The 57,671-nt window shown below is 69.1% G+C and carries 47 protein-coding genes and 4 tRNA genes (1 of these 51 running past the window's edge); 15 read left to right on the forward strand and 36 right to left on the reverse strand.

Translation table 11 applies throughout. The features are described 5' to 3' along the window. Positions 1-45: 45 nt before the first annotated feature. From D451_RS0121265 to D451_RS0121320, 12 genes are all read right to left on the reverse strand, one after another. Positions 46-1,113 carry a hypothetical protein gene (locus D451_RS0121265; protein WP_017535901.1) on the reverse strand — a complete coding sequence of 356 codons (1,068 nt, stop codon included), beginning with the start codon at positions 1,111-1,113 and terminating at the stop codon, positions 46-48. A gap of 137 nt (positions 1,114-1,250) precedes the next feature. Next, positions 1,251-1,397 carry a thiocillin/thiostrepton family thiazolyl peptide gene (locus tag D451_RS27465; RefSeq protein ID WP_017535902.1) on the reverse strand — a complete coding sequence of 49 codons (147 nt, stop codon included), beginning with the start codon at positions 1,395-1,397 and terminating at the stop codon, positions 1,251-1,253. Between the two features lie 370 nt (positions 1,398-1,767). Next, positions 1,768-4,914, reverse strand: a complete 3,147-nt coding sequence (locus D451_RS0121275; protein ID WP_152472958.1) for a hypothetical protein — start codon at positions 4,912-4,914, stop codon at positions 1,768-1,770. Positions 4,915-5,063: 149 nt separating this feature from the next. Then, a complete protein-coding gene (locus D451_RS0121280; RefSeq protein ID WP_014908532.1) occupies positions 5,064-8,942 on the reverse strand; it encodes a DNA-directed RNA polymerase subunit beta' in 3,879 nt (1,292 codons plus the stop codon). Positions 8,943-8,976: 34 nt separating this feature from the next. Next, entirely contained in the window at positions 8,977-12,444 is a 3,468-nt protein-coding gene (gene rpoB, locus D451_RS0121285) for a DNA-directed RNA polymerase subunit beta (protein WP_017535903.1), read from the reverse strand. Positions 12,445-13,182: 738 nt separating this feature from the next. After that, on the reverse strand, positions 13,183-13,572 hold the full coding sequence (gene rplL, locus D451_RS0121290) for a 50S ribosomal protein L7/L12 (RefSeq protein WP_014912576.1): 390 nt from the start codon (positions 13,570-13,572) through the stop codon (positions 13,183-13,185). A gap of 96 nt (positions 13,573-13,668) precedes the next feature. After that, on the reverse strand, positions 13,669-14,196 hold the full coding sequence (rplJ, locus tag D451_RS0121295; protein ID WP_014910739.1) for a 50S ribosomal protein L10: 528 nt from the start codon (positions 14,194-14,196) through the stop codon (positions 13,669-13,671). A gap of 403 nt (positions 14,197-14,599) precedes the next feature. Continuing rightward, the gene (gene rplA, locus D451_RS0121300; protein WP_014910862.1) at positions 14,600-15,277 is read right to left on the reverse strand and encodes a 50S ribosomal protein L1; all 678 of its coding nucleotides are present in this window, start codon (positions 15,275-15,277) and stop codon (positions 14,600-14,602) included. A gap of 88 nt (positions 15,278-15,365) precedes the next feature. Further along, the gene (gene rplK / locus D451_RS0121305) at positions 15,366-15,794 is read right to left on the reverse strand and encodes a 50S ribosomal protein L11 (RefSeq protein WP_014910186.1); all 429 of its coding nucleotides are present in this window, start codon (positions 15,792-15,794) and stop codon (positions 15,366-15,368) included. 281 nt (positions 15,795-16,075) lie between these two features. Next, on the reverse strand, positions 16,076-16,876 hold the full coding sequence (gene nusG, locus D451_RS0121310; protein WP_014911994.1) for a transcription termination/antitermination protein NusG: 801 nt from the start codon (positions 16,874-16,876) through the stop codon (positions 16,076-16,078). 191 nt (positions 16,877-17,067) lie between these two features. Further along, positions 17,068-17,322 carry a preprotein translocase subunit SecE gene (gene secE / locus D451_RS0121315; RefSeq protein ID WP_014912925.1) on the reverse strand — a complete coding sequence of 85 codons (255 nt, stop codon included), beginning with the start codon at positions 17,320-17,322 and terminating at the stop codon, positions 17,068-17,070. 100 nt (positions 17,323-17,422) lie between these two features. Continuing rightward, positions 17,423-17,495: transfer RNA gene (locus D451_RS0121320), tRNA-Trp, on the reverse strand. 201 nt (positions 17,496-17,696) lie between these two features. Between D451_RS0121320 and D451_RS0121325 the strand changes: the two genes are divergently transcribed. Together D451_RS0121325 and D451_RS0121330 are read left to right on the forward strand one after the other, a co-directional pair. Continuing rightward, positions 17,697-18,905: a pyridoxal phosphate-dependent aminotransferase gene (locus D451_RS0121325; protein WP_051067485.1), complete on the forward strand. Its 1,209-nt coding sequence runs from the start codon at positions 17,697-17,699 to the stop codon at positions 18,903-18,905. A 118-nt stretch (positions 18,906-19,023) separates the two neighbouring features. After that, the gene (locus D451_RS0121330) at positions 19,024-20,073 is read left to right on the forward strand and encodes an adenosine deaminase (protein ID WP_026125253.1); all 1,050 of its coding nucleotides are present in this window, start codon (positions 19,024-19,026) and stop codon (positions 20,071-20,073) included. A gap of 27 nt (positions 20,074-20,100) precedes the next feature. Here D451_RS0121330 and D451_RS0121335 read toward each other — a convergent pair whose 3' ends face one another. From D451_RS0121335 to D451_RS0121415, 17 genes are all read right to left on the reverse strand, one after another. Further along, positions 20,101-20,694, reverse strand: coding sequence for a TMEM165/GDT1 family protein (locus D451_RS0121335; RefSeq protein ID WP_014913226.1), 594 nt, complete (start codon positions 20,692-20,694; stop codon positions 20,101-20,103). A gap of 297 nt (positions 20,695-20,991) precedes the next feature. Next, on the reverse strand, positions 20,992-22,053 hold the full coding sequence (locus tag D451_RS0121340) for a UDP-N-acetylmuramate dehydrogenase (RefSeq protein ID WP_193789622.1): 1,062 nt from the start codon (positions 22,051-22,053) through the stop codon (positions 20,992-20,994). A gap of 58 nt (positions 22,054-22,111) precedes the next feature. Next, entirely contained in the window at positions 22,112-22,537 is a 426-nt protein-coding gene (locus tag D451_RS0121345) for a MaoC family dehydratase (RefSeq protein WP_014912200.1), read from the reverse strand. 16 nt (positions 22,538-22,553) lie between these two features. Beyond that, complete coding sequence (locus tag D451_RS0121350; protein WP_017535906.1) at positions 22,554-22,997, reverse strand: MaoC family dehydratase N-terminal domain-containing protein; 444 nt, start codon at positions 22,995-22,997, stop codon at positions 22,554-22,556. Between the two features lie 151 nt (positions 22,998-23,148). Then, positions 23,149-23,313, reverse strand: coding sequence for a 50S ribosomal protein L33 (rpmG, locus tag D451_RS0121355; RefSeq protein ID WP_026125254.1), 165 nt, complete (start codon positions 23,311-23,313; stop codon positions 23,149-23,151). Between the two features lie 102 nt (positions 23,314-23,415). Continuing rightward, a tRNA-Met gene (locus D451_RS0121360) sits at positions 23,416-23,491 on the reverse strand. A 101-nt stretch (positions 23,492-23,592) separates the two neighbouring features. After that, positions 23,593-23,668 (reverse strand) — tRNA-Thr (locus tag D451_RS0121365). A 449-nt stretch (positions 23,669-24,117) separates the two neighbouring features. Continuing rightward, positions 24,118-26,199 (reverse strand): ATP-binding protein, encoded by a 2,082-nt coding sequence (locus D451_RS0121370; protein ID WP_014911090.1) that lies wholly within the window; start codon positions 26,197-26,199, stop codon positions 24,118-24,120. A gap of 111 nt (positions 26,200-26,310) precedes the next feature. Further along, entirely contained in the window at positions 26,311-30,888 is a 4,578-nt protein-coding gene (locus tag D451_RS0121375; RefSeq protein ID WP_017535907.1) for a TIGR02680 family protein, read from the reverse strand. Continuing rightward, the gene (locus D451_RS0121380; protein ID WP_017535908.1) at positions 30,842-32,236 is read right to left on the reverse strand and encodes a TIGR02678 family protein; all 1,395 of its coding nucleotides are present in this window, start codon (positions 32,234-32,236) and stop codon (positions 30,842-30,844) included. The genes D451_RS0121375 and D451_RS0121380 overlap by 47 nt, the downstream gene beginning before the upstream one ends. Positions 32,237-32,238: 2 nt before the next feature. Further along, positions 32,239-33,246 (reverse strand): DUF2397 family protein, encoded by a 1,008-nt coding sequence (locus D451_RS0121385; protein WP_017535909.1) that lies wholly within the window; start codon positions 33,244-33,246, stop codon positions 32,239-32,241. Between the two features lie 175 nt (positions 33,247-33,421). Further along, positions 33,422-33,925, reverse strand: a complete 504-nt coding sequence (locus D451_RS0121390) for a hypothetical protein (RefSeq protein WP_241463361.1) — start codon at positions 33,923-33,925, stop codon at positions 33,422-33,424. 130 nt (positions 33,926-34,055) lie between these two features. Continuing rightward, complete coding sequence (locus tag D451_RS0121395; RefSeq protein ID WP_017535911.1) at positions 34,056-34,352, reverse strand: hypothetical protein; 297 nt, start codon at positions 34,350-34,352, stop codon at positions 34,056-34,058. 9 nt (positions 34,353-34,361) lie between these two features. Beyond that, entirely contained in the window at positions 34,362-34,607 is a 246-nt protein-coding gene (locus D451_RS0121400; RefSeq protein WP_017535912.1) for a hypothetical protein, read from the reverse strand. 11 nt (positions 34,608-34,618) lie between these two features. Next, a complete protein-coding gene (locus D451_RS0121405) occupies positions 34,619-34,867 on the reverse strand; it encodes a hypothetical protein (protein ID WP_014912622.1) in 249 nt (82 codons plus the stop codon). 12 nt (positions 34,868-34,879) lie between these two features. Beyond that, complete coding sequence (locus D451_RS0121410) at positions 34,880-35,137, reverse strand: hypothetical protein (protein ID WP_014911899.1); 258 nt, start codon at positions 35,135-35,137, stop codon at positions 34,880-34,882. Positions 35,138-35,194: 57 nt separating this feature from the next. Beyond that, on the reverse strand, positions 35,195-35,440 hold the full coding sequence (locus tag D451_RS0121415; protein WP_014910044.1) for a hypothetical protein: 246 nt from the start codon (positions 35,438-35,440) through the stop codon (positions 35,195-35,197). 503 nt (positions 35,441-35,943) lie between these two features. Between D451_RS0121415 and D451_RS26775 the strand changes: the two genes are divergently transcribed. Continuing rightward, positions 35,944-37,410 carry a pentapeptide repeat-containing protein gene (locus tag D451_RS26775; RefSeq protein WP_081616109.1) on the forward strand — a complete coding sequence of 489 codons (1,467 nt, stop codon included), beginning with the start codon at positions 35,944-35,946 and terminating at the stop codon, positions 37,408-37,410. A gap of 92 nt (positions 37,411-37,502) precedes the next feature. Here the strand turns inward: D451_RS26775 and D451_RS0121425 are convergent. Continuing rightward, positions 37,503-37,584, reverse strand: a tRNA-Tyr gene (locus tag D451_RS0121425). Between the two features lie 225 nt (positions 37,585-37,809). Here D451_RS0121425 and D451_RS0121430 point away from each other — a divergent pair. Beyond that, positions 37,810-38,307 carry a YajQ family cyclic di-GMP-binding protein gene (locus tag D451_RS0121430; RefSeq protein ID WP_014910676.1) on the forward strand — a complete coding sequence of 166 codons (498 nt, stop codon included), beginning with the start codon at positions 37,810-37,812 and terminating at the stop codon, positions 38,305-38,307. 81 nt (positions 38,308-38,388) lie between these two features. On the opposite strand, the gene D451_RS0121435 is transcribed toward D451_RS0121430, so the two are convergent. Further along, on the reverse strand, positions 38,389-39,249 hold the full coding sequence (locus tag D451_RS0121435) for a M48 family metalloprotease (protein ID WP_014909341.1): 861 nt from the start codon (positions 39,247-39,249) through the stop codon (positions 38,389-38,391). A 487-nt stretch (positions 39,250-39,736) separates the two neighbouring features. On the opposite strand from D451_RS0121435, the gene D451_RS0121440 reads away from it, so the two are divergent. From D451_RS0121440 to D451_RS0121465, 6 genes are all read left to right on the forward strand, one after another. Continuing rightward, on the forward strand, positions 39,737-41,587 hold the full coding sequence (locus D451_RS0121440) for a 2-oxoacid:acceptor oxidoreductase subunit alpha (protein WP_017535914.1): 1,851 nt from the start codon (positions 39,737-39,739) through the stop codon (positions 41,585-41,587). A 91-nt stretch (positions 41,588-41,678) separates the two neighbouring features. Next, positions 41,679-42,665: a 2-oxoacid:ferredoxin oxidoreductase subunit beta gene (locus tag D451_RS0121445; RefSeq protein ID WP_394296803.1), complete on the forward strand. Its 987-nt coding sequence runs from the start codon at positions 41,679-41,681 to the stop codon at positions 42,663-42,665. Between the two features lie 91 nt (positions 42,666-42,756). Continuing rightward, positions 42,757-43,419 carry an NAD(P)H-binding protein gene (locus D451_RS0121450; RefSeq protein WP_014910807.1) on the forward strand — a complete coding sequence of 221 codons (663 nt, stop codon included), beginning with the start codon at positions 42,757-42,759 and terminating at the stop codon, positions 43,417-43,419. A 176-nt stretch (positions 43,420-43,595) separates the two neighbouring features. Next, positions 43,596-44,132 carry a hypothetical protein gene (locus D451_RS0121455; protein ID WP_017535916.1) on the forward strand — a complete coding sequence of 179 codons (537 nt, stop codon included), beginning with the start codon at positions 43,596-43,598 and terminating at the stop codon, positions 44,130-44,132. A gap of 322 nt (positions 44,133-44,454) precedes the next feature. After that, positions 44,455-44,667: a hypothetical protein gene (locus D451_RS0121460; protein WP_014908342.1), complete on the forward strand. Its 213-nt coding sequence runs from the start codon at positions 44,455-44,457 to the stop codon at positions 44,665-44,667. Positions 44,668-44,736: 69 nt separating this feature from the next. Continuing rightward, a complete protein-coding gene (locus D451_RS0121465; RefSeq protein ID WP_014911244.1) occupies positions 44,737-44,952 on the forward strand; it encodes a hypothetical protein in 216 nt (71 codons plus the stop codon). Positions 44,953-45,044: 92 nt separating this feature from the next. Here the strand turns inward: D451_RS0121465 and D451_RS0121470 are convergent, their stop codons facing one another. After that, complete coding sequence (locus tag D451_RS0121470) at positions 45,045-45,578, reverse strand: GNAT family N-acetyltransferase (protein ID WP_017535917.1); 534 nt, start codon at positions 45,576-45,578, stop codon at positions 45,045-45,047. Positions 45,579-45,727: 149 nt separating this feature from the next. On the opposite strand from D451_RS0121470, the gene sigJ reads away from it, so the two are divergent. Both sigJ and D451_RS0121480 read left to right on the forward strand, forming a co-directional pair. Next, complete coding sequence (gene sigJ, locus D451_RS0121475; RefSeq protein ID WP_026125257.1) at positions 45,728-46,636, forward strand: RNA polymerase sigma factor SigJ; 909 nt, start codon at positions 45,728-45,730, stop codon at positions 46,634-46,636. Positions 46,637-46,640: 4 nt separating this feature from the next. Beyond that, complete coding sequence (locus D451_RS0121480; protein ID WP_017535919.1) at positions 46,641-47,789, forward strand: FAD-dependent oxidoreductase; 1,149 nt, start codon at positions 46,641-46,643, stop codon at positions 47,787-47,789. Positions 47,790-47,905: 116 nt separating this feature from the next. Here D451_RS0121480 and D451_RS0121485 read toward each other — a convergent pair whose 3' ends face one another. Further along, the gene (locus D451_RS0121485) at positions 47,906-48,592 is read right to left on the reverse strand and encodes a response regulator (RefSeq protein ID WP_014909516.1); all 687 of its coding nucleotides are present in this window, start codon (positions 48,590-48,592) and stop codon (positions 47,906-47,908) included. After that, a complete protein-coding gene (locus D451_RS0121490) occupies positions 48,589-50,253 on the reverse strand; it encodes a sensor histidine kinase (protein ID WP_017535920.1) in 1,665 nt (554 codons plus the stop codon). The genes D451_RS0121485 and D451_RS0121490 overlap by 4 nt, the downstream gene beginning before the upstream one ends. A 226-nt stretch (positions 50,254-50,479) precedes the next feature. Here D451_RS0121490 and D451_RS0121495 point away from each other — a divergent pair, with 226 nt between their 5' ends. Genes D451_RS0121495 through D451_RS0121505 form a run of 3 tightly spaced genes read left to right on the forward strand, consistent with a single transcriptional unit; the run spans position 50,480 to position 53,597 of the window. Continuing rightward, a complete protein-coding gene (locus D451_RS0121495) occupies positions 50,480-51,472 on the forward strand; it encodes a tripartite tricarboxylate transporter substrate binding protein (RefSeq protein WP_017535921.1) in 993 nt (330 codons plus the stop codon). Beyond that, positions 51,469-52,050: a tripartite tricarboxylate transporter TctB family protein gene (locus D451_RS0121500; protein WP_017535922.1), complete on the forward strand. Its 582-nt coding sequence runs from the start codon at positions 51,469-51,471 to the stop codon at positions 52,048-52,050. Before D451_RS0121495 ends, D451_RS0121500 begins: the two co-directional genes overlap by 4 nt. Continuing rightward, on the forward strand, positions 52,050-53,597 hold the full coding sequence (locus D451_RS0121505) for a tripartite tricarboxylate transporter permease (protein ID WP_014910077.1): 1,548 nt from the start codon (positions 52,050-52,052) through the stop codon (positions 53,595-53,597). The genes D451_RS0121500 and D451_RS0121505 overlap by 1 nt, the downstream gene beginning before the upstream one ends. Before the next feature lie 74 nt (positions 53,598-53,671). Here the strand turns inward: D451_RS0121505 and D451_RS0121510 are convergent, their stop codons facing one another. Then, complete coding sequence (locus tag D451_RS0121510; RefSeq protein WP_017535923.1) at positions 53,672-54,748, reverse strand: acyltransferase; 1,077 nt, start codon at positions 54,746-54,748, stop codon at positions 53,672-53,674. A gap of 189 nt (positions 54,749-54,937) precedes the next feature. Next, positions 54,938-57,671 carry the 3' portion of a type I polyketide synthase gene (locus D451_RS26780; RefSeq protein ID WP_036568491.1) on the reverse strand. It continues 164 nt past the right edge of the window, so 2,734 of the gene's 2,898 nt are visible here — the last part of the coding sequence; the start codon falls outside the window, past its right edge — the gene reads right to left on this strand; the stop codon is at positions 54,938-54,940.

The raw sequence follows: 57,671 nt of genomic DNA on the forward strand, positions 1-57,671 counted from the left end.
GTCTCCCGGGGTCCGGCCGTGACGCCTCAGGCATCCCGGGCTGGATCAGGACCACTGTCCCTCCCGGGCCGGGTCGGTCCGTGCGTACATCCCCTCCGCGACGGACATCAGCCGCTCCTGGAGTTCGTTCGCGGATTTACCGGACACGTCCTCATTGGCGCGCCCGAGGATATAACAGAGCACGAAGCGCTCCGGCAGACTGAAACCGATCGTGTGCAGGCAGCTATAGAGAAGGCCGGCCTGGATTCGAAAGGCCATGAAATCTGGATCGCTGTTCATGAGGTACTGAAAAGCCTCGGAATCAGCACCGAAAGCGTGGAAACCGGCCGGCGAAAGAAGGGTTTCACGATCACGGTTAAGATCGTCGAGCGTGAGGCCGACATTGACGATTCGACCTTCGCGAACTTCCTCACGCAGCGGCTTCGTGGTCTCGGATATGTTCAATGCCCACTGCCGCATATGAGGATCATCGGTAGGATTTTCACTTTCCATACAGGAGGAGACCAGCCCCCTGGCATAGTGCCCGAAATCCTCGTAGTACTTCTCGCAACGCCCCTCGAAGGACTCCCGGTCCCTCACCCTGGCGGCCATACCCTCATAGTGCGAGCGAAAGCTCAACAGCCGCGTGGAAAGAAGATCACCGAAACCGAGCGGACTGACCCCGCGCTGTTCGGAACCAACCAGGGTGGCCTTGTCATGCTCGGCCATGAGGCGTAGCGCGAGGCGGTACGCGCCCCCCACGCTCTCCCGTGCCGCCCCGGCGAACTCGGATGCCAGAGGTGAGGCGTCCCGGTAAAGCGCCTTGGAGACACGGTCGAAGGAGATCCCAGCGAACCCGACGTTCCAGAGCGGGGAAGGCACCTCTGCCGGCGGAGTCTCCCGGACGTCCGCCTCGAAACCGTTCTCCCTGGCCACCCCGTTGACCACATCGAGAACCCCCGGGGCCTCGGCGTCCTCGACTTCGATGACCGCCTGGACACACTCGCCCGCTGTCCGCTGGTCCCAGGTCCGAAGGAAGTAGTGGTCACCGATGGGGAGCCGGCCACCGCGGGAGAAGAGCTCCGAGACCATAGAGCGGTACCGGTCCGCGACCGATAGGTCGTATTTGGACATAGGAATGGTCACGAGAAAATGCACTAAAGGACTCCTGGTGACCCGGAATATATGATCATGCCAGTCATTCAAAAGACCCGAAGATGCTGTTGGGTGCGCAATCCACACACCCAACAGCAACTCAGGTACACCTAGAATCAGGTGGACGACGAGGAAGAACTGCAGGCACAACCGGTCGTGGTGCACGACGCGGCCATAACCTGAGAGAGAGCGTCGTCCGACTGCTCGGTCTCGCTAATCAGATCGGAGATCTCGATAGCGCTCAGATCGATGTCCTTGTTCATTACAAATCACCTCCTTCCGTGGGAACAACTGGAACGTAACACAGTGGATAGGCTGCTGAGAAGCACCTCTAGGCAAGCCCACCACCAGAGAACAAGGATTCGACAAAACCCCAGGTCAACCAAGATCTAGGACAGCTCAACAAGCACCCACAAGCAATGTGTAAAAGAAATAAAGTTCTTCATAATACCTATGAATTCGCAGGTCACAGGCGGACTACATGCCGACGGCGGTCGCATGAAAACAACGAGGTCACCAGTGGCCGAATTCGGCCACAATGATGGTGCGCCCCCGGGCGCGGGCCTGCTCCGCACAACAGAACGGCCCGTGGCCCGGACGGTGTCCGGGCCACGGGCACGATCGGCCTGGGCTCTACAGCACGACGAACAGCAGCACGGAGATCACCGTGACCAGGATCCCGATCACCGCGAACACGGTTCCAGTGGTGATCAGACCGAGACCGTCGAGTTCTCCCCTCGACTCGCGGATCGCCCTCTTGGCCTTGGGGCCGGTGACGAACAACGCGATGATCGCGGTGATGACGCCCAGGCCCGGGATGAGCGAGGCCACACCCAACCAGAGGGTCAGATTCGCCCCGGGCTCGGTGTCGGCGAGGAAGTCGACACTGTCGTAGCCGGGGTAGGCGTCGCCCGGTTCCCCGCCGAGGGGCCGGTCCTCGAAGCCCGGGAAGTCCTCGGCGATCCGGTCCCGGCGGCGCTTGGCCGGCCGAGGCCTCTCGGACATCCCGTAGTCGGCGGGGGTGAACCCGTCGTCGTACTCCGGATCGTCCCGACCCTCGTCATCGACCGGAACGTTCGGGTCGTCCTCGGCCGAGGCCGGTCGATCCGTCGGTCCGTTCCAGGCCTCGGCCGATCCGCCCTGATCGTAGGAGGGCTCGCCGCCCAGATCCGAGGGGATGCCGGCGGACACCGGAGCGGGGCCGCCGCGGTCGTCGAAACCGCCCCGCTCGTCATAGAACCGATCGTCCTCGTCCGGACCGAAATCGTCCAGATCCCCGTACCCACGGTCGTCATGGGACCGGTCCGGGTAGCCGCGGTCGTCGGCGAACGGAGAGTCGTCGCCCGGCCCGTAGGGGGCTCGATCCGACGGCCCGTCCTCGAAGGAGGGCGCGGTGAACATCTGAGTGGCGCCCGCCGCCCCTCGGTTCCAGGAGGCCTCCGGCTCGGCGGGACCGCGGTACTCGTCCGCGTAACCGTCCTCGTCCTCGCCCCAGGGCTCCTTCTCCCTGGCCCGCGACTGCATATCGGCGATGGCCGCCAGCGGATCGTCCGAGGTCGGGACGGCCGCGGAGAGCTCCCCGGTGTCGGGGGCCGCGCTCCGCTCGTCCGACAGGGGGTCCTCGCCCCACTCACGGTAGGTCGGCCCCTCCGGGGCCGCCTCCCGACGGCGTCGTTCCGCGTCCCGCACCACGTCGGGCAGGCGCAGGTCGTCGCGGTCGAAGGCCCAGGTGTTGCCGCTGCCCGCGCCCAGGCCCCCGTCGTCGGGGAAGGTCCCCGGGGCCGCGGGTTTCGCGGAGAGCTCGTCCTCGTAACGATCGTCGTAGGACGATCCCCCGCCGAGGGGGTCGTCCGCACGCTCCTCGTAGCGGTCGTGGGAGGGCCGCGACGACCTCGGAGAGAGCTCGTCGTCGTACCCGTCCCCTCCGTAGGAGGGGGTCGGGTCGTCCCAGCGGGAGGCGCCGGGATCGGAGAGCGGGTCGCCCTCTCCCCACGCCGGACGGTCCTCGTCGTCCGAAGCGAAGGGACGTCCCTCCTCCGAACGCTCATCGGTGTCCCGCCACTCGCGCGGGGGGTCCGACAGCGGATCCGCGTCGTCCCCCCAGGCCCGGGGATCGTTCCAGGCGTCGGTGTTCATGGGCGAGGAGTGCTCCGTCGCCGGGGACCGGTCCTCCCGAACGTCGCCGAGCGGATCCTCGTGCCCCGAGGGGGCGTCGGACCACGCGTCGGTGCTCGTGGAGGCCCAGGAGTCCGGCGCGGGCACGCGTTCGACGTCCTCCACCCCCTCCGGGGGCAGCGGGACCTCGGCACTGGCCGCGATGCCCGGGTAACCACCGGTCGGGAAGGGTTCGGGGGTCCCCTCGGAAGCGGGGGTCCGCGGCTCCCAGGAAGGTTCGGCCGGATCCGTGTCCCATTCCGACGCGGGCTCGTCGAACGTCCCCGCCTCGGGGCGACGATCCCACTGGTCCTCACCGAGGTCCCTGGAGGTTTCGGGGGCGTCCCAGGCGGACGGCTCGGCCGCCCCACCGGAGGGCGCGTCCCAGGCGGAGGGCTCCACCGGATCGGCCGCGAGGGGATCACGGGTCGCCGCCGGCGGGTCCCTGAACGGGTTCTCGGAGGACTCCGCTTCGGGTGCGTGCTCGTACGACGGTTCGACCGAACCGAACGACGCGGCCGTGGCCCCCCAGGCGGAGGGCTCCTCGGGCTCGGAACCGGGAAGGTCGCGCGAGGACTCCGGGCCGCCCCACGCGGGGGCCTCGGAACCGGTGCCCGGTGTCCACGAGGCCTCGGGCGGCCCGGGTCGGTCCGGGGTCTGGCCCCCGAAGGTCTCGAACGGGGCCTCGGAGGGGTCGCGTTCCGTGAGCCGTTCGGGCTCGGACGCTCCCCAGGCCGAGGGCTCGACACGGTCCTGTGAGGTCTCGGGGGCGTCCCAGGCGGACGGCTCGGCCGCCCCACCGGAGGGCGCGTCCCAGGCGGAGGGCTCCACCGGATCGGCCGAGAGAGAGCCGTGAGAGGTGTCCGAGGAACCCCACGACGGTGCCTCCCTGGGCTGTTCCGCCCTCGGCTCCCATGCCTCCGGAGCGCCGGAGGGCTCCGGTTCGAAGGGACGTTCGGTCCCCGGTTCGACCGAACCGAACGACGAGGGGACCGAACCCCACGCGGAGGGCTCATGGGCGTCGGAGCCCGGAAGGTCGTGCGAGGGCTCGGGAGCCCCCCACGCGGGGGCCTCCGTCGGGATCGGCGCGGTCTCGGGGCCGGAGAGGGCGGTGCCCCCGGTTCCGGGGTCGTTCGACCACGCGGGCTCCGTGGAACCCCAGGGCTCCTCCCCTCCCCCGGCACCGAAGGAGGGCGTCCTCGGTTCGGACGGCCGCTCCGGCGCACCGGGTGCCTCCCAGGCCGGCCGGGGTTCGCCCGGCACCCGGGTCAGGGGCTGGTAGGCGCTCGTGCCCGCCCCCGGGTAGGAGAGGGCGCCCGGCGCCGCCGTCGGTTCCGAGGGCGCGGGCGAGGGGTCGACGCCGTGCGACGACGGCGGAACGCCCAGAGCGTCCGGATACGGGTCGGCCAGAGCGGGACGTGAGGCGCTCAGCCCCGCGTAACCACCGCTGTCCGGAAAGACCGCGGCACCATCGGCCGGGGCGTCGCCCTCGGGCGCGCCCTGCTCGTCCATCGGATCCTGGTATTCGGACTGCTTGCGGAAACGGTTCTCACTGGGCTTGAACCACGAGTCCGCGTCCCCTCCGGGCGACCGGTTCCCCGGCTCTCCGCCCCCGTTATCAGTCACTTTCCTGCTCTCCCGCCGGCGCCTTGGCGCCATCTCCCCGTCAACACAGCGGTGTGTCGACCGACAACAGAAAACGGCGGCGGAGCCACCCCCTGGTCATGGGGGTGACCGACCGCCGCCGTCAGCTCAGCCAACGTTCAGGCTGGTGCTTACCGGTTGTACGGCCCGAAGTCGTACTCCTCCAGCGGCACGGCCTCGCCCGAACCCTGACCGAAGGTGTACTCACTCGGCTCCTCGTACCCGGAGACCGAGTACATCGAGGCCTTGGCCTCCTCGGTCGGCTCGACCCGAACGTTGCGGTACTGAGGAATACCCGTACCGGCCGGGATGAGCTTACCGATGATGACGTTCTCCTTGAGGCCGAGCAGAGGATCGCTCTTGCCGTGGATCGCGTTCTCGGTGAGGACCCTGGTGGTCTCCTGGAAGGAGGCCGCCGACAGCCAGGACTCCGTGGCCAGCGAGGCCTTGGTGATACCCAGCAGGACCGGACGTCCGGCGGCGGGCTGGCCGCCCTCGGACACCACGCGTCGGTTGATCCGCTCGAACTTGGGCCGCTCGACCATCTCACCGGGCAGCAGCTCGGTGTCACCGGACTCCAGGATGTTCACTCGCTTGAGCATCTGGCGAACGATGATCTCGATGTGCTTGTCGTGGATGGACACACCCTGCGACTTGTACACCTCCTGGACCTCCGACACGAGGTGCTGCTGCACCGCGCGCGGGCCCTGGATGCGAAGAACCTCGTGCGGGTTGATCGCGCCCTGGATGAGCTGCTGACCGACCTTGACGTGGTCGCCGTCGCTCACCAGGAGCTGGGCACGCATCGGGACCGGGTAGGCGATCTCGTCGGTGCCGTCGTCCGGGATGACGACGATCTTGCGGCTCTTCTCGGTGTCGTCGATCCGGATCCGGCCCTCCATCTCGGAGATCGGGGCCACACCCTTGGGGATGCGGGCCTCGAAGAGCTCCTGGACACGGGGCAGACCGTGGGTGATGTCCTGACCGGCCGAACCACCCATGTGGAAGGTACGCATGGTCAGCTGGGTACCGGGCTCACCGATGGACTGGGCCGCGATGATACCGATCGCCTCACCGACGTCCACCGGCTTACCGGTCGCCATGGAGCGACCGTAGCAGGTGGTGCAGACACCGATCTTCGCCTCACAGGTCAGCGACGAACGGATGCGCACGCGGGTGATCCCGGCGGCGACCAGCTTGTCGATGTTCTGCTCGGAGGTGTCGGACAGGGCGGGCAGGACGACGTTGCCGTCGGCGTCCACCGCGTCCTCGGAGATCGTCCGGCCGAAACCGGTGTTCTCGACGTTGTGCTTGCGCACCACGACACCGGCGGCGTTCTTCTCACCGATCTCGTGCCAGAGGGAACGGTCGGTGCCACAGTCGATCTCGCGGACGATGACGTCCTGCGCGACGTCCACCAGACGACGGGTCAGGTAACCCGAGTCGGCGGTACGCAGGGCGGTGTCGGCCAGACCCTTGCGCTGACCGTGCGTGGAGATGAAGTACTCCAGCACGGACAGGCCCTCACGGTAGGAGGACTTGATCGGGCGCGGGATCGTCTCACCCTTGGTGTTGGAGACCAGACCGCGGATACCGGCGATCTGACGCACCTGCATCGGGTTACCACGGGCACCGGACTGGACCATCATCCACACCGGGTTGTCGGAGGGGAAGTTCTCCTCCATGTTCTTGGCGACCTCGGCGGTGGCCTGGGTCCACACCTCGGTGAGCTCCTGACGGCGCTCGTCGTCGGTGATCAGACCCCGGTCGTACTCGCGCTGGATCTTGTCGGCCTTGCGCTCGTAGTTGCCGAGGATCTCCTCCTTCTGCGGAGGCGCGACGACGTCCTCGATGCCGATGGTCAGACCGGACCTGGTGGCCCAGCGGTAACCGGCGTCCTTGAGGGCGTCCAGGGTCGTGGCGACCTGGACCTTCGGGTAGTTCTCGGCCAGGTCGTTGACCAGGACCGAGACCTGCTTCTTGCCCACCTGGAAGTTGACGTACGGGTAGTCGACCGGGGTGGCCTCGTTGAAGAGGTACCGACCCAGGGTCGTCTCCAGGACGTAGGTGTCGCCCTGCTGCCAACCCTCCGGCGGGGTCCAGTCCTTGGGGGCCGGAGCGCCGTCGGAGATCCGCAGACGGATCTTCGCCTGCAGGTCCAGGTCTCCCAGGTCGTAGGCCATGATGGCCTCGGCCGGGGAGCGGAACGCGCGACCCTCGCCCGCGGCGCCGGCCCGCTCCGTCGTCAGGTAGTACAGACCGATGATCATGTCCTGGGTGGGCATGGTCACGGGCTTACCGTCGGACGGCTTGAGGATGTTGTTGGTGGCCAGCATCAGCAGCCGCGCCTCGGCCTGGGCCTCGGCGGACAGCGGCAGGTGCACGGCCATCTGGTCACCATCGAAGTCCGCGTTGAACGCGGTGCACACGAGCGGGTGGATCTGGATGGCCTTGCCCTCGACCAGCTGCGGCTCGAAGGCCTGGATGCCCAGGCGGTGCAGCGTCGGGGCGCGGTTGAGCAGAACCGGGTGCTCGGTGATGACCTCTTCGAGGACGTCCCACACGACCGGGCGGGACCGCTCGACCATGCGCTTGGCGCTCTTGATGTTCTGCGCGTGGTTCAGGTCGACCAGACGCTTCATCACGAACGGCTTGAACAGCTCCAGGGCCATCTGCTTGGGCAGACCGCACTGGTGCAGCTTCAGCTGCGGGCCGACGACGATGACCGAACGGCCGGAGTAGTCGACTCGCTTACCGAGCAGGTTCTGACGGAAACGTCCCTGCTTGCCCTTGAGCATGTCGGACAGCGACTTGAGCGGACGGTTACCGGGACCGGTGACCGGGCGACCGCGGCGGCCGTTGTCGAACAGCGCGTCGACGGCCTCCTGGAGCATCCGCTTCTCGTTGTTGACGATGATCTCGGGCGCGCCCAGGTCCAGAAGCCGCTTGAGGCGGTTGTTCCGGTTGATGACGCGACGGTACAGGTCGTTGAGGTCAGAGGTCGCGAAGCGGCCACCGTCCAGCTGCACCATCGGACGCAGGTCCGGCGGGATGACCGGGATGCAGTCCAGCACCATGCCCATGGGGCTGTTGGTGGTGTTGAGGAACGCCGAGACGACCTTGAGACGCTTCAGGGCGCGGGCCTTCTTCTGGCCCTTGCCGGTGCGAATGGTCTCACGGAGCTTCTCGGCCTCCTCCTCCAGCTCGAAGTTGGAGAGGCGGTCCTGGATCGCCTGAGCGCCCATGCCACCGCGGAAGTACTTCCCGAAGCGGTCCCGCATCTCGCGGTAGAGCATCTCGTCGCCCTCGAGGTCCTGGACCTTGAGGTTCTTGAAACGGCTCCAGACCTCGTCGAGACGGTCGATCTCGCGCTGGGCACGGTCGCGGAGCTGACGCATCTCGCGCTCCGCGCCCTCGCGCACCTTACGGCGCGCGTCGCCCTTGGCACCCTGCTCCTCGAGCTCGGCCAGGTCGGCCTCGAGCTTGCGGTGGCGCTCCTCGATGGTGGAGTCGCGGCGCTGCTCCAGGTGCTGCTTCTCGACCGAGATCCGGGCCTCGAGCGACTGGAGGTCGCGCTCGCGGGCCTCGGTGTCCACCCACGTGACCATGTAGGCCGCGAAGTAGATGATCTTCTCGAGGTCCTTGGGCGCCAGGTCCAGCAGGTAGCCCAGGCGGGAGGGCACACCCTTGAAGTACCAGATGTGCGTGACGGGAGCGGCCAGCTCGATGTGGCCCATCCGCTCACGGCGCACCTTGGCACGGGTCACCTCGACGCCGCAGCGCTCACAGATGATGCCCTTGAAGCGGACACGCTTGTACTTACCGCAGTAGCACTCCCAGTCCCGGGTCGGGCCGAAGATCTTCTCGCAGAAGAGTCCGTCCTTCTCGGGCTTGAGGGTTCGGTAGTTGATGGTCTCGGGCTTCTTGACCTCGCCGTGCGACCACTGGCGGATGTCGTCGGCCGTGGCGAGACCGATACGCAGCTCGTCGAAGAAGTTGACGTCGAGCACTTAATTCGTCCCCTGCTCTCGAAGAATGCGGAAGTTAGACCTCTTCGACACTGCTCGGCTCACGCCGACCCAGGTCGATTCCCAGTTCTTCCGCGGCGCGGAAGACGTCCTCGTCGCTGTCCCGCATCTCGATGGACATACCGTCACTGGACAGCACCTCCACGTTCAGACAGAGCGACTGCATCTCCTTGATGAGCACCTTGAAGGACTCAGGGATGCCCGGCTCGGGGATGTTCTCGCCCTTGACGATGGCCTCGTAGACCTTGACGCGACCCACCACGTCGTCGGACTTGATGGTGAGCAGCTCCTGGAGCGCGTAGGCGGCACCGTAGGCCTCCAGCGCCCAGACCTCCATCTCACCGAAGCGCTGACCACCGAACTGCGCCTTACCACCCAGCGGCTGCTGCGTGATCATGGAGTACGGACCGGTGGAGCGGGCGTGGATCTTGTCGTCCACGAGGTGGTGGAGCTTCAGGATGTACTTGTAACCGACGGAGATCGGCTCGGCGAAGGGCTCACCGGTACGACCGTCGAACAGGCGGGCCTTGCCGTCGTCGTTGATGAGACGGTTGCCGTCCTTGTTCGGGCGGACCGACTTGATGAGGCCGCTCAGCTCGTCGCCGTGCAGGCCGTCGAAGACCGGCGTGGCCACACGGGAGTTCGGCTCGACGTCGGACGCGCCGATCGCGTGCAGCGACTTCTGCCACTCCTCCTCGGCCCCCTCGACCACCCAGCCGTTCTTGGCCAGCCAGCCCAGGTGGACCTCGAGTACCTGGCCGACGTTCATACGACCGGGAACACCGAGCGGGTTGAGGATGATGTCGACCGGGGTGCCGTCCTCCAGGAAGGGCATGTCCTCCTGGGGCAGGATCTTGGCGATGACGCCCTTGTTGCCGTGACGACCGGCGAGCTTGTCACCGTCGGTGATCTTGCGCTTCTGGGCGACGTAGACCCGGACCATCTCGTTGACGCCGGGGGCGAGCTCGTCGCCCTCCTCGCGGCTGAAGACGCGGACGCCGATGACCTTGCCGGTCTCGCCGTGCGGGACCTTCAGGGAGGTGTCGCGGACCTCGCGGGCCTTCTCACCGAAGATGGCGCGCAGAAGACGCTCCTCCGGGGTCAGCTCGGTCTCACCCTTGGGCGTGACCTTGCCGACGAGGATGTCGCCGTCGACGACCTCGGCGCCGATGCGGATGATGCCCCGGTCGTCGAGGTCGGCCAGGACCTCCTCGCTGACGTTGGGGATCTCGCGGGTGATCTCCTCCGGGCCCAGCTTGGTGTCACGGGCGTCGACCTCGTGCTCCTCGATGTGGATCGAGGAGAGGACGTCGTCCTGCACCAGACGCTGGGAGAGGATGATCGCGTCCTCGTAGTTGTGGCCCTCCCAGGACATGTACGCCACGAGGAGGTTCTTGCCCAGCGACATCTCGCCCTGGTCCGTGGACGGACCGTCGGCCAGGACCTGCTTGACCTCGACCCGCTGGCCCTCGTGGACGATGGGGCGCTGGTTGAAGCAGGTGCCCTGGTTGGAGCGCTGGAACTTGCCCATCCGGTACGTCTTGCGCGTGCCGTCGTCGGCCATCACGGTGACGTAGTCGGCGGTGACGTCCTCGACCACACCGGCCTTCTCGGCGAGGATGACCTCACCGGCGTCGGTGGCGGCGCGGTACTCCATGCCGGTACCGACGAAGGGCGCCTCGGCGCGCAGCAGCGGCACGGCCTGGCGCTGCATGTTGGAACCCATGAGCGCGCGGTTGGCGTCGTCGTGCTCCAGGAAGGGGATCATGGCGGTGGCGACCGACACCATCTGGCGCGGCGACACGTCCATGTAGTCGACCTCGGAGGTGTCGACCTGCTCGAACTCCCCGCCCTTACGGCGCACGAGCACACCCGACTCGGCGAAGCTCCCGTCGGCGTTCAGCGGCGTGTTCGCCTGCGCGATGACGTAGAGGTCCTCCTCGTCCGCGGTCAGGTAGTCGATCTGCTCGCTGATGCGACCGTCGATGACCTTGCGGTAGGGGGTCTCCACGAAACCGAAGGAGTTCACCCGGCCGTAGGCGGCGAGCGAACCGATCAGACCGATGTTCGGACCTTCAGGGGTCTCGATCGGGCACATGCGGCCGTAGTGGGACGGGTGGACGTCTCGGACCTCGAAGCCCGCGCGCTCACGGGACAGACCGCCCGGACCCAGCGCCGAGAGGCGACGCTTGTGGGTCAGACCCGCGAGCGGGTTGGTCTGGTCCATGAACTGGGACAGCTGCGAGGTGCCGAAGAACTCCTTGATGGAGGCGACGACGGGACGGATGTTGATCAGGGTCTGCGGCGTGATCGCCTCGACGTCCTGAGTGGTCATCCGCTCCCGGACGACGCGCTCCATGCGGGCCAGACCCAGACGGACCTGGTTCTGGATGAGCTCGCCGACGGTGCGCAGGCGGCGGTTGCCGAAGTGGTCGATGTCGTCGGTCTCGATCGGACGGAGGCCGAAGACGGTCTCCTTCTCGACCTCACCCGCGTGCAGGCGGACGAGGTAGTCGATCGTGGCGACGATGTCCTCTTCGGTGAGGGTGCCCTGGGTGTAGTCGGTGTCCAGACCCAACTTCTTGTTGATCTTGTACCGACCGACCTTGGCCAGGTCGTAGCGCTTGGGGTTGAAGTACAGGTTCTCCAGCAGCGCCTGGGCCGACTCCTTCGTGGGCGGCTCCCCCGGGCGCAGCTTGCGGTAGATGTCCAGCAGCGCGTCGTCGGTACCCGCGGTGGGGTCCTTCTCCAGGGTGTTGCGGATCGACTCGTACTGGCCGAAACGCTCCAGGATCTGGTCGGTGGTCCACCCCAGCGCCTTGAGCAGGACGGTGACGCCCTGCTTGCGCTTGCGGTCGATGCGGACGCCGACGAAGTCGCGCTTGTCGACCTCGAACTCCAGCCAGGCGCCGCGGGACGGGATGACCTTGCAGCCGAACAGGTCCTTGTCCGAGGTCTTGTCCACGGACTTGTCGAAGTACACGCCCGGAGAGCGGACCAGCTGGGAAACGACGACACGCTCGGTGCCGTTGATGATGAAGGTGCCCTTGGCGGTCATGAGCGGGAAGTCGCCCATGAACACCGTCTGGCTCTTGATCTCACCGGTGTCGTTGTTGATGAACTCCGCCGTGACGAACATCGGGGCGGAGAAGGTCATGTCCTTGTCCTTGCACTCCTCTTCGGAGTACTTGGGCGGCTCGAACCGATGGTCGCGGAAAGACAGCGACATCGTGCCCGAGAAGTCCTCGATCGGACTGATCTCCTCGAAGATCTCTTCGAGACCGGACTGCTCCGGAACGTCCTTGCGGCCGGCGTTGCGGGCCGTCTCCACCCGCGTCTTCCACGTGTCGTTGCCCAGCAGCCAGTCGAACGACTCGGTCTGCAAAGCCAGAAGGTTGGGAACCGCGAGGGGTTCCTGGATACGGGCGAAGGAAACGCGGTGCGGACCAAGGGCGTCAGCGGAGGCGTTGCGCGAGGCTGCCAACAGGGGTCCTTCCGAAGGCTTGTGGCGGTTGAAGCGCGCACGCCAGACGATCCGTCACGAGAAGGACCGCCGCAACACGGTTGAGACGGTCACATCGAGCGGGAACGGGCCTTCCGGATCCGGAGTATTGAACGGAATGACGGAAGCCGTACACCGGCACAGGGATCACCAAAGGGCAGCGCAAAAGAGCAGTGTAGCCGAACACTACACCGCTGTCCACTCACGGTCCACAACGTCTCTCACGACACCCGAAGGATCACCCGTCGAGGGCGATCCGTCAAGCCCGACAACGTGGAACGTCGTCACGCACACCCCGGGGGAGGACCCTGGACCGTCAGGGTGAAACAGCGCGCCCGCCCCTGGCCCCATGGGGGTGTGAGCCAACGGACACCGGAAAGGGTTCCCCCGCCCAAAGCGGGTAAACACTCTCCACCGGGGCCCGTCAGGATTCCCGGGACGGGAGATTATCGCGTCCCGGGGACAGTTCGCACACGCGAGCCCCACGACCACGGGCCCAAGGCTCCGGGACCGACCCAGCTTCGCACATCACACGCCTCGAACCGGAACGGACACGGCGTCGCGAACGACTTGGAAAGGCGTGTTCCGGCCACTCCCCCGCCCCGGAAAGCGGTCCGACCGATATGCGACCCGATGTCCGCGCACACGAAAGCGGCCGCCCCTCCCTGGGAGGAACGGCCGCTTCAGGCAGACCAGCGGGCTTCTGAGGCCCGCGGAGGACTACTTGAGGGTGACGGTGGCGCCGGCGCCCTCGAGGGCGGCCTTGGCCTTGTCAGCGGCCTCCTTGTTGACGCCCTCGAGGAGAGCCTTCGGAGCGTTGTCGACCAGGTCCTTGGCTTCCTTCAGGCCCAGGCTCGTGAGGCCGCGGACCTCCTTGATGACCTGGATCTTCTTGTCACCGGCGGACTCGAGGACGACGTCGAACTCGTCCTTCTCCTCGGCGGCACCGGCGTCGCCGCCGGCGGCACCCGGAGCGGCGACGGCCACGGCGGCCGGGGCGGCGGCGGTGACGTCGAACTTCTCCTCGAACAGCTTCACGAAGTCGGACAGCTCAAGGAGGGTCATGCCCTCGAACGCCTCGAGCAGTTCCTCGTTGCTGAGCTTCGCCATGATGCGATCTCTCTTTCTCTGATGACACGCGCGCCAACGGCACAGCGTGCGAGCCGGTGGCCGGGCGCCGTCGGCACCCGCCGTGGTTCAAAAGGTTTAAGCGGCTTCCTCGGAACGCTTGTCCGCCAGAGCCTGCGCGAGACGCACAGTCTTGGAGGGCAGCGCCTGGAAGACGGCGGCGGCCTGGCCCTGCTTGGCCTTGAGCGCACCGGCCAGCTTCGAGAGGAGAACCTCTCGGGACTCCAGATCGGCCAGCTTGGTGACCTGCTCGGCGGACATCGACTTGCCGTCGATGATCCCGCCCTTGATCACCAGAGGCGAGTTCGCCTTCGCGAAGTCACGCAGACCCTTGGCGGCCTCGACGACGTCCCCGTGGACGAAGGCGATGGCGGACGGGCCCTCGAGCAGATCGGTGATCTGCTCGTCGACGCCGGCCTCCTTGACCGCGATCTTGGTCAGCGTGTTCTTGACGATGCGAAAACGCGCGTTCTGACCGAGGCTGCGGCGCAGTTCAGTGACCTGCGCGACAGTGAGCCCCCGGTATTCGGTCAGCACGGCGCCGTTCGACTCACGGAGCTCGTCCGCGAGTTCGGCGACCGCGGCTGCCTTGTCCGGCCTCGCCATGGGACTCCTTCCAACAGTGAACGCTGGTGATTCCCAAGGACTTCCACGATCGGCGTCAGCACGAGAAAAAGCCCCGAGCGCGAGGCGCACGGGGCACGACCACGTTCTCTGAACCCGCGCGTGAGCGTGGGTCGGAACGGGAAAGCTCTGGTGACACCTGCGCGGGCGCCCATCCTGGAACGGGTCCTTAGGTCACCCGAGCGGGTGACGACCAGCGGTCTTCGGCAGAACCCAATACTAACGGACGTTCCGGGGTGCTCGTCCACGACGATGGAGAACGCCGGGTGATCCGGGACTCACCGGGGAGGAGCGTGCCCCTCCCCGGAACGCGGACGGCCCCCGTCCCGGGGAGGGACGGGGGCCGTCTCAGGCGTCGTACACGACCCGAGGGCCGGAAGAGGACTTAGGCCTCGAGCGGGATGCTCGGGCCCATCGTGGTGGTGACCACGGCCTTCTTGATGTAACGACCCTTGGCGGCGGACGGCTTGAGGCGGTTCACCTCGTCGATCGCGGCCTGGTAGTTCTCCAGCAGCTTGCTCTCGTCGAAGGAGACCTTGCCGACGATGAAGTGCAGGTTCCCGTGGCGGTCCACGCGGAACTCGATCTTGCCGCCCTTGATGTCGGTCACGGCCTTGGCCACGTCCGGGGTGACGGTGCCCGTCTTGGGGTTGGGCATGAGGCCACGCGGACCGAGCACGCGGCCCAGACGACCGACCTTGCCCATCAGGTCCGGGGTGGCCACGACGGCGTCGAAGTCGAGGAAGCCGTTCTGGACCTGGGTGACCAGGTCGTCGTCGCCCACGATGTCGGCGCCGGCCGCGCGAGCCTGCTCGGCACGCTCACCGGTCGCGAAGACCAGGACCCGAGCGGTCTTACCGGTGCCGTTCGGCAGGTTCACGGTGCCGCGGACCATCTGGTCGGCCTTGCGCGGGTCGACGCCCAGACGCAGGGCGACCTCGACGGTCGCGTCGAACTTGACACTGGTGGTCTCCTTGGCCAGCTTCAGAGCCTCGGCGGGGCTGTAGAGCCGGTCCCGGTCCACCAGGTTGTTGGCTTTGCGGTGGTTCTTGCTGCGCTTCACGCTGTTCTCCTACGGGAACGTGTGGTCTTTGGGCCAGCGCCTGGCCCTGCCACGGTGGTTCTTGCCGTCGAGCGATCCCTCGCGGGGGCTACTTGACCTCGATGCCCATGGAACGGGCGGTACCGGCGACGATCTTGGTGGCGGCCTCGATGTCGTCGGTGTTGAGGTCGGGCAGCTTGGTCTGCGCGATCTCACGGACCTGGTCGGCGCTGATCGAACCGCTGTTGCTGCGGCCGGGCTCGCCACTGGCCTTGTCCAGACCGGCGGCCTTCAGGATCAGCTTGGGCGCCGGCGGCGTCTTCGTGACGAAGCTGAAGGAACGGTCCTCGTAGATGGAGATCTCTACGGGGATGACGTTGCCGCGCTGGCCCTCTGTAGCAGCGTTGTACTGCTTGCAGAAGTCCATGATGTTGACGCCGTGCGGACCGAGAGCGGTACCGACGGGCGGCGCCGGGGTCGCCTGACCGGCGGGCAGCTGCACCTTGACGAGTGCGGCGAGTTTCTTCTTCGGAGGCATATCGGGTCCTTTGCCTGATCTGCATTGTGTGCCGGCCCCTGCCTCCCTGACGGCACGTCCGGGTCACGAGGACCGCGGTCGGGCCGCTGCCGAAGGAGGCTTTCCCACGTCCATGCGCGGGCGACGGCCCGTCGGGACCGGACGGGCCGGGCGCGTGCCCCACCCTGACGAGAGTCGGGTGCCGCACGCGACGGTGGGCCCACCCCCGATGAGGGTGGACCCACCAAGTCTACGTCGCCCGGACAGTGGTCCGGGCGGAGTGTGGGGAGAACCCCACCTCGTCAGATCTTGGCGACCTGGTTGAAGGAGAGCTCGACCGGGGTCTCACGACCGAAGATCGAGACGAGCACCTTGAGCTTCTGGGTGTCGCCGTTGATCTCGCTGACCGTGGCGGGCAGGGTCGCGAACGGACCCTCCATCACCGTGACGGACTCGCCGATCTCGTAGGCCACGTCGGAACGCGCCTCGCCACCGGCCGCGGCCTTGGCCTGCGGGGTCTGCTCCGGCTCCTCCTCGGGCTCGGGGGCCAGCAGCTTGGCGACCTCCATGAGGCTGAGCGGCGCGGGCTTGTTGGACAGGCCCACGAATCCGGTGACGCCCGGGGTGTTGCGGATCGCGGCCCAGGACTCGTCGGTCAGGTCCATGCGGACGAGCACGTAGCCCGGCAGCACCTTCTCGGTGACCTGCTGGCGCTTGCCGCTCTTGACCTCGGTGACCTCGTGTTCGGGCACCTCGACCTGGAAGATGTACTCCTCCATGTTGAGGGACTGGGTCCGGCTCTCGACGTTGGCCTTGACCCGCTTCTCGTAACCCGCGTAGGTGTGCACGACGTACCAGTCGCCGGGCAGAAGGATGAGCTCGTTCTTGAACTCCTCGACGGGGTCCAGACGGGGCGTCTCGGGCGCGGCCTCGGCCTCGTCGTCACTCCCGTCGGCCTCTCCGGCCTCCCCGGCGAGCTCCGGGTTCTCGGCGTCGACCGCCGCGTCCTCGGACGGCTCGCCCGCCAGGCCGGTCTCTTCCGCCGACGACTGAACCGGCTCCTCTTCGGGGAAGTCGTCAGAGGTCAGTGGGGACTCGGACACGGCTGCTCTTTCTCTCGTCGGATTCGCTAGGGCGTGCGACGCACGCCGAACAGGCCGTGCGTCGAACCCAGTTCTGCCAGCTTACGGTCTCTCCGGGCGACGCGGGACCAACGCGCGGACGAGGAAGGAAGGGGAGAGGCGGAATCGACACGCCTCCACCCCGTGGACGGGGTCTCCCCCGAGAGGTGCGATCAGACCCCGGCGGGACGGCCGAAGGTGCTGTAGAGCCAGGTGACGGCCTCACCGAAGGCGAAGTCGAGCAGAGAGACGTAGGCGAGGACGATCACGACGAAGACCAGGACGACGATCGTGTAGGTGACCAGTTCCTTGCGCGTGGGCCAGCGGACCTTGCGGAGTTCGCCGACGACCTGCTTGGTGAACGTCACCGGACCGGTACGACGCTTGGGCTCCTTGTCGGGCTTGGCGTCGGCGTCAGTCTGAGTCACCTGGGGTCCTTAGGGTCGCGGGTTGCTTCATTCCCCGTAAGTTCCGTCGCCCCTCACGGCGGGGTGGCGACGGATCGCCACCCCGTACCGCGCGGACTTGCAGGGCAGGAGGGACTCGAACCCCCAACCGCCGGTTTTGGAGACCGGTGCTCTGCCAATTGAGCCACTGCCCTTTGCGGAAACTTCGTTCCCCACCATAGCCGGTATCGAGAGCCGTCGCACAACCTTGAGTGATGTGACGGCTGTGTAACGAAGCCGACCGACGCGAGCAAGTGTACGCCCTCCCCTGTTCTCGGCCAAACCGGTCGATCGCCCCATCCGGTGTGTGACCTTCCACCCGACGCGAAGGAAGGGCACGTGACACCATGGAGCACATGACTGACCGACCTCGTGTGTCCGCGCGCATCAGCGCCATCTCCGAGTCCGCCACCCTCGCGGTGGACGCCAAGGCCAAGGCCATGAAGGCGGAGGGCCGTCCCGTCATCGGCTTCGGTGCCGGCGAGCCGGACTTCCCGACGCCCGACTACATCGTGGAGGCCGCGGTCGACGCGGCCCGGAACCCCCGCTTCCACCGCTACACCCCGGCCGGCGGGCTTCCCGAGCTGAAGAAGGCCATCGCGGAGAAGACGCTGCGCGACTCCGGCCTCGAGGTCGACCCCTCCCAGGTCCTGGTGACCAACGGCGGCAAGCAGGCCATCTACGAGGCCTTCGCCGCCATGCTCGACCCGGGCGACGAGGTCATCGTCATCGCCCCCTACTGGACCACCTACCCCGAGTCGATCAAGCTCGCGGGCGGTGTTCCCGTCTTCGTCGTCACCGACGAGAGCACCGGCTACCTCGCCGACGTCGAGCAGCTGGAGGCCGCGCGCACCGAGCGCACCAAGGTCCTGGTGTTCGTCTCGCCGTCCAACCCCACCGGCGCCGTCTACCCGCGCGAGCAGGTCCGCGCCATCGGCCGCTGGGCCGACGAGCACGGCCTGTGGGTGCTGACCGACGAGATCTACGAGCACCTCGTCTACGGCGACGCCGAGTTCAGCTCGCTGCCGGTCGAGGTCCCCGAGATCGCGGACCGCACGGTCATCGTCAACGGCGTCGCCAAGACGTACGCGATGACGGGCTGGCGCGTGGGGTGGATCATCGGCCCCAAGGACGTGGTGAAGGCCGCCTCCAACCTCCAGTCGCACGCCACGTCCAACGTCGCGAACGTGTCTCAGGCCGCCGCCCTGGCCGCCGTCTCGGGCGACCTGACCGCGGTCGACGAGATGCGGAAGGCCTTCGACCGCCGGCGTCGGACCATCGTGGGCATGCTCAACGAGATCGACGGTGTGGTCTGCCCCGAGCCCGAGGGCGCGTTCTACGTCTACCCGTCCGTCAAGGGCGTGCTCGGCCGGAAGATCCGCGGCCGTACCCCGGCGACCTCGGCCGAGCTGGCCGAGCTCATCCTGGAGGAGGCCGAGGTGGCGGTGGTCCCGGGCGAGGCCTTCGGCACCCCCGGTTACCTGCGTCTGTCGTACGCGCTCGGCGACGAGGACCTGGTCGAGGGCGTGACCCGGATCCAGAACCTGCTGGCCGAGGCCGAGTAGTCTCCACGCTCCACCGGGCCCCGGGCGACGTTCCGCCCGGGGCCCTTCGTGTGCGGCGCCGGCCACGGTGTCGTCGATCTCGGTGCGAGCGGGGGTGTTCATGCGGCAGTCTTACTTCATGGAGACACCGACCAGCGCCCGCCGGTTGGACCGGCTGCCCAAAGCCCATCTGCACCTGCACTTCACCGGCTCGATGCGCCACGACACCCTCGTGGAGATGGCCGAGCTGCGGGGGGTCCACCTCCCCCAGGCCCTCGTCGAGGAATGGCCGCCCCGGTTGCGCGCCACGGACGAACGCGGCTGGTTCCGCTTCCAGCGCCTGTACGACATCGCCCGCTCGGTGCTCAAGGAGCCCGAGGACATGTACCGCCTGCTGCTCGAGGCCGCCGAGGACGAAAAGGCCGCGGGCTCGGGCTGGCTGGAGATCCAGGTCGACCCGAGCGGATACGCCTCCAGGTTCGACGGACTGACCGCCACGTTGGAGTTGATCCTGGACGCCGCCCGGATCGCCGAACGCGAGACCGGCGTGGGTGTGGGGATCATGGTGGCCGCCAACCGGACCCGGCACCCTCTGGACGCTCGCGCCCTGGCCCGGCTCGCACGCCAGTACGTGGGACGGGGCGTGGTCTCGTTCGGCCTCAACAACGACGAGCGCCGAGGCCGTGCGCGCGAGTTCGAGTCGGCCTTTCGCATCGCCAAGCGCGCCGGACTGTTGTCGGCGCCGCACGGCGGTGAGCTGAACGGGCCGCGCAGCGTGCGCGAGTGCCTGGACGAACTGGACGCCGACCGGATCGGCCACGGGGTGCGGGCCATCGAGGATCCGTACCTGGTGGAGCGGATCGCCACCCAGGGGGTCACCTTGGAGGTCTGCCCGACCTCGAACGTGGGTCTGGGCGTGGTGGAGCAGGTGGAGCACCTGCCGTTGCGCCGGCTCTTCGACTCGGGCGTGCCCATCGCCCTGGGCACCGACGACCCGCTGCTGTTCGGCCCCCGCTTGGTGGAGCAGTACCGGATCGCACGCGAGGTCTTCGGGTTCACCGACCCCGAACTGGCCGAGCTGGCCCGTATGTCCATTCGGGCCTCCGGGGCCCCCGACGCCCTCAAGAAGGAACTCTCGGCCGGTGTGGACGCCTGGCTGGCCGCGCCTCCGGAGCCTCTCGAGGGGTGATCGGCCGGGGCCGCGGTCCCGGCCGGCTCAGGCCAGGAGCATCCAGGCGCCCTGGCCGAGCATCGCGACGCCCGCCACGAAGAACAGCACCGCCGCGCCGATCCGGATGGCGCGTTCGGGGAGCTTCTTGCCCAGGACCGCGCCGATGGCGATGGCGATGGCGTCCGCGGCGACCATCCCGACGGTGGAGCCGATCCACACCGGCAGCCAGTGGTGCTGTGTGCCGACGGTGATGGTCGCCAGCATGGTCTTGTCTCCGAGTTCGGCCACGAGGAAGACCACGAACACGGTCATGAAGCCGGAGCGGATACGTCGGGAGGCGGCCCGCTCCTCGTCCTTGTCGGTCATCTCGTCGCCCCTCAGGGTCCACGCCCCGAAGAAGAGGAAGGCGAGCCCGGCCGCGAGGGTGAGCCAATCGGTGGGCAGGGTCGCGCCGAGCACCTCGGCGATGAAGACGCTGCCGAGGTGGACCAGCGCGGTGGCGGCGGTGATGCCGAGAAGAACGGTGCGCACCCGATAACGGGTCGCCAGGGACATCGCGACGAGTTGGGTCTTGTCTCCCATTTCGGCGATGAAGATGGCGATGGCGCTCAGACCGAGGCCGAGGATAAAGGCCGACATCGTGCTCCCGCTGTCCTTATTGGGCGGAAGGAAGCGGATAACGCCCCTTCAACCCGGTCGTTTCCTACCGGGTCAAAGGTCTCGTCCGCCCGTCGGAGTCGGGCTCATGCGGCCGGGATGTACATCCAGCATGTCGACCGCACGCATTGGGGACTACTCCCCTTCGACGGAAAGAACATTACCAGTGGACTTTTTGCACTGGCAATTCGTCGCATCGGCGAATTGATTTATCAGGAAGGGCGAAAAAGCGAGTTCGGTGCGCCCAACACATTTCTTGGGCGCACGCCCGGGTGACGGTCAGAGGGAGACGCCGACCATCACCGGCTCGTTGACCAGGCGCACCCCGAAGGCCTTCTCCACCCCCGCGCGCACCTCGCGCGCCAGGTCGAGCAGATCGGCCGTGGTCGCCCCGCCCGGGTTCGTCAGGGCGAGCGTGTGCTTGCCCGAGATCCTCGCCGGGCCGTCCCCATAGCCCTTGGTGAAGCCGGCCCGGTCGATCAGCCAGGCGGCGGAGAGCTTCACGTTCCCCGCCTCGTCCGGGTGTCCCGGGATCTCGGCCTCGGCGCCCAGACGCCCGGCGGCGCGCTCACGGAAGGCCGAGTACTCCTCCGGCGACAGCACCGGGTTGGTGAAGAACGAACCGGCGCTCCGGGTGTCGGGGTCGGCCGGGTCCAGGACCATGCCCTTGCCCCGACGCAGCCCCAGGACGACCTCGCGCGCCTTCTCCAGGGGCACCCGGTCCCCCGCGTCCACACCCATGGTGCGGGCGACCTCGGCGTAACGGACCGGACGGCTCGACGGTCCACGACGCAGCTCGAAGACCACCTCGCACACCACGTGACGGTCGCTCCCCTTGAAGACGCTGTCCCGGTAGGTGAAACCACAGTCGGCGTTGGACATGGTGATCCGCTCGCCCGTGACACGGTCCAGGACCAGCACCTCACGGATGGTCTGGGAGACGTCCTGGCCGTAGGCCCCGACGTTCTGGATCGGCGTGGAGCCGACCCGACCGGGGATGCCGGAGAGGAACTCGACGCCGTTGAGCCCCTCGGCGACGGTCCGCTCCACCAGCGGATCCCATTCCACACCCGCGTCCGCCCGCAGCAGGACGACGTCCTCACCGGTCTCCGGGTCGGTCCCGTCCTCGGTGAGGGTCACACCCTGGGACGCGACCAGGATCACGGTCCCGAGGAAGCCGTCGTCGGCGACCACCAGGTTGCTGCCGCCACCGAGCACGAGCACACGCTCTCCGGCGCGGTCGGCCTCGGTGACCAGTCGGATCAGTTCGTCCGTAGAGGAGGCGGTGTGGAAGGCCTTGGCGGGGCCTCCCAGTCCGAGCGTGGTGTGGTCGGCGAGCATCGTGGACACGGTCTTACCTCGACTTGCGAAAGAAGCGGACACGGGCGTGGGGGGCGGGTCAGGCCAGCCGCACGACGGCGGAGGCCTTGGCCAGGACCTTGGCGCCCGCGGAACGGGCGGTCAGCATGACGGTGACGGTCCCGTCGTCGTTCTTGGACTTGACCTTGCCGCCGACGGTGATCTCGGCTCCCTGATCGTCGTCGGGGACCACCACGGGCGCCGAGAAACGCACCGAGTAGTCGACGACACTGCCGGGGTCCCCGGTCCAGTCGGTGATGAGCCGTCCGGCCTCGGCCATCGTGAACATGCCGTGCGCGATCACGTCGGGCAGGCCGACGGACTTGGCGAAGCGCTCGTTCCAGTGGATGGGGTTGAAGTCGCCGGAGGCGCCCGCGTAGCGGACCAGGTCCAGACGGCGGACCGGGAAGGTCCGCTCGGGGATCGTGGCGCCGGTCTCGACGTCGTCGTACTTGAGCCTGCTCATCGTCTCTCCCCGTCTCCTAGGAACCCCGGACGACGAGCATCATGCTCGCCGTCACCACGTGCTCGCCGTCGGCCGCCTCGGCGACCGTCTCCAGGGTGAGCAGCTCGTTGCCGCCCAGGGCCTTGATCCCGGTGATACGGGTGACCGTGCTGAGGACGTCGCCCGCGTACAGCGGCCGGCTGTAGTGGAAGCCCTGGTCGCCGTGGACGACCCGGGAGAAGTCGACGCCCAGGTCGGGGTCGGCGATGGCCAGCGCGGAGCCGGCCATACCGAGGATGACCGGGAAGGTCGGCGGGGCGATGACGTCGGGGTGCCCCATGGCCTTGGCCGAGGCCCGGTCCAGGTAGACCGGGTTGAGATCGTCGATGGCCTCGGCGAACTCGCGGATCTTGCCGCGGGTCACCTCGTACACCTCGGGGGCGGGATATTCCCGGCCGAGGTAGTCAGGGTTGATCGCCACGCTCTGCCTCTCGGATGTGGAAACGACGGTGTCGGGTCCGCGGTGACGGCGGGGGCCGTACACAGCGAACAGCCCGGTGAGCGGTTGGCTCACCGGGCTGGAGTCTACGAGAAGCTGACCGCTCCCTGCCTGGGCTACGGGCGCCGAGAGACTAGCGCGTCTCGCGGTGCTCGTTGTGCTTGCGGCAGTTCGGGCAGAACTTCTTGATCGTCAGACGGTCGGGGGTGTTCCGACGGTTCTTGCGCGTGATGTAGTTCCGGTGATTGCACTCCTGGCAGGCCAGGGTGATCTTCGGCCTCACGTCTGTGGCAGCCACTTCGGAGTGCCTTTCTCGCTGGAGACATTACCTGGGCGCAGTACGAACACTGCTCGAGACCCACAACAACCCCTGAGTACTCGGCCTCAGGGGTCAGTGGGTTGGTAGCGGGGGCCGGACTTGAACCGACGACACAGCGATTATGAGCCGCTTGCTCTACCGACTGAGCTACCCCGCCCCGGTTGGAACGGACCGGAACCACGAAGGGATCCGCCCCGGTCTAGGCCGGTGCGGATCCACCGGCCACCCACCTGAGTGGACCGGAACCTCATCAAGTGGTGGAGCCCCTTTACGGAATCGAACCGTAGACCTTCTCCTTACCATGGAGACGCTCTGCCGACTGAGCTAAAGGGGCACGCTGTGGGGCTTTCTCTCGTCCGCCCCGGGGGCGTTGCCCCCTTGCGTTGATGATGACTATACAGGGGTTGAGGGGTGGTCTGCCAAATCGAACGCCCGCCACCCCCGGAGCCACCCCTCCCTCGGGAGCGAGATCCCTTACGGGACAGGGGTTTCAGGACCTCAAGGCCCCTCGAAGCACCCGCCGCAAGAACCCCGATGTGACCCGGCGCACGAGCCACATGCGCGCACACGGCCTCCCACCCCGCCATGAGGGGTGACCGGTCCGCGATCTCCCACAACAACCTCAGGGGGCCGGTGCACGCGGTCTCCTACGGAAACTCCAGGGGGTTGCCCGTTCGGGCGCCAAGGGAGGGAGCGTTCTTCATCCTCGTCCACGCCTGGCTCGTTCCTCACAGGCGGCTCGACTCGTCTTGCAGAACACTCCCGGCGCCCGAACCACGACCCTCAGGCGGGGTCGGCGAGCCAGACGTTGGACATCGCGTCCCGGTTGATCGTGCGGATGTCCGCGGGGAGCCCCAGGCGGCGTAGGGCGTCCGAGAGGCGGGTGTCGTGGGTGAACACGACCAGCTGGCGGTGGCGCCCCACGTCGGCCAGGACGGAGGCGAGCCCTTCGACGGTCTCGGTGTCCATGGCCTGGACCGGATCGTCCAGGAGGAGGAAGCCGAAGGGGTTGTCGTCCACCAGGGTGCGGGGCAGGCAGATGGACAGGGCCAGGGCCTGGAACTCGCCCTGGCTGAGGAGCCCGGGGGCGCTGGTCTGATCGTCCACCCCGTCCACGGCGACGTCCACTTCGACCCGGCGGCGGGCGCCCCGGCCGATCAGACGCATGCCCTGGAGGTCGATGTGGCGTTCCTGGCGGAGGCGGAACCACACCTGTTCGGCCTGATGCGCCACCGGCCCCAGTCGTTCGGAGCGGACCGAGTGGGCGTATTCGGCGAGCCATTCGAGGGCGGCCTCGGTGTCGGCGAGGGTCTCACCCGCCTTGATCGCCTCTTGGGCGTCGTTGAGCCATTCGGTGAGCCGTTCGGCGAGTTCGCCCCATCCGTCGGTGGGGTCCTCCAGACGCTCGGTGGCGTCACGGCGTGCGCTGACGGCGGCGGCGCGGAGTTTGCGTCCCACGACTTCGATGTGGTCGGCGAGTTCGGCGAGGTCCTCTATGTCGTCGCCCGATTCCCAGAGGGCCCAGACCTGCCCGAGTTCGCTCTCGGGCGGCAGCCAGCCGGGCATGGGCGAGAGCAGGAAGCGGGCCTGGTCGCGGGCGTTGTCGGCGCGTTCGTAGGCGGCCGAGGCGGTGGCGGCCTGGGGACGAAGGGCGCGGAGTTGGGCGTTGGCCCGGCGCACCCAGTCGGGGCCGAGGGCTCCGGCCGAGTCACAGGTGGGACAGGTGGTCTCGGTGGGGTGGCGCTTGTGGTGCTCGATGGCCTGTTCGAGGAGGCGGACCACACCGTGCGCGTGGTCGCCTTTGCTGCCGGCGGCCATGGCCAGTTCCATGGCGGCGCCGCGCAGTTCGTTGACGACGTCGGCGATGAGGGCCCGCTCGGGGACCGCGAGGCGACGCAGGCGGCGCAGCACCACGTGCAGGGCCGGGTCGCTGGGGCCGTCGTCGGCGGCGATCCGACGCAGGGCGTCGAGGTCCATCGAGGGCGAGGAGAGGATCTGCGCGGCCTGGGCGGCCCGGGGGTCGGAGGAGGCCGAGAGGGCCTCCATGAGCTGTTTCAGGGCACGAGAGGGGCGTTCACGGCGCCGGACGAGGCCGTCGCAGACCTTCGCGAGGCGACGTTCGGCCTCGGCGAGTCCGGTGAGCCCCAGCAGCGCTGTGAGGGTGTCGTAGAGCTCGGCGGCGCGTCCGGTGACGGTCCGGCCGAGTTCGTCGTAGGACAGGAAGGGCCGGTAGCGGACGAGGTTCTCGCCCCAGTCGAGGGTACGCAGCGGGGAGACCCGACCGTCGGGGTGGACGACCTCTCCTCGCGCGGAGCGGACGCTCTCCCCGGTCCAGCGGCGGCTGATCCTGGTGGGTCCGTCGTCTCCGGCGATGTGGATATCGACGGTCGCCTCGGTGCGCTCGTCGTAGTGCAGGTTGCGCCAACCGTCGCGCCAGCCGGTGGGCATGGAGTCCCATCGGGGGTTGCGGCCGGTCAGCGCCGCCTCGGCGGCCTCGGCGAAGCTGGACTTGCCGGAGCCGTTGCGGCCCACGATGACGGTGAGGCCCGGCCCCGGGGAGAAGGTGAGTTCGGCGGGACGACCGATGCCGCGGAAGCCCTCGACCCGGATCCCGGTGAGGTAGGAGCGGCGCATGCGTCCGGGACGTGGGGACGGTTCGTCGAGGACGGGTTCGGGGATCCGCTCTCCTTGGAGGAGCGCCTCCAGGGCGTCCTCTCCCCAGAGGGCCGCGTTGATCCAGGCCCGGACCCTCGAGGGGGTCCCGGAGCGCGCGAGGGCCTCCAGGAGAGCCGTCGTGGTGGGATCGTCCCCTCCTCCGGAGGTCTCCCTGCCGCTCCGTCCTCCGTTCGTGTCGGCCTCGGGCATCCGAGTCACCTTCGCCACCCCGCTCCGTTATCGAACCTGCACCAGAAGACTAGGACAGGACGGGAGGAAGCGCCCTGGTGATACGCGTAACGTCCGGCCCCGCGACCGCACCTATACCCCGACCAGCCTCCTACGACTACCGTCCCAGGTGAAGTGCAACGTCGCGATGCCCGGGACGTTGGGATCGCGCAGGCACTCGTAGATGTTGAGGCTGGGCACGCTGGCGAAGCACCCCCAGACCCGCTCGGAGGTCAGGACGAAGTCGAGGTCGAGTTCGACCAGGAGACCGAGCAGACGTCCGTGTGTGGGTTCGTCGACCTTGGCGAAGGCGTCGTCGAGCAGGATCAGGCGGGGCGCCCAGGGGGCACGTGCCGCCAGGGCGTCGAACTGGGCGGCGGCCGCGGCGAACAGCACCAGATAGGCGACCACGCGCTGCTCGCCCTGGCTGAGGGCGGTGCGGTGGCCCAGGCGACGTTCGTCTCCGGCGGCGTCGGTGACGTACACGGTGAACGTGAACCAGGATCGATAGTCGAGGGCGGCGCGCAGTTGGGCCCCACCGGTGGCGGTCGGGTCCAGGCGTCGGATGGCCTCGATGCAGCGGCGCAGGGCGTCGCGCAGCCTCGTGGTCTGGACGCGGGTGCGTTTCTCGGCCGGGGTGGCCAGGAGCGGCACGACCGCCTCGATGTCGGTCCCGGCGTCGGGGGCCAGGTCCCAGTCCAGGCGCACTCCGAGCCCGGCCGAGGTGGTGACGTCCTTGAGGACGTCGTTCATGGTGGCGATGAGGGCACGGGCCTCGTCGATCTGGTGGGAGAGGTGGCCGGCGAGTTCACCGAGCAGGTGGCGTTCGAAGGCCTCCTCCTCGGCGATGGCGACGCTCTCCTCGGCCCTGGTGACGGACTCGGCGACGCGTTCGGCGTAGACCGTGACGTCGTGGGAGCCGTCCTCGTCGTGGACGGTGAGCCGCTTGATCCCCCGGGGTTCGGTGAGTTCGGTGCGGGTCTGGGACCAGCCGACGGAGGTCAGGAGCCTCTGGAGCTCCTCCCGGCTGGCGAGGACGGCGCTGTCGTCGATCTCGACGGCGTCCTCTTGGGCGGCCAGGCCCTTCTCCAGGTCGGCGACGAAGGCCGCCAGGAGGCCGAGGCGCTCCTCGGGCCCGGTGGGCTCGGCGCCGGGTTCGGTCTCCAGGCAGGCCAGGTAGCGACGCAGGGGGGACCCCTCGGAGGCGCGTTCCTCGAGCCCGGCGGCGCGCAACAGGACGACGTCGGCGAGGACGCTCTCCGCGGCCTCCTCATCGGCCCCCGTGGGTTCGACGGTCATGGTGACCGAGTCGATCAGCCCCTCCCCCACCGTGAGGGCCCGACGGACCTGTTCGGCCCGTTCGTCGGTGGCCGCGTCGAGGCGGGCCTCGGCTCCGACGCGTTCGTCCCTGGCCCGCTGGGCGGAGCGTTCGAGTTCGGGGAGGCGTTCGGTCGCCTCTCGGGCGCGGGCCCGGACCTGTTCGCGGGCGGCCTCGATCCGCTCGTCCCCGACCCCGCGGGCCCGGTCGCCGAGTTCGAACTGGCGGCGCACCGTGATCATGTCGTCGATCGCGGCCGCGCGGGCGTCCTCCGCGAGCAGGCGGGCCGCGCGGGCTCGGGACCAGGCGGCCACGTGGTGTTCGTGGTCGGCGAGTTCCCAGGCCAGTACGTCGAGGTCGCGCAGGGAGGAGGCGATGAGGACCCGCAGGTGGTCCAGGGCCCGAAGCGCGCTGTCGAGTTCGACCCGGGTGGTGGGCAGGCCGTCGGGTCGGGCGGCGTCGGCCAGGCGGGCGCGCAGCTCGAGGAGCTCGGCGCGTGCCTCGTCGGCGGCGGCCCTGGCGGTGTCGTGGGCGCGGCGCGCGGTGGCGACGTCGTTCCTGGCGACGTCGAGGGTGGCCCAGGCCCGTACGAGCGGGGCCGGGTCCGGCAGGTCCCGGGAGACGTCGAGGAGTTCGGTGTAGGAGCGTTCGACCGCCCAGCGGCGCTCCCCCGCCTCGGCGAGGAGGGCCTCGGCCATGGCGATGCGGCGGTCGGTGTTGGCGGTCTGGCGGTCGCGGGCGCGTTTGCGCGCGGCCTCGCCGATGTACTCGGGTTCGCTCTTGTCGTGGGCTCCGGAGGCCACGCCCAGGCGCCAGCCGCCGGAGAGCGACATGGAGCTGACGGTGGCCAGGGAGTGGTCCCGGCGGTGCTTGGCCTCGGTGTCCTCGGCGGTGCCGGGGGCCTCCGAGCGCAGGGCGATCGAGGCGAGCAGGGCGCGCAGACCCTCGTCGTGGACGCCGCGGTCGGGGACGGCGACGGGAACGAGGACGTCGAGGAGGGTGCGGCCCTTGGCCGGGCGGGCCGGGGTGATGATGAGGTCGCGGGTGGTCGGGTCGTAGAGGGTCCCGTCCGCGTTGACCCAGCCGGCGAGCAGGCCGCTGGCCTCCAGCGCCGCCTCCAGACCGGCCTGTTCCCTGGTGCTCAGCCCGTCGACGAAGTCGATGGCGAGGTGGAAGGGGACGCCTTCGGAGTCGGGACGGGGGTAGGTGGCCCAGGAAGGACGTTCCGGGCCGCTGTCGGCGCTCTTGAGCTTGCGTTCGGCGAGTTCGGCGAGCTCGTCGGAGAGCTGTCCCTCCTCGTTGACGGCGACGTCCCTACGGGCGCGCAGCTCTTCCAGGAGCGGATCGACGGCGGTGTGGGCCAGTCGGGAGACGGTGGCCGGGACCTCGGCGTCCAGGACGCGCAGGGAATCGGAGATGGGCAGTTCGACACTGCCCTCCAGCTCGTGGATGGAGTCGCCGAGGGCGTGGGCGTGACTGGAGTCGCGCAGGCGGGCGGCCCAGGAGCGCACGCCCTCCGCGTAGGTCGCGCTCCGTTCCCTCAGCGTCTCGATGGCCTCCCGCTCACGCTCGTGCGCGTGTTCGAGGGTGGCCTGGGCGCTCTCGGCCTCGCTGTCGAGGGCGATCAGACGCCGGTCGGCGGAGGCCTCGGCGGTGGTGAGACCGGTGAGTCGGGTGACCAGGTCGGCTCGGGCGACCGCCGTGTCGGCCACGGAGGTGAGCGTGTCGTGCAGCCCGCCGAGGTTCGTCCGCAGGTCGTCGAGGTCGATGCCTTCGACGGGGGCGCGTTCCACGGCCTGTTCGAGCCCCTTGAGGTCCACCCGGGTGGTGCTCTCTCGAGGAGCGTGAACGGCGACGCGGGTCTCGGGGACCCGGCCCAGGTCCCGGGGGTCCATACCGGCGGCGGTGGCCGCCCGGGTGCCCTCCACGTGGTTCTGGCGCAGGACGTCGAGGGCGCGTTCGATGGAGGAGGAGTCCTCGCCGAGCCGCTCGATCGCGTGGTCCTCGGTGGTGGCGGCGTGTTCGGCCGCGACCCAGGCCGCCTCGGCCGCGCGGATGTAGGCGCCCACGGCGGCGTCGTAGGCGCGGCGTTCGTTGGTGGTGGCGGTGGCGGCGCCATTGCGGGCGGCCGCCAGGGTCCCGTCGTCGGCCTCGGCGGTGTCGCGGGTGCGGCGTGCCTGGTCGCGTTCCTCCGAGATCCGGCTCTCGGCGGCGATCAGCTCGTCGAGTTCGGCGCGGAGTCGGTCGGTCTCCTCGGTGCGTCGGGTGAAGGCGTCGAGTTGTTCGCGGACGGCGGCGGCGCGGGAGCGCAGGGCGTGCACGAGGTAGCCGTGGTAGTCGGTGAGGAAGGAGGCGACCCCCGCCCCCGCGTCGGTGAGGGCGTTCTTCTCCGCGCGGGCCTGTTCCAGGTCGGCGATGTTGCGGGCGACCTCGTCCAGGACGGACTCGTCCATGGGCGGCAGTGCCTCGGAGAGCACGCCGACGAGCTCCCCCGCCTCCAGCCGGTCGCCGATGGTGGGGCGGCGCAGCCGGTAGAGCAGGTGGATGAGGTTGCGGTAGCGGACGGAGTCGTCGATGCCGAACAGGCTGCGCATGACGCGCGCCCGGTAGGGAACGGCGCTGGTGAAGCAGTTCTCGGCGCCGATCTCCGAGCGCAGCCGGTCGACGGGTTTGGGCCGACCGTCCGTGACCAGATCGAGGTCGTGGCCGACCCTGCGTTCGGTGACGAAGTAGACGCAGCGCGGGTCGGAGTCGCCCACGGCCATGACGGCGGCGCCCAAGGTGAGGTAGCGGGGCTCGGGTCCCTCTCCGGCTCCTTCTCCTTCGCCGTCGGTCTCGGAGCCTTCACCGAGCAGGGCGGCGGCGGACCGGGGGCCGGTGTCGTTCCGGGCCGCCGCGTCCAGGCCCCGATCGCCGCGGGCGGTCGTGAACTCCACCCACAGGTAGCCCAGGCGGGTGGCGGGGCCGGCGGTCGTTCCGGACCCGTCGGTCGCGTCGTCCGCCTCTGCCGGCTCGTCCTCGGGCTCGCCGAGCAGGTCGGGGCCGGCCTCCTCCACCGGGGCCCGTCCGGCGCGGGGGTCCTCGGCCATGAGCCAGCGCAGGCTGGTCCGGTTGGTCCCGGTGGTGTCCAGACGACGGACGTCCCCGTCCAGGAGGAAGGGGAGGAGCATCTCCAGGGCCTTGGACTTTCCGGCGCCGTTACGCCCGCGCAGCAGCAGCCGCCCCTCGGCGAAGTCCAGGACGTGGTCGTCGTACTGCCAGACGTTCCGGATGCCCGCGCGTTCGAGGCGATAACGGGGGGTGGGGTCAGCCGGAGCCGTCTCCCGGGCCTCGCTCGTCTCCTGTGTCACCACTGGTCGCGCTCACCTTCTCGTTCGCCACCGTTCGCAGCACGGACGCCACTCGGTCGAGGTCTTCACGGGGGTCGGTTCGAAGCCTCGACTCGTCGTGCTCGGACGCGTCGTGACCGGCTCCACGCGGTCGCGCGGGGTCCGTCCGGTCGTCTTCGTCATTGTCCTGGATCCGGGGGACGCGATCGTCCACTTCCGCGCCGAATCGGGCCGCGGCGGCGGTCAAGCGCCACTCGCCGGGGCCTCCGAGGAGCAGCCCCGAGTCGGTGAGGAGTTCCAGGACGAGGGTGCGGAGCCGGTCGGGGTCGGGGACCTCGGGCCCGGCGGTGCGCGCCCAGTCGGCACGTGCCGGGGCGTCGGCTCCACCGAGGGCCTCCAGCGCCACCTGGAGTTCTCGGTCGGGTACGGGGACCGAGGTGGCGGGACGGCCGGGGTTCAGACGACCGGCGAGATGACGGACGAGCGCGAGCGCGGTGTGGCCGACAGGGTCGTCGGAGGGGAGCCGGGGCGAGGTGGCCGCCTCGTCGGACATGATGAGCGCCACACCCTCCGCCCGGATCTCGATCTCCCCTCCGAGGAGGTTGCCCAGAGCCGCGGCGGCGCGCCACTGGTGGGCGGCGAGACGGTCCCGCTGACGGGCGGGGAGCTCCTCACGGTGGACCACGGCGGTCTCGGCGAGCAGCCGCCGCAAGGTGGTCTCTCCGGCCTGGTCGCTCTCGGGGTCGGGGTCGACGGCTCCGGCGAGGAAGGTGTCGGCGGTGTCCCCGGCCTTGGGCAGGTGGGCGGCGACCGCGCGCAGGGCGTCGACGTCGGGGGTCAGCACGGCGTCGACGGCGGCGTCGTCGCGATGGGCGCGGATCGTACCGGAGGTCTCGGTGAGCGCTCCGAGGTCGGTCAGGTGGAGCAGGGCCGCGCAGAAGGCGCGACGCTCCGCCAGCCCTCGGGTCGGATCGGCGTCCACCCCGGCCTCTCCGGCGGCGTCGCGCACCCCGCGCGCCAGCGCCCGGATCCCCACCGGTTCGGTGGTCTCGACGAGGACGGCCAGGCTCAGGGCCAGGTGGGCGAGGGCGCGGGGGGTGAAACGGGTTCCGTCGGCGCGGGTCAGGGGACGGACCACCTCGTCGACGAGACCGCGTTTGACCAGGCGGGCATGGTCGTCGGCGACGGTGAGGCGGTAGCCGAGCACGCGTTGGAAACGCTGGACGAGCCACTCGGTGTGCGATCGCACCAGCGAGAACTCGGTCGGGTGGGCCCGGCGGGTGAGCAGCGGCCTGGCCATGAGGGCGCGGGCGGCGGCCTGACGCTCTCCGAGCAGGGCGGCGTCTTCGATGTGGACGTTCGGCACCGTCACCCTCACCTCCGGGTCCGGGGCGTGTGCGTGATGATCTCGATCGGACCGGTGGTCTCGGCGTCGGGGTCCGGTCCCGGGAGGCTATCGGTCCGCTCGGGTCCCTCGTCCCCGGCCTCCGGTGAGGAGGCCTCGTCGTCCTCGAGGGCCGTCTCGGGTTCGAGGGCCGCTTCGGTCTCCTCGGAGCCCTCCGTCGTCTCCGGGGCCTCGGGGCTCTCGGTGGTCTCCTCGGGCTCGGGCGTCTCGTCCGTCTCCGGGGATCCGGGCTCTTCGGGGACGTCGAGGGTCTCGGTCCGGTCGAGGCCCTCCGGCCCGTCGATCTCCCCTTCCGGCTCGGCGAGGGGCTCGACCGGCGTGGGGGGAACGATCTGTCCGTGGTGTTGGTCGTAGGAGGTCACGTGCAGGCGCAGCCCCTCCAGAGTGAGGTCTCCGCCCTCTCCCCGGACGACGACCTCCGCCCCGGGCGCGGTGTGGACGTGCAGACGCAGCCCGAACTCCAGGTCGCCGGCGGAGGCGGGACCGCGGGAGGCGTCACCGGACCCCAGGGCCGTGGTGAGGAGTTCCATGAGGACCTCCATCCCCGCACCGGACAGGTCCAGCCGGGCCCGGTCGGCCGTGGGCTCGGTGAGCAGGGAACGCACCTGTTCGGCGCCGGCCCGCCTCCAGTGGGCGGAGGACTCGGCGGCGTCGCGCAACCGGGCCTGTTGGGCGCGGTGGTCGCGGACGGGCTCGGGCGAGCGCGTCCCGGGATGTTCGGTGACGGTGCTGCGATCGGGTTCCGCCTGCCACCAGGAGGTGGTGGCCGCCACTCCGTCGGCGACCCGGCCTTGAAGGTCGCGCGAGGGGTGGAGCGCGAAGGCCGCCGTCGCCAGGGCGTCCGCCCGGTCCGGCTCGGCCTCCTCGAACCACGCGGCCAGGCGCAGCAGAGCGGCGCGGCCGTGCCGTGGCACCGGCCGGTCGCCGGTGTCCTGTCGTTCGTCCGCGCGATCGTTCGCCCACTGGTTGAGTCCCACAACTCAGCAGACTAGAGACCTCCGGGGCCCGCCACGCCCGAATCGCTCTTCTCCATGCGCCGAAGGCATCCGCCCCACCCGATGTGAACAGGCGTTTCGTGATTCCTGCGGCCTTTGTAAGGATTCGGCGAAGGACGGGTGGAGTCGAAGTTCACTCCACCCGTCACGTATTCGCTCAGTCGGTCTGGGAGGGGACGGCCAGCCGACCGCCGTCCGCGTCGTCCAACGCCTGACGCTGTTCCTCGGGCATGTCCCCGTAATCGGTGATCGTGTAGGTGGAGAAGTACGGGATGCCGTCGACGTCCACCGGGTCGGCGAGTTCGACATCGACGTCGTAGGGGTCGTCCTGGCACCCCTGGTCCATGCACCAGGTGCCCAGCACCTCCCCCTCGCCGCGGGCGCCGTCCTCGTGCCACTCGTCCCACTCCATGTCGGAGAAGGTCGTGAACTCGGTGGCCACGTAGTCCTCGGGCCGCTGGTCGGGGAAACCGTTCTCGTCGCCGTGGAAGTTGAGGACCTGGACGTCGCCCTCGGCCGTCCTGTCGTCGTCGTCCCGCTCGTAGCGGTCGTCCTCTCCGTCGCCCTCCCCCGGAGCGTTCTCCTCGCCCCCCGTGTTCTGCTGTCCACAGGCGGAGAGGGCCAGGGCCAACGCCGCCCCCATCAACAGTGCACGCCTCATATATCGCCTCCTCGATCGAACTCATCATGTTCCGGCGAACACGACAAGGCCCCCCGGCGACACGCCGGGGGGCCTTGGTAACGCTCTGTTCCGTCACCGGGATCCGAAGGACCCCGTTCGCAAGGGGCGACTAGTGGTAGCCGTTGCCCTTGTCGTGGTCGTGCCCGTGCTCACCACGGTCGTGGTCCACGTTGGTGCCGACCGGGCCGTTGACGCAGTCGCCCGTGGTCTGCGGCGACAGGATCGGCACGTTGGCACCGACGAGGCCGACGGCCAGCTCGGTGTTGCACAGCTGAACCGGAACCAACTGGAGGTTCTGGTTGAACTGCTGGTCCCCACCGTGCGAGGCGGACGCCGGAGCGGCCGCGAGCATCGCACCGAGCGCGACACCGGCGATCGCGGTGGCGGCGGTGAACTTCCGCAGCATCTACGACTCCTAGTCGATGTTGGTGCTGACCGGGCCGTTGACGCAGTCGCCCGTGGTCTGCGGCGACAGGATCGGCACGTTGGCACCGACGAGGCCGACGGCCAGCTCGGTGTTGCACAGCTGAACCGGAACCAGCTGAAGGTTCTGGTTGAACTGCTGGTCCCCACCGTGGGAACCGGCGGAGGCCGGGGAGGCCGCGAGCATGGCGCCCAGGGCGATGCCCGCGATGGCGGTGGCGGCGGTGAACTTACGCATCTACAGGGCTCCTAGTCGATGTTGGTGCTGACGGGACCGTTGGTGCAGTCACCGGCGGTCTGCGGCGACAGGACCGGGATGTTGACACCGGCGATGAGCCCGACGGCCAGCTCGGTGTTGCACAGCTGAACCGGCACGGCCTGGAGGTTCTGGTTGTACTGCTGGTCCCCACCGTGGGAACCGGCGGAGGCGGGGGCCGCGGCGAGCATGGCGCCCAGGGCGATGCCGGCGATGGCGGTGGCGGCGGTGAACTTACGCATGTCGGGGTTCTCCTAGTCGATGTTGGTGCTGACGGGACCGTTGGTGCAGTCGCCCGTGGTCTGCGGCGACAGGACCGGAACGTTCACGGCGACCAGGCCGACGGCGGCACTGGTGTTGCAGAGCTGAACCGGAATGGCCTGCAGGTTCTGGTTGTACTGCTGGTCCCCACCGTGCGAACCGTGGGAACCGGCGGAGGCCGGGCTGGCAGCCAGAACGGCGGAGATAGCGGCACCAGCGACGAGGCCGGCAACACCGAGCTTACGCAGCATTCAAATCACCCTTCGAAGAAATTCGAGATATCGTCTCGGTAGAAACGATTGCCGGAACTAGCTGATGTTGGTGCCGACGGGGCCGTTCACGCAGTCACCGGTCGTCTGCGGCGACAGGATCGGCACGGTGACCGCGACCAGACCGACGCTGCCGGTCAGGTTGCAGGACTGGATCGGAACCAGCTGAAGGTTCTGGTTGAACTGCTGGTCACCGCCGTGCGAGGCGTAAGCGGGAGCCCCCATGAGGAGCGCGCCCATCGCGGCACCAGCGACCAGGCCAGCAGCGGTCAGCTTCTTGATCATGTTTCCCCCGGGAAATCATGCGAGGTTTCGACAGAAAAAGACGCAGGCGCTTCTTGCACCTGTGTCGCGGTGGACTGAGGCAATCATCATCACGGCCCCCGTTTTTTGTCAACGCCGAAACCCCGAAAACACTTTGTCCGGATTGTCGACAGCATTCCGCATGCCCCGAAAACGAAATGGCCTTATTGGAGATCTTTTTAAACGACACGCATATAAGGCGACCGATCCCATGGAAAGCCGCTCTTCGACCCAAACGGACACACCACCCTGGAACCACCCGCTCCACCCCAGAGGACCCGGTGACGAACGGGGCGAATCACCCCGAAGACCCCCACACGAAGCCATGACCAAGCGAGTTCAAGCGAACACCGAGGGTAATATTTCCGTGGCTTGAGCGTGATGCTTCCGCAATGACCCGAATCCCCTCCGACGTGACCCGGACCACTCCGACGAAGGACCATCGGCGAGCTTCGAACGGGATCCGAGCCCGCTACGGTCGCCCCATGTCGTCCACTCCCCCACTCGGAGACCTCCCATGGCGGGAACGCCTTCGAGAACGCAAGGACCGCTCCCTCTCCTGGGCCCGGAACCGTAGACGCCCTCTCAATCGAAGCGGGGTCCTCATCGGAGGGCTCTGCCTCACGATCGCCGTGTGGCCCCTGGTCATCGCGGTGTGGGACCTTCTGGGTCTCTCCTCGTGGCGGACCTGGCGCTCGGCCCTCTTCGCGATCGGTGGCCTGTTATTGGCCGCCGGGGTGGTCGGTTCGAATTGGAGGCGCAGCTCACCGATCCGACTCATGCGGCTGATCCTGGTCGCCTGGCTGGTGGCCGCGATCGCGGTCGTGGCACTGACCGGGCTGGCCTGGCTTGTGCTGGACACTCCCGGCTGGAAACCCCCAGAGAACTTGGCAGCCCGCCACCTGGAGGCGATCACCACTCGCGCGTTCGCGATCGTCGCAGGGCTCGGAGGTGTGGCGCTGCTGGTGATCGCCTATCGACGTCAGCGCACCACCGAGACCGGAGAACAGCGTGAGATCGTCAAACTGTTCAACGAGCGATTCACCACCGCCTACACCGAGCTGGGAAGCGATCACGCGGCCGTCCGCCTGGGCGCGATCCACGCCTTGGCGCATTTGGCCGACGATGCCCCCTCCGAGGACGAGGTACAGATGGTGATCGATGTCCTATGCGCCTACCTGCGCATGCCCTACTTCCCCATGCCGGAGGCGCTCCCGAGGAATGCCTCCAAAAGCCGAAGAGAGGAGCACCGAGAGCGCGAACTGGAGTTCGCCTCCTTCCGCGAGGTGCGGCACACCATCATCCGGATCATCGGCGACCACCTCCGTGAACCCACCCGCTGGCGCGGCAAGGACTTCGACTTCACCGGTGTCGTCTTCGACGGCGGAGACCTACACGGAGCCCACTTCACCGGAGGCAGGGTGAGCTTCTCCGAGACCCGGTTCATCGGTGGAACCATGGATTTCTCCGGGGCCCGGTTCTCCGGAGGGGACGTGAACTTTGCCAGGGCGAGGTTCACCGGCGGAGATCTGGAGTTCTTCGATACCCACTTCTCCGGAGGGGACGTGAACTTCGTCTGGTCTCAGTTCGCCGACAGTGCGGTGTCCTTCATCCAGGCCCGATTCACCGGAGGGAGGGTCTCCTTCCTCGCGAACCGCTTCACCAACGGGAAAACGATCTTCGCCGAGGCCCTGTTCGGTGGAGGAGAGGTGATCTTCAGCTCGACCAGGTTCACCGGAGGGAGGGCGGACTTCGACGACACCGAGTTCAGCGGTAGCGAGGTGAGTTTCCTGAGGGCCGAGTTCATCGACTGTGAGGCGAGCTTCTCTCGCGTCGACTTCAGCGATGGAAGGGTCTTCTTCGACAAGGCTTCGGAAACGTGTCCGGCCAACCTGCTCGAAGCGGTCGAGCGTGGGAAAACGGGTGTGGTCACGCTGTCCGAGGAGTGGTGATCGATCGACGGCGAGGAATCGGATCACGCTTGAGGGCTCCGGGGACGCGAGAGGCCCCGGTGACCGATGGTCACCGGGGCCTCTCCCCAGGGTGGCGGGTGAAGGATTCGAACCTTCGAAGGCAAAGCCGACGGATTTACAGTCCGCTCCCATTGGCCGCTCGGGCAACCCGCCTGGGATGCGGCGACGAGTGGCTCGTCGCTGCGCATGAATGACAATAGCGGATGATCGGCCTCAACCTGAAATCGATGGGCCGGGCGTGCCTTCGTCCGGTGGCTTCGGCCGCTTCGACGGGGCGGGGCTAAGCTCTGAACCCGGCCCGTACCGGGCCGGACGAGACACGCACGGGTGCCCGCGGGGCCTCCGTGACCCATCAGAAGTAGCGGGGTGTGAGAGTACGTGGCCGCCGAATCCAGTTTCGACGTGGTGTCCAAGCTCGACCGGCAGGAGGTCGACAACGCCCTGAACCAGGCGGGCAAGGAGCTGTCCCAGCGGTTCGACTTCAAGGGCACCGGGACCACCATCGCCTGGCAGGGTGAGAACGGCGTCGAGATCAAGAGCGGATCCGAGGAGCGCGCCACCGCCGCTCTGGAGGTCTTCAAAGAGAAGCTGATCAAGCGCAAGATCTCCCTGAAGGTCCTGGACGCCGCCGAGGAGCCCAAGCCCTCGGGCAAGGAGTACCGACTCCCGATCAGCCTCAAGGAGGGCATCTCCACCGAGGACGCCAAGAAGATCTCCAAGCTGATCCGCGACGAGGGCCCCAAGGGCGTCAAGGCCCAGATCCAGGGTGAGGAGCTGCGCGTCAGCTCGAAGAAGAAGGACGACCTCCAGAGCGTCATGACGCTCATCAAGGAGAAGGACTTCGACCTGGCGCTCCAGTTCGTGAACTACCGCTGAGGTCGCCCCTCGGGGTTCGGACACACGACGGCCGCCGTCCCTTCGGGGATCGGCGGCCGTCGCCGTACGCGGGGGCCTCTCTCAGCCCAGGTCCCATTCCCGGTGCAGTTCCTGAAGGCGTCGGATCCGCTCGGAGACCGGCGGGTGCGCCGCGAACAACCGTCCGAGCGTGCCGGGGAACGGGTTGGTGGTCATCAGGTGGGCCGAGGCCAACAGCACCCGTTCACGGGGCAGCGGGTAGGCCCGGTTGCCCGATTCCATCCTGCGCAGGGCCGAGGCCAGCCCCAGCGGGTCCCCGGTGAGTTCGGCGGCCTTCTCGTCCGCGCGGAACTCGCGGGCCCGTCCGACACCGAAGTAGACGACCGCCGCCGCGAGCGGCGCCAGCAGGGCCAGCAGCAGTCCGCCCAGGAGGTCGGGCATGTCCGTCTCCTCGGATTCCCCCAACGGCAGGAGGAAGGTGACGGCCGTCAGGGCGGTGATCAGGGCGGTGAGCGTCGCGGCCACCGAGCTGATCAGTGTGTCGTGCGCGCGGATGTGGGCCAGTTCGTGCGCGATGACCCCGCGCAGTTCCCGTTCCTCCAGGGTGCGCAGCAGCCCCGTGGTGCAGCACAGCGCGGCGCGCCTCGGGCTGCCTCCGGTGGCGAAGGCGTTGGGCGAACGCACCGGGGCCAGGTACAACTTGGGCATGGGCTGCCGAGCCGCCGTGGCGAGTTCACGGACGATCCGGTAGAGCTCGGGTCGTTCGATCTCGCTGACCGGCCGCGCGCGCATCGCCCGCAGGGCCAGGGACTCTCCGAAGAGGTAGACGAGGATCCCGGCGCAGAGCACCAGCGCGATCGAGAGCTGGGCGCCCTTCTGGGCCCCGCACAGCCATCCGGCCACGATGACGAGCGCCGATACTCCGGCGAACAGGCCGATCGCGCGAACCGCGTTGACGTGCACGCGCCCTCCTTCCGCTGTCCACCGCTGTCCGACTTTTGTTGCGTACATGGTGACAAACGTGCGGGTCGACGTCTGACGTTCCCCATGTGACCGACCGGTGTCCATCGCTCTCGGCCGGCCCGGCGGCACGGGGGAACGGGTCGATGTGACAATCGCCACCCGCCTCGACCCCGTGAGCACTCGACGACCTATAGTGCGAACGTGGCCCTCGTCACCGAACGCACCGCGGAGGTGGGACCCTCCCTCCCCCCGGTGTGTCGTGGGCCGTGTCGTCATGGGCCGTCGCCCTCCCACGACCCGGCCGCGGTCCCGTACCGCACGACGCCATGTCGGGTTGGCGCATCCGGCGTGCGCGGGGTCACGGCAGCATGTCCCTTCCGTCCCCGACCACGACGATCGGCCCGCGGCCGGTGTGGCCGGGTCGGGACGCACACCGAGCGCCGCCGCCTTCACGACCGGCGGCTCACCGAGGAGGTCGTCGATCTCAGTGGCCAAACAGATCGAACAACTCGACCGCGTCATCATCCGCTTCGCCGGCGACTCCGGCGACGGCATGCAGTTGACCGGTGACCGGTTCACCCAGGAGACCGCTTCGTTCGGCAACGACCTGTCGACCCTGCCGAACTTCCCCGCGGAGATCCGCGCCCCGGCGGGCACCCTTCCGGGGGTCTCCAGTTTCCAGTTGCACTTCGCCGACCACGACATCGTGACCCCGGGGGACGCCCCCGACGTCCTGGTGGCGATGAACCCCGCCGCCCTCAAGGCCAATCTCGGCGACCTTCCCAAGGGCGCCACGATCATCGTCAACACCGACGAGTTCACCACCCGGAGTCTGGCCAAGGTCGGCTACGAGAGCGACCCGCTCACCGATGGGACCCTCGACGGTTTCAAGGTCAGCGCCGCCGGGCTGACGTCGATGACGGTGGCCGCCCTGACCGACATCGACATCTCGAAGAAGGACGCCCAACGCGCGAAGAACATGTTCGCGTTGGGGCTGCTGTCCTGGATGTACAACCGGCCGACGGAGGGGACGGTCTCGTTCCTGAGGTCGAAGTTCGCGCGCAGACCGGAGATCCTCGCGGCCAACCTCGCCGCGTTCAAGGCCGGATGGAACTTCGGCGAGACCACCGAGGACTTCGCGGTCTCCTATGAGATCAAGCCGGCCCGTCTCCCCTCGGGCACCTACCGCAACATCACCGGGAACCTGGCCACCGCCTATGGGCTGATCGCGGGTTCTCGGCGTTCGGGGCTGCCCCTGTTCCTGGGCTCGTACCCGATCACTCCGGCCTCGGACATCCTGCACGAACTGTCCCGGCACAAGCGGTTCGGGGTCCGGACCTTCCAGGCCGAGGACGAGATCGCCGGGGTCGGCGCGGCCCTGGGCGCCTCGTTCGGCGGTTCGCTCGGTGTCACGACCACCTCGGGTCCGGGCATGGTGCTCAAGCAGGAGGCCGTCGGGTTGGCGGTGATGACCGAGCTTCCGCTGGTCGTCGTCGACGTGCAGCGGGCCGGACCGAGCACGGGGATGCCCACCAAGACCGAGCAGACGGATCTGTTGATGGCCCTGTACGGGCGCAACGGCGAGTCCCCGGTACCCGTGGTGGCGCCCTCCTCCCCCGCCGACTGTTTCGACACGGCGGTGGAGGCGGTCCGGTTGGCCGTCGAGTACCGGACCCCGGTGATCATGCTCTCCGACGGCTACCTGGCCAACGGCTCCGAGCCCTGGCGGCTGCCGAGGGTGTCGGAACTGCCGACGATCGATCCGGGGTTCGCCACCGAGGCCAACGGCCCGGACGGGACCTTCCTGCCCTACCTGCGGGACGAGGAGACCCTGGCCCGCCCTTGGGCGGTGCCGGGCACGCCGGGTCTGGAGCACCGGATCGGCGGGATCGAGAAGCACGCCGAGACCGGGGACATCTCCTACACCCCGTCCAACCACGACCTGATGGTCCGCACACGGCAGGCCAAGATCGACGCGATCGCCCGGAGCCTTCCACCGCTGGAGGTGTCCGACCCCACCGGCGACGCCCGTGTCCTCGTCCTCGGCTGGGGCGGGACCTACGGGTCGATCACCGCGGCCGTACGGCGCGTACGCCGATCGGGCGGCCGGGTGGCCCAGGCCCATCTGCGTCATCTCAACCCGTTCCCCGCCGACCTCGGCGAGGTCCTGCGCCGCTACGACCGGGTCGTGGTCCCCGAGATCAACCTGGGCCAGCTGGCGCTGCTGTTGCGCGGCCGCTTCATGGTCGACGTCATCGGTTACAACAAGGTCCGCGGCCTGCCCTTCAAGGCCGAAGAGCTCGCGTCCGTCGTGCAGGAGGTCATCGACCGTGACTGAGAATCCGAACGGGGCCCGGAACGGGCACTCGGGACACGTGGCGGCGTCGGCCGGACTGCGTCTGGTGCCCACGACGGACACCGTCTACAAGATGAAGGACTTCAAGTCGGATCAGGAGGTGCGCTGGTGTCCGGGCTGTGGCGACTACGCGATCCTGGCCGCCTTCCAGTCCTTCCTTCCTCGTCTCGGGATTCCACGCGAGAACATCGTGATGGTGTCCGGGATCGGCTGCTCCTCCCGGTTCCCGTACTACCTGAGCACCTACGGGATGCACTCGATCCACGGGCGCGCCCCGGCGATCGCGACGGGGTTGGCGGCGAGCCGGCCCGACCTGTCGGTATGGGTGATCACCGGTGACGGCGACGGTCTGTCCATCGGCGGCAACCACCTCATCCACGCGCTGCGCCGCAACGTCAACATCAACATCCTGCTGTTCAACAACCGGATCTACGGGTTGACCAAGGGCCAGTACTCCCCCACCTCCGAGACGGGCAAGGTCACCAAGTCCTCGCCGGCGGGGTCGCTCGACCACCCCTTCAACCCGGTGTCCCTGGCGCTGGGGGCCGAGGCCGGTTTCGTGGCGCGGACCGTGGACTCCGATCGTGCGCACCTGACGTCGGTGCTGCGCGCGGCGGCCGATCACCCCGGAGCGTCCTTCGTGGAGATCTACCAGAACTGCCCGATCTTCAACGACGACGCGTTCGAACCCTTGAAGGAGCCCTCCTCCCGTGATCTGCGGCTGCTGCGGATGGAGCACGGGGAGCCGCTGCGGCTGGGCCCGGACCGGGGCGTGGTGGCCGGGGACTTCGGCGGCCTGGAGGTGGCGGACGTGGCCGAGGTCGGCGAGGACCGGCTGATCAGACACGACGCGCACCGTGAGGACCCCGGGTACGCGTTCGCGCTGTCCCGACTGGACCGGCCGGCGTTCGAACACGTGCCGATCGGGGTGTTCCGGGACGTGCGTCGACCGGTCTACGACGAGCTGCTGAACGAGCAGATCGAGGACGCGCGGGCCGAGCACGGCGACGGTGACCTGGAGGCCCTGTTGGCGGGCGGGGACACCTGGACCGTGGAGTAGGCGGTATTCCCCCGGGCGGCGTCGAGAAGTTCACAGGCCCGCCCGGGTCGCCGTCCGGGCTCCGCCCGGGGTGAGGCAATACGCTTCCCCCATGCGTATCGTCATCGCCGGAGGGCACGGAAAGATCGCTCTGAGTCTGGCCAGGGCCCTGGCCGACCGCGGGGACACCCCCGTCGCCCTCATCCGTAACCCCGACCATTCCCAGGACGTCGTCGACGCCGGGGCCGAGCCGGTCGTGATCGACCTGGAGCGGGCCACCGTCACCGAGCTGACCGAGCGGATCATGGGCGCCGACGCCGTGGTGTTCGCGGCCGGCGCCGGCCCGGGCAGTGGCGCGGCCCGTAAGGAGACCGTCGACCACAAGGCGGCGGTCCTGACCGCCGACGCGGCAGCGCTGGCCGGTGTGCGCCGCCTGATCCAGATCTCGGCCATCGACGTGGACCGTCCGGTGGCCGAGGACGCCGACGAGGTCTGGAGGGCCTACGTCGCGGCGAAGAAGGCGGCCGACGACGACCTGCGCGGACGCGACCTCGACCTGGACTGGACGATCCTGCGTCCAGGGAGGTTGACCGATGAGGCCGGCACCGGTCTGGTCGATCTGGGCGAGGAGGTGGAGCGTTCCTCGGTCTCCCGTGCGGACGTGGCCGCCGTGATCGTCGCCCTTCTGGACGAACCAGGTACCGTCGGCCGGGTTCTCAATCTGGTGAACGGTGGAACACCCGTCGTCGAGGCCGTGCGCGCCATCGCCGAGTGAGTCGCTTCCGGGGGCTTCCCGAGCGGAGGGGTTCTGTCGGTCTCTGTGGCCAGATGCACCTATAGGGGGCATGATGGAGGCGGAGCCCGGCGGACCCCCGTCATGGTGGACGCGGACGACCGGGAACGAACCCGACGGGTGGACCAGCTCCGAAGAGCAGATGGGTACGGTTATTCATGAGCGTCACACAGGTCGTGAGGGACAGCACGGTCGTCGAACACGCGAAGGTCGCCGCGCAGCAGAAGCGCCGGATGTTCATCATCCAGTTGGAGGTCAACGCGTACGACGACGCCTCCAGCAAACTGCGTCCCGGACTGACCCGCATCCTCGAGGGGATCGAGGAGGCCGGCTGGCGCCTGGACCTGATCACTCCGAGCGAGGACGGCGAGTCCAAGGCGGCGCGTCTGTTCATCTTCCGCCCGGACGAGGACGCGAAGGACGCGAAGGCGGAACAGGCCGAGGCCCGAAAGCCCCAGCAGCCGCAGCCTCATGACCACTCCGGGCAACAGCAGGCCTACCCGCAGCATCCCACCGGCGCCCAGCAGCAGGACCCGTACGCGGGTTACGGCCAGGGTTACGGTCAGCCTCAGCAGCCGTACCCGGGTTACGACCAGCAGCAGTACCCCGGCTACGGACAGCAGCCCGGTTACGGCCAGCAGCAACAGCCCGGCTACGGGCAGCAGTACCCGGGGTACGGCCAGCAAGGCTGGTGACCCCTCGCCTCTCGGGGCCCGCACGGCATCGCCGTGCGGGCCCTTTCTCTTGTTCGGCCCCCGCCTTTCACAGATCCCTCATGTCGGACACTCGAGGGTTCCGATGCATTCGCCAGAAACCTGTTTCAGTCACGCTTTCGGTTGTGTAACGCCCGAGGGCAAGAAGCTGCGATATGTCCGTCATGCCACTCGGTAAGCCGAGAAAACTTTGGGGAAACTCTGGATTCTTGCGTGAAACTACTTCGAGCACCCTTCCGACTACGCTAAGTTAATTCCGGCGGCTGCAGCCAACCCGTTTCTGCACTTCCGAAAGGTGACCTACATGTCCCGTATCGCCAAGGTTTCCGGCTTCGTTCTGGCCACCGGCCTCGCCCTCGGCGCCTTCACCGGCACCGCCGCCGCGGACAACAACGCCAAGGTCCAGAACATCACCATCCCGGTCTGCATCGACGTTCTGAAGGCCTCCGGCGTCAGCGCCAGCGGCTGCAACGTCGTCGACTGGGACGCGACCTCGGGCATCGCCGTTCACGACTAGGAAGAACGGGTCGTCCCGACGCAGCCGCCACCACCGACCGCACACAGCGAACCGAAAAGGAACATCACCATGAAGCGCATCGCCTCCGTCTCCGGCCTCATCCTCGCCACCGGTCTCGCCCTGGGCGCCATGTCCGGCACCGCCGCCGCCGACAACAACGCCAACATCCAGAACATCACCGTGCCGATCTGCGCCGACGTGATCGCCTTCACCGGCTTCAGCTCCGAGGGCTGCAACGTCATCTCCAACGACATCCACTCCGGCATCGCCGTCCTGGACCACTAGTCCACGCCCTCGCGCGTCGACACACGCGGGGCCCGGCCTTCCACGGCCGGGCCCCGCGTTCGTGTTCTCCGTTCGGAGGCGTCCTGGGACCCTCAGTACTTACAAGGCCCCTCCGGGGTCCACTCCTCCGGGTCGGTGACCAGACGAGCGTGGGAGGCCGTGTCGTAACGGGAGGTCCCGTAGAGCAGCTTGGCCCTCTCGATCCCCTCCGGCAGGAGACCCGCGCGCCCCAACGCCACGCACGACCCCGGGTTGTCGATCCGATGCCCCGCCTCCACCCGGAACAGTCCCAGCTCGTCGAAGGCGAACCGCGAGGCCAGCCGGGCTCCGGCCGTGGCCACACCGCGCCCCTGTTCGGCGGGGTGGGTCCAGAAGGACAACCACCCCAACTCGTGTCTTCGACTGGTCACCGAGATCTGCACATGTCCCAGCACCTTGTCGAGCCCGTCCACCACCGCGAAACCGTGGATCTCCTCCTTCGTCAGCACGGCCCGACGATCGATCCACTCCATCGCCTCGTCCGGGGTCCGGGGGACCTCGGTCTCCTGCCAGGCCAGCTCCCTCCAGGCGAAGGCCTCCAGCAGCCGATCGGCGTCCCCTCGGTTCCACTCACGCAGTCGATACAACGGCGACCTCTCTCCTCGACCCTCCCGGTCGCGCCAACCTAGAACCCCGCCCCGGTGGAGGCAAGCCCGTGGCGTACACCGGCCGGAAGAGGACGGGAGGTGTGTCAGGGCGTGTCACGAACGCGCCCGAGTGGTACGTCTTCCTGATCATGACGACGACAGAGGTCTTCGAGGAGCACCGCTCCCTGTTGAACGGGGTCGCCTACCGGGTCCTGGGCAGTGCCGACGACGCCGAGGACGTGGTCCAGGAGGCCTGGATGCGCTGGTCCGGCGAATCTCGGGACGAGGTCGACGACCCCCGCGCCTACCTGGTCACCGTGGTGTCCCGGCTGGCCATCGACCGGCTGCGCAGGGCCGGCTCCCGGCGCGAGTCCTATGTGGGCGAATGGCTGCCCGAACCCGTCAGCGACCTGCCCGACGGCGCCGAACGAGCCGAACTCGCCGATTCGGTGGAGTTCGCGCTGATGGTGGTCCTGGAGACCCTCAGCCCCCTCGAACGCGCCGTCTTCGTCCTGCACGAGGCCTTCCAACTCCCCTACGCCCAGATCGCGCGGGTCATCGACCGGAGCGAGGGCGCCACCCGACAACTGGCCAAACGGGCCCGCGACCACGTCCGCGAACGTCGCCCCCGTTTCGAGGCCGACCGGGCCGAACGGCGTCGGATCACCGAACGCTTCCTCCGGGCCTGCCTGGAGGGCGACCTGGACGGGCTCAAGGAACTGCTCGCCGACGACGCGACCCTGGTGAGCGACAGCGGCGGCAAGGCGCGGGCGCCCCTGCGGGTCCTGCACAGCGCGCACAAGGTGGGGCGTTTCCTCGCGGCCGTGTCCGAGGAGCGCAACGCGTCCCGCTTCCTCCGGTCCCTGGGCCTCTCCTCCATCGACGATCTGGTCTTCGGGGTCACCGAGGTCAACGGCGGCCCCGCCGCCGTCGTCTCGGTCGGCGACGCCCCGGTGCTCCTGTTGGTCCTGGACGTCTTCGAGGGGAGGGTCCGGCACGTGTACCTGTTGGTCAACCCGGAGAAGATGTCACGTCTACGGGCCCCCGATCCGTCCTAGGGGTATGGACATCACCGTTGTGGGCGGTGGCCTCGCAGGATTGACCGCGGCCATCGCCGGCGCCGAGAACGGCGCGAACGTCACCGTGTTGGAGTCGCACCGGACCCTGGGAGGCCGGGCCCGTTCCACCGAACCTCCCTATGTGGCCAACGACGGCCCGCACGCCCTGTACACCGACGGGGCCCCGTACCGCTGGCTGGCCGAGCGGGACCTGGTCCCGCCACTGGTCAGGCCCTCTCTGGGATCTCTTCGCTCCTCGCGTTTCCGCTACCGGGAACGGCTGACCGGACGTCCGCCCCGCGCACTGCTGAAGGCGCTGGCCCGACGCGGGCTGTCGGCTCCGGTGGAGCGGGACTTCGCCTCGTGGGGGGCCGAACGTCTGGGCGAGGAGAGCACCCGGCTGGTCGCCTCGATGATGGGCGTGGCCCTGTTCGAGGCCGATCCGGGACGGCTGTCGGCCTCGTTCGTCTGGGAGAGGTTCCGTCGGCTCACCCGTCCCCAGGTGCCCGCGGTCCGTTATCCGGTCGGCGGGTGGGTCCGTCTCGTCGAACGGATGGCGGACCACGCGCTCGCCATGGGTGTGCGGATCGAGACCGGGCATCGGGTCGATTCCCTGCCGGAGGGGCCCGTGGTGGTCGCCACCTCGCTGGCCGCGGCCCGTTCCCTGCTCGACGATCCGTCCCTGGCCTGGGAGAGCGGGCACTCGCTCATGACCGACCTGGGGTTGCGTTCGGCCGACGACCCCTTCCTGGTGTCGGACCTGGACGAGGGCGGGTTCCTGGAGCGGTACTCGGCCCATGACCGGGTCCTGGCCCCCGAGGGCGAGGAACTGGTCCAGGCGCAGATCCCCGTCCGCGCGGGCGAGTCCCGGGCCGAGGCGACGGAACGGCTGGAACGCCTCCTGGACACCGCGTTGGGCGACTGGCGCGAGCGGCTGACCTGGCGCCGCGACCAGATGGCGCGGGGCCGGACCGGCGCCTTGGACCTGCCGGGTTCGTCCTGGCGGGACCGGCCCGCCATCGACCGGGGCGGGGACGTCTACCTGGCCGGGGACGAGGTGGCCGCGCCCGGTCTGTTGGGCGAGGTGTCGTTCACCAGCGCCGTCCGGGCGGCGAACCTGGCCACGAGCCGCGCTCCGGCGCCTCTGGGCTGAGTTCGGTCGCGGGGGCGACGGACACGCGCCGTCGCCTCCGTGTCGTCGTCCCGCTCAGGCGGGGACGTGGCTGACGGCCTCCACGTTGTTCCCGTCGGGGTCTCGGACGAACGCGCTCAGGCGACCCACCGGTAGAGGTGTTCGGGGCGCCCCGCGGAACCGTAGCGCATGCGCAGTTCGGCCCGACCGTCGGCGCACAGGTGTTCCAGGTAGCGGCGGGCGGTCACCCGGGAGACCCCGGAACGGTCCGCGACCTCGGCGGCGGACAGCTCGTCCCTCGACGCGCGCAGCACCCCCGAGACCAGGTCGACGGTGGCGGCGGTGAGCCCCTTGGGGAGGGAGCGGGCCGCCGGTGGGCGCAGCAGCCCGAACAGTCGATCCACCTCCTGCTGGGTGGCCTCCCCCGGCCCGCCCTCCATCTGACGGCGGGCCACCGCGTAGCGTTCGAGCTGGTCGCGCAGGGCCGTGAGCGGAAAGGGCTTGAGCAGGTAGTGGACGGCCCCGCCGTGCAGCGCCGAACGCACCTGGGCGATGTCGCGTACGGCGGTGATCATGAGGAAGTCGGGCTGCGGGGTGTCCGGGTCGGAGGTCGCGCGCAGGGTGCGCATCACGGAGATGCCCGAGGCGTCCGGCAGGTGCAGGTCGAGCAGGATCAGGTCCGGTCGATGACCGCGCACCTGGGCCAGGGCTGCGGCCGCCGTGTGCGCCGTGCCGACCACGGTGAACTCGGGGACCGACTCCACCAGCTCCTGATGGTTCCGGGCCACGCGCACGTCGTCGTCGACGATCAGGACGCGGATCATTCCCCGACCCCCACCGGCACGGCGACGGGCAGGCAGGCGGTGAAGACCGCCCCCTCCTCCTCGTCCGGTTCCTCCATCTCGATGCTTCCCCCTCTGCTCTCGCACACCTGTTTCACCAAGGCCAGACCCAGGCCCCGGGTGCCCCCGTCCCGTGAGGCCTTGGTGGTGAACCCGTATCGGAAGATCTCCTTCGCGACGTCGTCGGCCACCCCGTGCCCGGAGTCGGTCACCCGGATCTCCAGCAGGTCGTGCGGCAGGTCGGTGTCCACGTCCCGGTGCAGTCGCACCAGGAGCTCGACCCACCCCTCTCGGCCGACCGCGTCCAGGGCATTGTCCACCAGGTTGCCCAGAACGAGGAGGGCGTCGGCCCGCGGCTCGGCGTACAGGGGCCCCGGAACCCGGGTCAGCGGGGAGAGACGCAGGTCGACGCCGCGTTCGGAGGCCTGCGCGGACTTGGCGAGGGTGAGGGCGGCCAGGGCCGGGTCGTGGATGTGCTCGGCCACGCCGCTGGAGGTGCGCGTGTGGGTGGCGGTGAGTTCCGCGAGGTAGGCGCGGGCCTCCTCATGGGCGCCCAGTTCGAGCAGCCCGGCGACGGTGTGCACTCGATTGGCGAACTCGTGGGCCTGGGCCCGCAGCCCCCGGGTGACGGTGCGGGCTCCGTCGAGCTCTCCGGTGAGCCGATCGACCTCGGTCCGGTCGCGGAGGGTCACCACGGCTCCGGCCTCGCGGCCCCGGATCCTTACCGGCATCCGGTTGGCGACGAGGACCCGGTCGCCGGCGAGGAGGATCAGGTCGCCGCCCCGGTCGGCCCCGGTGACGATGTCGCGGGCCCGCTCGGACAGGCCGAGGTCCTCCAGCCGGAGCCCCTCGATCTCCCCGCTCAGACCGAGCAGCTCGCGGGCGGGACGGTTGACCAGGACGACCCGGTCGTGGGCGTCGACCGCGAGGACGCCTTCACGCACGGCGTACAGCAGGGCCTCGCGGCTTTCGAGCAGGGTGGTGATGTCGGCCGGTTCCAGACCGTGGGTCTTGGCCCGGACCCGCCGGGACAGCATCCAGGAGCCGCCCACCCCCACGGCCAGGACGAGGGCCACGGCGGCGAGGATCGCGGGGACGGCCGCACGGGTGTCGCCGCCGGCGCTGGAGGTGAGGATGCCCAGGGACACGTAGCCGACGACCTCGCCCTTCGCGTCGCCTCCGTTGACCGATCCGCCTTCGGAGAACACGGGGATCTTCGCCCGGACCGTGCGGCCCTGGGTACCGTCCTGGACCCCGCTCCACTCCGTCCCCTCGGCGGCGGGGCCGGGCGGGGTGGACACCGTACGCCCTATGAGCTCCTTGTTCGGGTGGGTGTACCGGGTGCCCTCGGGCGAGGCGATGACGAGGAAGTCGGTGTCCGTGGCCGCGACCAGACGGTCGGCGAGCGGGTCGAGGGTGGCGGCGGGGTCGGGCTCCTGAAGCCCGGCCACCACCTCGGGCATGACGGCGACCGAGCGGGCGACGGTGAGGACGCGCTCGGCGTACTGGCGGTCGGTCTCGCGATCGACGTGGAGCGTCCACAGGACGCCGACCCCGGTGAGCGCCACCGTCAACAGGCAGACGTAGCCGATGAACAGGGATCCGGTGAGGGTGAGGCGGCCTCGTGCGGGCGGTGAGGTCATGGGTACTCCAGTGGCCGGGTACGGGGCTCCCGGGCCGGTGAACGCACAGGTCGACGTCGTGCGATCGGGTTTCACGAACAATACGACCAATATGACTCCAGTTTTAACAAAGCCCTCACATGCGGGTGTCCGCCGTCACACTGTGGTGCGGATCTCCCCTGCGTCTGCGTGTTCGTCTGCGCCGGGGACGTGCACAGACGATCGAGACGATCGAGAGGAGAGGACGATGCGTGATCGTGGCGTGTTGTTCCGTGTGGTGGGAGGGCTCTGTGCCGTCCTACTGGTCGGGACGGCACTGTACGACGTGCGGCAGAGCGCCGCCTCCGGCGACGGTTCTCAGGAGAAGCTTCTGCTCATCGCGCCCGCGGCCCCCGGCGGAGGCTGGGACACGCTCGCCCGCGAGATGCAGAACGGCCTGCGTGAAGAGGAGCTGCGCTTCAACGTCGAGGTCCGCAACGCCGAGGGCGCGGGCGGCACCATCGGCCTGGCGCAGACCGCCGGCCGCGACGGTCAGGCCAACGTCCTGACCATGACCGGCCTGGGCATGGTGGGCGCCGTGGAGACCACCGGCTCCCCCTACTCGATGGAGGACTCCACCCCCATCGCCCAGCTCGCCTCGGAGTATCTGGTCGTGGCCGTACCGAAGGACTCGCCCTACGAGGACCTCGACGATCTCGCCGAGGACTGGACCGAACGCTCGGAGACCCTGCCGGTGTCGGGCGGTTCGATGGGCGGTGTCGACCAGATCTTCGCCGCCCGGGTGGCCCAGTCCATGGACGTGGCCCCCGGTGAGATCAACTACCTGCCCTACTCGGGCGGCGGCGAGGTCCTGACCTCACTGCTGTCGGGCACCTCCGAGGTCGGCTTCGGCACCCTGGGCGACTTCAGCGACCAGATGGAGGAGGACGGCCCGCTGCGCGCGCTGGCGATCTCCTCCCCCGACCGTCTGGAGGGGGTGGACCTCCCCACCATCCTGGAGCAGGGCTACGACGTGGAGATGTCGAACTGGCGCGGGGTCATCGCCCCTCCCGGGTTGAGCGACGAGGAGGCCGCGGCCCTGGAGGAGCTGGTGCGCGAGCTGCTCGCGACCCCCTCCTGGGAGGACACCCTGGAGCGCAACCGATGGACCGACACCTTCCAGGACCGTGAGGAGTTCTCGGAGTTCCTGGAGGAGGAGGTCGCCCTGACGCAGGAGACCGTAGAGGAGTTGGGTCTGTGAGGGACGACGTGACCGAACGGACCGGATCCGAGGTCCCCGAACCGGTGACGGAGACGGAGACGAACGGGCCGGACGAGAGTACGCAGGCCCCTTCCCCCGAGGAGACCGCCTGGAGCGGCCCCGGAGCGTGGGTCGTCCCCGCCCTGGTGGCGATCCTCGGCCTGGTGGCCGTGTGGGGCGCCCTCACCATCGAGGCCCCGCCCAACGCGACCCGGCCGGGTCCCGGCGCCTTCCCCGGCGTCGTGGGCGTACTGCTCCTGATCACCGCCGTGTGCATGACCGTGGTCAACCTTCGAGGGCGGGGCTCCGAGAGCGGTGTCTCCCCTCTGGCCTGGTTCGAGGGTCGTCCCGTGCTGATCGTGCTGGCCGGGCTGGTGGCGCACATCGCCCTGCTGGAGATCCTGGGCTGGCTGCTCGCCGGCGCTCTGTTGTTCTGGATCGTGGCCTACGCCTTCGGCGCCCGCGCCCATCTGCGTGACGCGATCGTGGCGCTGTCGATCTCGGCCGCCGTCCAGGTCGGCTTCTCGTTCGGGCTCGGACTCAACCTGCCCGGCGGCTTCCTGGAGGTGCTGCTCTGATGGACACCCTGCTCAACCTGGTGGACGGGCTCTCCGCCGCGATGAGCCCGCAGAACCTGATGTGGGCCTTCCTCGGCGTCCTGCTCGGCACCGCCGTGGGCGTCCTGCCCGGCATGGGTTCGGCGATGGCGGTCGCCCTGCTGTTGCCGGTCACCTTCCGCCTCGACCCCACCGGCGCGTTCATCCTGTTCGCCGGCGTGTACTACGGCGGCATGTTCGGTGGCGCCACCACCTCGATCCTGCTCAACACCCCGGGGCAGGCCTCCTCGATCGCCACCACCTACGAGGGCCACAAGATGGCGCTCAAGGGTCGCGCGGCCCAGGCCTTGGGCACCGCGGTGATCGGTTCGTTCGTGGCGAGCATCCTGGGCACGCTGATCGTGGCCCTGTTCGCCCCGGTGATGGTCGCGTTCGCGCTCAACTTCGGACCCGGCGAGTACTTCGCGCTGACCGTCTTCTCCTTCGTGGCGGTGGCCGCGGTGGTGTCCGGTTCGGTGCTGCGCGGTCTGGCGTCGTTGCTGATCGGTCTGGCCATCGGCATGGTGGGGATCGACGGACAGAGCGGCGCGGCCCGTTTCGACTTCGGCTCCTCCAGCCTGCTCGACGGCATCGACATCGTGATCGTGACCGTGGGTCTGTTGGCCCTCGGAGAGGTGCTGTACATCGCCGCGCGGGGCCGGTCCGCTCCGGACTTCGCTGCGATCCGTACCGGCCGCCCGTGGCTGGGCCGACGTGACCTGCGTCGTTCCTGGAAACCGTGGCTGCGCGGTACCGCCCTGGGTGGCGCCTTCGGCCCGATCCCGGGCAGCGGGGCGGAGATCCCGACGTTCCTCTCCTTGGGTCTGGAGCGCAAGCTCGCCGAGCGCCGCGCCCGCCGCAAGGGCGAGGAGAACGAGTTCGGCGAGGGCGCGATCGAGGGTGTGGCCGGTCCCGAGGCGGCCAACAACTCCAGCGCCGCCGGCACTATGGTCCCGCTGCTGGGCCTGGGTCTGCCCACCTCGGCGACGGCCGCGATCATGCTGGCCGCCTTCCAGCAGTACGGACTCCAGCCGGGCCCGGTCCTGTTCGAGCGCAACGCCGACCTGGTGTGGACCCTCCTGGCCTCGCTGCTGATCGGCAGCGTGCTGCTCCTGGTGATCAACCTGCCGTTCGCCCCGCTGTGGGCCAAGCTCCTCAAGCTGCCCAAGCCGTACCTGTACGCGGGTATCACGCTGTTCTCGGTGCTGGCCGTGTACGCGATCAACACCTCCGTGATCCACCTGGTGATGTTGACGGCGGTCGCGCTGCTGGGATTGGTCATGCGGACCTTCGGGGTCCCGGTGGCCCCCGCCCTGATCGGTGTGGTGCTGGGACCGATCGCCGAGACCGAGTTCCGGAGGGCGCTGGCCGCCTCCTCCGGGGATCCGACGATCCTGGTGGGCAGCGGCATCTCGATCACGCTGTACGCCCTGGTCCTGCTGGTGGCGGTGGTCCCGCTCATCGCCCGGGCCCTCCGCCGACGTACCGCTCGGGCGGTCGACGCTCAGGAACCCGCCGCACGGTCCTGAGCCCCGCCCCTCCCTGAACGGCCCCCGGGTTCCGTCTCCCGGGGGCCGTCGTCGTGCGCGCGTCCGTTCTTCGATCAGACGGTGGAGCGCAGCAACGGGATCCGCTGGACCACGGCCACCAGGAGCATGCTGATCGCCATGGTCGCCAGCGCGTATCCGGCCGCGGCGACCAGGGCCATGAGGCCTTCGGGCACCCCGCCGAGATCGCGCAACGTATAGAGCACCATGACGTGGACGAGGTAGACGCCGAAGCTCAGCCCGGACACGGAGGCGACCACCCGATCGACCGGTCCTCCGGCCCGCACCTGGGAACCGAGGGAGCGCAGGAGGAGGAAGGCCCCCACGGAGGCGAGGACGACCATCGGGGAGAGGAAGTCGTAGACGTAGGCGGCTCCGCTGCCCCACTCCCCCTCGAGGGTGGCCGCGCCCCAGGCCCCGACGGCGGTGGCGGCGGTGCCCAGGACGAAGGCGATGGCTCCGCGTCGCGTGTCACGAGGGTCGTCGTTCCGGGTGACCAGGAGCCACCCCAACAGGTAGTAGCCGAGGAAGGGCAGGAACCGGGTGGCCGCGGTGACCCCGCCGACCCCGTCGACCAGGCCCAGCAGTTGGTCGGTCGCGCCCAGGGCCAGGGTCGCCCCCGCGAACCACCAGAGTCCGGCGCGCGGAGTGTGGGCCACCACCGTGCGCAGGAACGGGGTGAAGAGGTAGAGGCCGGCGATGACGTAGAGGAAGTAGAGGTGGATGGAGGGGGAGCCCGAGGCGGTCTGGGAGACGGCGTCGAAGACCTCGATCCCGTCGCGCCACCGCTGCCACACCAGGTAGGCGAGGGTCCACACGACCAGCGGAACGCCGATCTTGGCCCACCTCTTGCGGTAGAAGGTCCCGACGCTCTCCTCCTTGGGCCTGAGGAGAAGGGCACCACTGATCATCACGAACACCGGCACGCACCAACGCAACGCGGCGTCCACGACGTTCGCGGCCCACCACGTCGGACCACCGAGGTCGGCGTAGATGGTGCTCACCAACGGGGAGTAGGCGTGCACGAGGACGACCGCGATCATCGCGGCGACACGCGCGAACCCGATCCAGGTGGTGGACGGGATCGTCGCGGGGGACGCCGGGGTTACGGGGAGGGCTTTATCGACACGCACCCACTACCGATACCACTTCGTTACCATCGGGCTCAACCCCGATTCTCGTTCTCCCAGGTGGGAGCCTCGACCCCGGGCCACCCGATCACGACCTCACACGCCGTATCCCTCCCCGCGCTCTCCGAGAACACGAGAAGGTCCGGGGCTCCCACTCGAGTGGGAGCCCCGGACCGGGACGACGGCGCGGGGTCAGGCGGTGTTCGTCGCCGGCGGGGGCAGCAGCTCCTCCAGGGCCTTGGCGATGGAACGGATCGTGGGTTGGTGATCCGGTAGCGCCGTGGGACGTTGCGGGAGCGCCTGGAGAAGGGTGGCCCGCAGACTCAGCAGGTGGAGTGAGTTCACCCCCAGGTCCGCCAGGTCGGTGTCCAGATCATGGTCGGTGACCTCGACGGCGGCCAGGTCCGCCACCTCACGATGGACCTGGTCCAGCACCACGGCGTGACGCTCGACCCCTTCCAGATGGGCGATGCGGTCCGTCCATCGGTCGGAGACGCTCGGGGTCCACGGCGCCGGTTCCACCTCCAGGGGTGCGCAGGCGGCGGTGAAGGGCCAGGTGAGCGGGATGTGGTGGGTGTAGGCGTGCGCCGCGACACGTGCCGGCCCCAGGGGTTCGTGTTCGGGATCCCCGGCCGCGGTGATGTCCAGGGTCAGGTGGTGACGGGCCCGGGTGTGGGCCATGGCCGGCCCCAGGACGGGCCGGGGCGAGATCTCCACGGCCAGGGTGGCGCCCGATGCGCAGGAGATGGTGGCCTGCTCGAACTCGACCGGGGCACGGAGTTGGCGGACCCAGTAGTCGGCGGTCAGGTCGGTACCGACGATGGGACGACCGGTGACGGTGGAGACCATCTCCACCTCCCCCGGCTCGGGCCGCAGACCCTCCAGTTCCGCGGCCAGGAGGGACTGGAGCCCCTCCACGTGCCGGCTGTGGGCGGGAGGCGCCTGGGAGACACGGGTGTTGCGCACCCCCCGTTCGGTCAGGTCCGCGACCAGGGCGTCCAAGGAGTCCCGATCTCCGGAGAGCACGACGTCCCGTGGCGAGTTACGGCAGGCGATCTCCAGCCCGTACCGGTCGGTGAGCTCCTGTGCCTCGTGCGCGTCCAGTTGGGCGGCGACCAGACCGCCCTCATGAACGATCCGTTCCAGAAGGGTGGAGCGGGCCCGTGCCAGGCGCGCGGCCTGATCCAGCGGAAGGATGCCCGCCACATGGGCGGCGGCCACCTCTCCCATCGAGTGCCCCACCACCGCGTCCGGGACCAGGCCATAACGGTCGCGCAGCGTGTGGGCCAGGGCGACCTGGACCGCGAAGGTGGCCTGCTGGAGAAAGGCCAGACCGAGCTCACCGGTGTCACCGGGTCGCCAGGGCAGCTCCAGCTCCCGGAGGACGGCCTCCAGGTGCTCGGCGAACATCGGATCCTCGCGACGCAGTCTCAGGCCCATACGAGGATGGGCGCTGCCCTGTCCGCCGAACACCCACACCTGACGCCACGGCGAACGCCCCTCGGTGGGGCCGACGAGATCCGGGTGGGATCGACCCTGCGCCAGAGCCTCCCAGGCCTCGGCCGAACCGGCGGTGTTGGGCGCCGACAGCACCGCGGCCCGCACCCGGTGGTGGTCCCGGCGTCGGACGAGATGATCCCCGATCCGGCCCGCGCGAGCACGGCCGGGACCGGCGACGGCCGGAGCGAGGACCTCCGCCGCGGCGCGCACACCGGACTCGGTGGGAGACGAGACCGGAAGCGCCAAGGCACCGCCCACGGAAGCCGAGGTCAGACCGCCGCGGCGTCCACGTGCCGCGGCGGGGACCCGGCTCATGATGGTGTGACCGATGGCCCCGGAGAAGCCGAGCCCGGTCACCCCCACCACCTTCGGCGGGATCTCCACGGCTTCGGTGGCGACCGTCAGGCCTTCGCCCAGATCCGGGTTGGGCTCGGTGTGTCCGGTGGTGGGCGGGACGATCCCGTGGTGCAGGCTCAGCGCCGCCGCGACCACGCCGGTCAGGGCGGAGGCCGCCTCCGCGTGCCCCCACAACCCCTTCACCGATCCGACCAGGAGCGGACGGTCCCGCTCGGGTCGGTCGAACACCTGCCTCAGGGCGGCCAACTCGGCCCGGTCGCCGGCCCGGGTGGCGGTGCCGTGACCGATCAGGTAGTCGACCCGTTCCGGGCTCAGACCGGCCTGGTCGTAGACCCGGGTGAGCAGCTCGGCCTGGGCCGGCCGTGAGGGCATACCGGTGCCGGCCGAGCGGCCGTCCGCGCCCATCAGGGTGTGGTCGATCAACGCGTAGACGCGGTCCTGGTCGGCCCGGGCCCTGGAGTAGCGGCGCAGGACCACGGCGACCACGGCCTCACCGCGTACGTATCCCCGGGCTCCGACGTCGTAGGGGAGGCAGGCGCCGTCCTCCGCCAGGACACCGCCCTCGACGAACGCCCGGATCACCACGGGGTCGGCACAGGTGTTGGTGCCGATGACGATCGCGGTGTCCACCCTCCCCTGGGCCAGGTCGCGGTGGGCCGCGTCCAGAGCGGCCATGGACGCCGAGCAGGAGGTGTCGAAGGTGACCAGGGGGCCGCGGGTGTCGAGCCAACGCGAGACGGGCGTGGCCAACATGCCGGCACCGCCGGAGGCGAGGTCCACCAGACCGGGGCGGGATCGCCGCCCGAAGGTGGTGAGGGCCTCGTCCGGGGTGGCGTTGCCCAGGTAGACACCGGTGGAGGGCCCCGCCAGGGTGGAGGGCGCCAGCCCCGCGTCGGCGATGGCCTCGGCGACCACCTGCGTGACCAGGGTCTGGGTGGGCGACAGGTGGGCGCCCTCGGTGGCGCGCATCCCCAGCACGGTGGCGTCCAGGGATCCGGCTTCGGGCAGGGTCAGGTGGGCGACCGGCCACGGGGTGTCGGAGCGGTCCTCCGGGTGGAGGCGCTCGGCC

It is taken from the genome of Nocardiopsis alba DSM 43377, from assembly GCF_000341225.1.
In the GTDB taxonomy this organism is placed as follows: Bacteria; Actinomycetota; Actinomycetes; order Streptosporangiales; family Streptosporangiaceae; genus Nocardiopsis; species Nocardiopsis alba.

Coding starts and splice junctions, on each gene's coding strand:
- D451_RS0121505 (WP_014910077.1), top strand. CDS start 52,050: ATGGACACCCTGCTCAACCTGGTGGACGGGCTCTCCGCCGCGATGAGC.
- D451_RS0121455 (WP_017535916.1), top strand. CDS start 43,596: ATGAGCGTCACACAGGTCGTGAGGGACAGCACGGTCGTCGAACACGCG.
- sigJ (WP_026125257.1), top strand. CDS start 45,728: ATGACGACGACAGAGGTCTTCGAGGAGCACCGCTCCCTGTTGAACGGG.
- D451_RS0121335 (WP_014913226.1), bottom strand. CDS start 20,694: ATGTCGGCCTTTATCCTCGGCCTCGGTCTGAGCGCCATCGCCATCTTC.
- D451_RS0121495 (WP_017535921.1), top strand. CDS start 50,480: ATGCGTGATCGTGGCGTGTTGTTCCGTGTGGTGGGAGGGCTCTGTGCC.
- D451_RS0121480 (WP_017535919.1), top strand. CDS start 46,641: ATGGACATCACCGTTGTGGGCGGTGGCCTCGCAGGATTGACCGCGGCC.
- rplL (WP_014912576.1), bottom strand. CDS start 13,572: ATGGCGAAGCTCAGCAACGAGGAACTGCTCGAGGCGTTCGAGGGCATG.
- D451_RS0121405 (WP_014912622.1), bottom strand. CDS start 34,867: ATGCGTAAGTTCACCGCCGCCACCGCCATCGCCGGCATCGCCCTGGGC.
- D451_RS0121330 (WP_026125253.1), top strand. CDS start 19,024: ATGGAGACACCGACCAGCGCCCGCCGGTTGGACCGGCTGCCCAAAGCC.
- D451_RS0121340 (WP_193789622.1), bottom strand. CDS start 22,053: ATGCTCGCCGACCACACCACGCTCGGACTGGGAGGCCCCGCCAAGGCC.
- D451_RS0121415 (WP_014910044.1), bottom strand. CDS start 35,440: ATGATCAAGAAGCTGACCGCTGCTGGCCTGGTCGCTGGTGCCGCGATG.
- D451_RS0121390 (WP_241463361.1), bottom strand. CDS start 33,925: ATGAGGCGTGCACTGTTGATGGGGGCGGCGTTGGCCCTGGCCCTCTCC.
- rplK (WP_014910186.1), bottom strand. CDS start 15,794: ATGCCTCCGAAGAAGAAACTCGCCGCACTCGTCAAGGTGCAGCTGCCC.
- D451_RS0121490 (WP_017535920.1), bottom strand. CDS start 50,253: ATGACCTCACCGCCCGCACGAGGCCGCCTCACCCTCACCGGATCCCTG.
- D451_RS0121445 (WP_394296803.1), top strand. CDS start 41,679: ATGAAGGACTTCAAGTCGGATCAGGAGGTGCGCTGGTGTCCGGGCTGT.
- D451_RS0121325 (WP_051067485.1), top strand. CDS start 17,697: ATGACTGACCGACCTCGTGTGTCCGCGCGCATCAGCGCCATCTCCGAG.
- D451_RS0121465 (WP_014911244.1), top strand. CDS start 44,737: ATGAAGCGCATCGCCTCCGTCTCCGGCCTCATCCTCGCCACCGGTCTC.
- D451_RS26775 (WP_081616109.1), top strand. CDS start 35,944: ATGTCGTCCACTCCCCCACTCGGAGACCTCCCATGGCGGGAACGCCTT.
- D451_RS0121410 (WP_014911899.1), bottom strand. CDS start 35,137: ATGCTGCGTAAGCTCGGTGTTGCCGGCCTCGTCGCTGGTGCCGCTATC.
- D451_RS0121450 (WP_014910807.1), top strand. CDS start 42,757: ATGCGTATCGTCATCGCCGGAGGGCACGGAAAGATCGCTCTGAGTCTG.
- D451_RS0121400 (WP_017535912.1), bottom strand. CDS start 34,607: ATGCGTAAGTTCACCGCCGCCACCGCCATCGCGGGCATCGCCCTGGGC.
- D451_RS0121395 (WP_017535911.1), bottom strand. CDS start 34,352: ATGCTGCGGAAGTTCACCGCCGCCACCGCGATCGCCGGTGTCGCGCTC.
- rplJ (WP_014910739.1), bottom strand. CDS start 14,196: ATGGCGAGGCCGGACAAGGCAGCCGCGGTCGCCGAACTCGCGGACGAG.
- D451_RS0121370 (WP_014911090.1), bottom strand. CDS start 26,199: ATGCCCGAGGCCGACACGAACGGAGGACGGAGCGGCAGGGAGACCTCC.
- D451_RS0121345 (WP_014912200.1), bottom strand. CDS start 22,537: ATGAGCAGGCTCAAGTACGACGACGTCGAGACCGGCGCCACGATCCCC.
- D451_RS0121265 (WP_017535901.1), bottom strand. CDS start 1,113: ATGTCCAAATACGACCTATCGGTCGCGGACCGGTACCGCTCTATGGTC.
- D451_RS0121485 (WP_014909516.1), bottom strand. CDS start 48,592: ATGATCCGCGTCCTGATCGTCGACGACGACGTGCGCGTGGCCCGGAAC.
- D451_RS0121460 (WP_014908342.1), top strand. CDS start 44,455: ATGTCCCGTATCGCCAAGGTTTCCGGCTTCGTTCTGGCCACCGGCCTC.
- D451_RS27465 (WP_017535902.1), bottom strand. CDS start 1,397: ATGAACAAGGACATCGATCTGAGCGCTATCGAGATCTCCGATCTGATT.